Annotated in this window: 52 protein-coding genes, 1 tRNA gene and 1 pseudogene (2 of these 54 cut by a window edge); 28 read left to right on the top strand and 26 right to left on the bottom strand. The window is 66.6% G+C overall.

Annotated features, from left to right (window positions below):
- The 3 genes in view from AC6CR5_RS09450 to AC6CR5_RS09440 are tightly spaced (at most 5 nt apart) and all read left to right on the top strand, a layout consistent with a single transcriptional unit that may run on beyond the window.
- On the top strand, positions 1 to 729 hold the 3' portion of the coding sequence (locus AC6CR5_RS09450) for a DesA family fatty acid desaturase (protein WP_006384332.1). The gene continues 480 nt to the left of window position 1, outside the view; only the last 729 of its 1,209 coding nucleotides appear in the window; its start codon lies beyond the left edge, outside the window; the stop codon is at positions 727 to 729.
- Positions 726 to 3,017, top strand: a complete 2,292-nt coding sequence (locus AC6CR5_RS09445; RefSeq protein WP_498085565.1) for a UvrD-helicase domain-containing protein — start codon at positions 726 to 728, stop codon at positions 3,015 to 3,017. The genes AC6CR5_RS09450 and AC6CR5_RS09445 overlap by 4 nt, the downstream gene beginning before the upstream one ends.
- Before the next feature lie 5 nt (positions 3,018 to 3,022).
- Positions 3,023 to 3,328 (top strand): chorismate mutase, encoded by a 306-nt coding sequence (locus tag AC6CR5_RS09440; protein ID WP_006384334.1) that lies wholly within the window; start codon positions 3,023 to 3,025, stop codon positions 3,326 to 3,328.
- Between the two features lie 119 nt (positions 3,329 to 3,447).
- Here AC6CR5_RS09440 and AC6CR5_RS09435 read toward each other — a convergent pair whose 3' ends face one another.
- The 12 genes from AC6CR5_RS09435 to dapC form a co-directional block, all read right to left on the bottom strand.
- Positions 3,448 to 4,770: a cytochrome-c peroxidase gene (locus AC6CR5_RS09435; protein ID WP_498085564.1), complete on the bottom strand. Its 1,323-nt coding sequence runs from the start codon at positions 4,768 to 4,770 to the stop codon at positions 3,448 to 3,450.
- A gap of 189 nt (positions 4,771 to 4,959) precedes the next feature.
- Positions 4,960 to 5,622, bottom strand: a complete 663-nt coding sequence (locus AC6CR5_RS09430; RefSeq protein WP_498085563.1) for a hypothetical protein — start codon at positions 5,620 to 5,622, stop codon at positions 4,960 to 4,962.
- A gap of 126 nt (positions 5,623 to 5,748) precedes the next feature.
- The gene (locus AC6CR5_RS09425) at positions 5,749 to 8,370 is read right to left on the bottom strand and encodes a secretin and TonB N-terminal domain-containing protein (RefSeq protein WP_498085562.1); all 2,622 of its coding nucleotides are present in this window, start codon (positions 8,368 to 8,370) and stop codon (positions 5,749 to 5,751) included.
- Between the two features lie 102 nt (positions 8,371 to 8,472).
- Positions 8,473 to 11,109, bottom strand: coding sequence for a TonB-dependent receptor plug domain-containing protein (locus tag AC6CR5_RS09420; RefSeq protein WP_498085561.1), 2,637 nt, complete (start codon positions 11,107 to 11,109; stop codon positions 8,473 to 8,475).
- Between the two features lie 191 nt (positions 11,110 to 11,300).
- Complete coding sequence (locus AC6CR5_RS09415) at positions 11,301 to 13,871, bottom strand: TonB-dependent receptor plug domain-containing protein (protein ID WP_498085739.1); 2,571 nt, start codon at positions 13,869 to 13,871, stop codon at positions 11,301 to 11,303.
- A 285-nt stretch (positions 13,872 to 14,156) separates the two neighbouring features.
- Positions 14,157 to 15,089, bottom strand: a complete 933-nt coding sequence (locus tag AC6CR5_RS09410; protein ID WP_200221527.1) for a FecR family protein — start codon at positions 15,087 to 15,089, stop codon at positions 14,157 to 14,159.
- Positions 15,086 to 15,574 (bottom strand): RNA polymerase sigma factor, encoded by a 489-nt coding sequence (locus AC6CR5_RS09405; RefSeq protein WP_006386219.1) that lies wholly within the window; start codon positions 15,572 to 15,574, stop codon positions 15,086 to 15,088. Before AC6CR5_RS09405 ends, AC6CR5_RS09410 begins: the two co-directional genes overlap by 4 nt.
- 123 nt (positions 15,575 to 15,697) lie before the next feature.
- Positions 15,698 to 17,632, bottom strand: coding sequence for an ABC-F family ATP-binding cassette domain-containing protein (locus tag AC6CR5_RS09400; RefSeq protein WP_102964890.1), 1,935 nt, complete (start codon positions 17,630 to 17,632; stop codon positions 15,698 to 15,700).
- Entirely contained in the window at positions 17,629 to 18,525 is an 897-nt protein-coding gene (prmB, locus tag AC6CR5_RS09395) for a 50S ribosomal protein L3 N(5)-glutamine methyltransferase (protein WP_498085560.1), read from the bottom strand. The genes AC6CR5_RS09400 and prmB overlap by 4 nt, the downstream gene beginning before the upstream one ends.
- A gap of 10 nt (positions 18,526 to 18,535) precedes the next feature.
- Positions 18,536 to 19,753, bottom strand: a complete 1,218-nt coding sequence (dapE, locus tag AC6CR5_RS09390) for a succinyl-diaminopimelate desuccinylase (protein WP_238919809.1) — start codon at positions 19,751 to 19,753, stop codon at positions 18,536 to 18,538.
- Positions 19,753 to 20,574, bottom strand: coding sequence for a 2,3,4,5-tetrahydropyridine-2,6-dicarboxylate N-succinyltransferase (dapD, locus tag AC6CR5_RS09385; protein ID WP_006386215.1), 822 nt, complete (start codon positions 20,572 to 20,574; stop codon positions 19,753 to 19,755). The genes dapE and dapD overlap by 1 nt, the downstream gene beginning before the upstream one ends.
- A gap of 28 nt (positions 20,575 to 20,602) precedes the next feature.
- Complete coding sequence (gene dapC / locus AC6CR5_RS09380) at positions 20,603 to 21,799, bottom strand: succinyldiaminopimelate transaminase (RefSeq protein ID WP_047991177.1); 1,197 nt, start codon at positions 21,797 to 21,799, stop codon at positions 20,603 to 20,605.
- A 47-nt stretch (positions 21,800 to 21,846) separates the two neighbouring features.
- Here dapC and AC6CR5_RS09375 point away from each other — a divergent pair.
- Together AC6CR5_RS09375 and AC6CR5_RS09370 are read left to right on the top strand one after the other, a co-directional pair.
- Positions 21,847 to 21,933: transfer RNA gene (locus tag AC6CR5_RS09375), tRNA-Leu, on the top strand.
- Between the two features lie 242 nt (positions 21,934 to 22,175).
- Positions 22,176 to 22,451 (top strand): hypothetical protein, encoded by a 276-nt coding sequence (locus AC6CR5_RS09370; protein WP_020928348.1) that lies wholly within the window; start codon positions 22,176 to 22,178, stop codon positions 22,449 to 22,451.
- Between the two features lie 101 nt (positions 22,452 to 22,552).
- Here the strand turns inward: AC6CR5_RS09370 and AC6CR5_RS09365 are convergent, their stop codons facing one another.
- From AC6CR5_RS09365 to AC6CR5_RS09355, 3 genes are all read right to left on the bottom strand, one after another.
- Complete coding sequence (locus tag AC6CR5_RS09365; RefSeq protein WP_498085559.1) at positions 22,553 to 23,059, bottom strand: hypothetical protein; 507 nt, start codon at positions 23,057 to 23,059, stop codon at positions 22,553 to 22,555.
- Between the two features lie 10 nt (positions 23,060 to 23,069).
- A complete protein-coding gene (locus tag AC6CR5_RS09360; RefSeq protein WP_020928346.1) occupies positions 23,070 to 23,429 on the bottom strand; it encodes a hypothetical protein in 360 nt (119 codons plus the stop codon).
- 104 nt (positions 23,430 to 23,533) lie between these two features.
- Positions 23,534 to 23,923 (bottom strand): lysozyme inhibitor LprI family protein, encoded by a 390-nt coding sequence (locus tag AC6CR5_RS09355; protein WP_006386210.1) that lies wholly within the window; start codon positions 23,921 to 23,923, stop codon positions 23,534 to 23,536.
- Positions 23,924 to 24,145: 222 nt separating this feature from the next.
- On the opposite strand from AC6CR5_RS09355, the gene AC6CR5_RS09350 reads away from it, so the two are divergent.
- The 6 genes from AC6CR5_RS09350 to aqpZ all read left to right on the top strand — a co-directional run bounded on the left by AC6CR5_RS09350 (position 24,146) and on the right by aqpZ (position 31,821).
- Positions 24,146 to 25,603, top strand: a complete 1,458-nt coding sequence (locus tag AC6CR5_RS09350; protein ID WP_498085558.1) for an MFS transporter — start codon at positions 24,146 to 24,148, stop codon at positions 25,601 to 25,603.
- 14 nt (positions 25,604 to 25,617) lie between these two features.
- Positions 25,618 to 27,156 (top strand): FGGY family carbohydrate kinase, encoded by a 1,539-nt coding sequence (locus AC6CR5_RS09345; protein ID WP_006386208.1) that lies wholly within the window; start codon positions 25,618 to 25,620, stop codon positions 27,154 to 27,156.
- Positions 27,153 to 28,832, top strand: a complete 1,680-nt coding sequence (locus AC6CR5_RS09340) for a glycerol-3-phosphate dehydrogenase/oxidase (protein WP_038503912.1) — start codon at positions 27,153 to 27,155, stop codon at positions 28,830 to 28,832. The genes AC6CR5_RS09345 and AC6CR5_RS09340 overlap by 4 nt, the downstream gene beginning before the upstream one ends.
- Entirely contained in the window at positions 28,829 to 30,385 is a 1,557-nt protein-coding gene (locus AC6CR5_RS09335; RefSeq protein ID WP_026384506.1) for an FAD-binding oxidoreductase, read from the top strand. Before AC6CR5_RS09340 ends, AC6CR5_RS09335 begins: the two co-directional genes overlap by 4 nt.
- A gap of 1 nt (position 30,386) precedes the next feature.
- Positions 30,387 to 30,968: a glycerol-3-phosphate responsive antiterminator gene (locus AC6CR5_RS09330; protein ID WP_026384507.1), complete on the top strand. Its 582-nt coding sequence runs from the start codon at positions 30,387 to 30,389 to the stop codon at positions 30,966 to 30,968.
- A gap of 142 nt (positions 30,969 to 31,110) precedes the next feature.
- On the top strand, positions 31,111 to 31,821 hold the full coding sequence (aqpZ, locus tag AC6CR5_RS09325) for an aquaporin Z (RefSeq protein WP_020928341.1): 711 nt from the start codon (positions 31,111 to 31,113) through the stop codon (positions 31,819 to 31,821).
- 43 nt (positions 31,822 to 31,864) lie between these two features.
- On the opposite strand, the gene AC6CR5_RS09320 is transcribed toward aqpZ, so the two are convergent.
- The 3 genes and pseudogenes from AC6CR5_RS09320 to AC6CR5_RS09310 all read right to left on the bottom strand — a co-directional run.
- Positions 31,865 to 33,082 (bottom strand): DUF1444 domain-containing protein, encoded by a 1,218-nt coding sequence (locus AC6CR5_RS09320; protein ID WP_498085557.1) that lies wholly within the window; start codon positions 33,080 to 33,082, stop codon positions 31,865 to 31,867.
- A 23-nt stretch (positions 33,083 to 33,105) separates the two neighbouring features.
- On the bottom strand, positions 33,106 to 33,453 hold the full coding sequence (locus AC6CR5_RS09315; RefSeq protein WP_230846680.1) for a nuclear transport factor 2 family protein: 348 nt from the start codon (positions 33,451 to 33,453) through the stop codon (positions 33,106 to 33,108).
- Between the two features lie 42 nt (positions 33,454 to 33,495).
- Positions 33,496 to 34,065, bottom strand: a pseudogene (locus AC6CR5_RS09310) (HD domain-containing protein); the annotation flags it as partial.
- A 236-nt stretch (positions 34,066 to 34,301) separates the two neighbouring features.
- On the opposite strand from AC6CR5_RS09310, the gene kdsA reads away from it, so the two are divergent.
- Together kdsA and AC6CR5_RS09300 are read left to right on the top strand one after the other, a co-directional pair.
- Positions 34,302 to 35,159: a 3-deoxy-8-phosphooctulonate synthase gene (gene kdsA / locus AC6CR5_RS09305; protein WP_006386201.1), complete on the top strand. Its 858-nt coding sequence runs from the start codon at positions 34,302 to 34,304 to the stop codon at positions 35,157 to 35,159.
- Positions 35,160 to 35,225: 66 nt separating this feature from the next.
- Positions 35,226 to 35,534 carry a hypothetical protein gene (locus tag AC6CR5_RS09300; RefSeq protein ID WP_006386200.1) on the top strand — a complete coding sequence of 103 codons (309 nt, stop codon included), beginning with the start codon at positions 35,226 to 35,228 and terminating at the stop codon, positions 35,532 to 35,534.
- A gap of 23 nt (positions 35,535 to 35,557) precedes the next feature.
- Here the strand turns inward: AC6CR5_RS09300 and AC6CR5_RS09295 are convergent, their stop codons facing one another.
- The 3 genes from AC6CR5_RS09295 to AC6CR5_RS09285 form a co-directional block, all read right to left on the bottom strand.
- Positions 35,558 to 35,863 carry a hypothetical protein gene (locus tag AC6CR5_RS09295; protein WP_020928338.1) on the bottom strand — a complete coding sequence of 102 codons (306 nt, stop codon included), beginning with the start codon at positions 35,861 to 35,863 and terminating at the stop codon, positions 35,558 to 35,560.
- Between the two features lie 70 nt (positions 35,864 to 35,933).
- A complete protein-coding gene (locus AC6CR5_RS09290) occupies positions 35,934 to 36,461 on the bottom strand; it encodes a hypothetical protein (protein ID WP_020928337.1) in 528 nt (175 codons plus the stop codon).
- Between the two features lie 123 nt (positions 36,462 to 36,584).
- A complete protein-coding gene (locus tag AC6CR5_RS09285; protein ID WP_006386197.1) occupies positions 36,585 to 37,166 on the bottom strand; it encodes a TetR/AcrR family transcriptional regulator in 582 nt (193 codons plus the stop codon).
- A gap of 134 nt (positions 37,167 to 37,300) precedes the next feature.
- Between AC6CR5_RS09285 and AC6CR5_RS09280 the strand changes: the two genes are divergently transcribed.
- Together AC6CR5_RS09280 and AC6CR5_RS09275 are read left to right on the top strand one after the other, a co-directional pair.
- A complete protein-coding gene (locus AC6CR5_RS09280; RefSeq protein ID WP_047991169.1) occupies positions 37,301 to 38,491 on the top strand; it encodes an MFS transporter in 1,191 nt (396 codons plus the stop codon).
- Positions 38,492 to 38,558: 67 nt separating this feature from the next.
- Positions 38,559 to 38,957, top strand: a complete 399-nt coding sequence (locus AC6CR5_RS09275; protein WP_054445157.1) for a RidA family protein — start codon at positions 38,559 to 38,561, stop codon at positions 38,955 to 38,957.
- Positions 38,958 to 39,139: 182 nt separating this feature from the next.
- On the opposite strand, the gene AC6CR5_RS09270 is transcribed toward AC6CR5_RS09275, so the two are convergent.
- Positions 39,140 to 40,057, bottom strand: coding sequence for a LysR family transcriptional regulator (locus tag AC6CR5_RS09270; RefSeq protein WP_498085556.1), 918 nt, complete (start codon positions 40,055 to 40,057; stop codon positions 39,140 to 39,142).
- 146 nt (positions 40,058 to 40,203) lie between these two features.
- On the opposite strand from AC6CR5_RS09270, the gene AC6CR5_RS09265 reads away from it, so the two are divergent.
- The 3 genes from AC6CR5_RS09265 to AC6CR5_RS09255 all read left to right on the top strand — a co-directional run bounded on the left by AC6CR5_RS09265 (position 40,204) and on the right by AC6CR5_RS09255 (position 42,146).
- On the top strand, positions 40,204 to 41,352 hold the full coding sequence (locus AC6CR5_RS09265) for a DSD1 family PLP-dependent enzyme (protein WP_026384512.1): 1,149 nt from the start codon (positions 40,204 to 40,206) through the stop codon (positions 41,350 to 41,352).
- Between the two features lie 26 nt (positions 41,353 to 41,378).
- On the top strand, positions 41,379 to 41,774 hold the full coding sequence (locus tag AC6CR5_RS09260; RefSeq protein WP_020928333.1) for a RidA family protein: 396 nt from the start codon (positions 41,379 to 41,381) through the stop codon (positions 41,772 to 41,774).
- Between the two features lie 99 nt (positions 41,775 to 41,873).
- A complete protein-coding gene (locus AC6CR5_RS09255; protein WP_006386191.1) occupies positions 41,874 to 42,146 on the top strand; it encodes a hypothetical protein in 273 nt (90 codons plus the stop codon).
- Positions 42,147 to 42,239: 93 nt separating this feature from the next.
- Here AC6CR5_RS09255 and AC6CR5_RS09250 read toward each other — a convergent pair whose 3' ends face one another.
- Positions 42,240 to 42,527, bottom strand: a complete 288-nt coding sequence (locus AC6CR5_RS09250; RefSeq protein WP_006386190.1) for a DUF2513 domain-containing protein — start codon at positions 42,525 to 42,527, stop codon at positions 42,240 to 42,242.
- Positions 42,528 to 42,649: 122 nt separating this feature from the next.
- Here AC6CR5_RS09250 and AC6CR5_RS09245 point away from each other — a divergent pair, with 122 nt between their 5' ends.
- The 5 genes from AC6CR5_RS09245 (at position 42,650) to AC6CR5_RS09225 (ending at position 45,321) form a co-directional block, all read left to right on the top strand.
- On the top strand, positions 42,650 to 43,048 hold the full coding sequence (locus AC6CR5_RS09245; protein ID WP_498085555.1) for a hypothetical protein: 399 nt from the start codon (positions 42,650 to 42,652) through the stop codon (positions 43,046 to 43,048).
- Between the two features lie 90 nt (positions 43,049 to 43,138).
- Positions 43,139 to 43,459, top strand: coding sequence for a hypothetical protein (locus AC6CR5_RS09240; RefSeq protein WP_006386188.1), 321 nt, complete (start codon positions 43,139 to 43,141; stop codon positions 43,457 to 43,459).
- Positions 43,460 to 43,828: 369 nt separating this feature from the next.
- On the top strand, positions 43,829 to 44,032 hold the full coding sequence (locus AC6CR5_RS09235) for a cold-shock protein (RefSeq protein ID WP_006220190.1): 204 nt from the start codon (positions 43,829 to 43,831) through the stop codon (positions 44,030 to 44,032).
- A 225-nt stretch (positions 44,033 to 44,257) separates the two neighbouring features.
- Positions 44,258 to 44,821, top strand: a complete 564-nt coding sequence (locus tag AC6CR5_RS09230) for a DUF924 family protein (protein WP_020928332.1) — start codon at positions 44,258 to 44,260, stop codon at positions 44,819 to 44,821.
- Between the two features lie 293 nt (positions 44,822 to 45,114).
- Positions 45,115 to 45,321 carry a cold-shock protein gene (locus AC6CR5_RS09225; protein ID WP_006225311.1) on the top strand — a complete coding sequence of 69 codons (207 nt, stop codon included), beginning with the start codon at positions 45,115 to 45,117 and terminating at the stop codon, positions 45,319 to 45,321.
- Positions 45,322 to 45,421: 100 nt separating this feature from the next.
- On the opposite strand, the gene AC6CR5_RS09220 is transcribed toward AC6CR5_RS09225, so the two are convergent.
- The gene (locus AC6CR5_RS09220; RefSeq protein WP_026384514.1) at positions 45,422 to 45,967 is read right to left on the bottom strand and encodes a TIGR00645 family protein; all 546 of its coding nucleotides are present in this window, start codon (positions 45,965 to 45,967) and stop codon (positions 45,422 to 45,424) included.
- 262 nt (positions 45,968 to 46,229) lie between these two features.
- Here AC6CR5_RS09220 and loiP point away from each other — a divergent pair, with 262 nt between their 5' ends.
- The 5 genes from loiP (at position 46,230) to lon (ending at position 53,223) form a co-directional block, all read left to right on the top strand.
- Positions 46,230 to 46,985, top strand: coding sequence for a metalloprotease LoiP (gene loiP / locus AC6CR5_RS09215; RefSeq protein ID WP_006386184.1), 756 nt, complete (start codon positions 46,230 to 46,232; stop codon positions 46,983 to 46,985).
- A gap of 168 nt (positions 46,986 to 47,153) precedes the next feature.
- Entirely contained in the window at positions 47,154 to 48,464 is a 1,311-nt protein-coding gene (tig, locus tag AC6CR5_RS09210) for a trigger factor (RefSeq protein ID WP_006386183.1), read from the top strand.
- 4 nt (positions 48,465 to 48,468) lie between these two features.
- Complete coding sequence (clpP, locus tag AC6CR5_RS09205) at positions 48,469 to 49,122, top strand: ATP-dependent Clp endopeptidase proteolytic subunit ClpP (protein WP_006386182.1); 654 nt, start codon at positions 48,469 to 48,471, stop codon at positions 49,120 to 49,122.
- 101 nt (positions 49,123 to 49,223) lie between these two features.
- Positions 49,224 to 50,522 (top strand): ATP-dependent Clp protease ATP-binding subunit ClpX, encoded by a 1,299-nt coding sequence (gene clpX, locus AC6CR5_RS09200; RefSeq protein ID WP_006386181.1) that lies wholly within the window; start codon positions 49,224 to 49,226, stop codon positions 50,520 to 50,522.
- Positions 50,523 to 50,772: 250 nt separating this feature from the next.
- Entirely contained in the window at positions 50,773 to 53,223 is a 2,451-nt protein-coding gene (gene lon, locus AC6CR5_RS09195) for an endopeptidase La (RefSeq protein ID WP_020928331.1), read from the top strand.
- Positions 53,224 to 53,333: 110 nt separating this feature from the next.
- Here the strand turns inward: lon and lexA are convergent, their stop codons facing one another.
- Both lexA and AC6CR5_RS09185 read right to left on the bottom strand, forming a co-directional pair.
- Positions 53,334 to 53,984 (bottom strand): transcriptional repressor LexA, encoded by a 651-nt coding sequence (gene lexA, locus AC6CR5_RS09190; RefSeq protein ID WP_024069438.1) that lies wholly within the window; start codon positions 53,982 to 53,984, stop codon positions 53,334 to 53,336.
- Between the two features lie 155 nt (positions 53,985 to 54,139).
- Positions 54,140 to 55,240, bottom strand: the 3' portion of a protein-coding gene (locus AC6CR5_RS09185) for an amino acid aminotransferase (protein ID WP_026384515.1). 99 nt of this gene lie beyond the right edge of the window; 1,101 of the gene's 1,200 nt are visible here — the last part of the coding sequence; its start codon lies beyond the right edge, outside the window; it ends in the stop codon at positions 54,140 to 54,142.

Raw genomic sequence — 55,240 nt, 5'->3', positions numbered from 1 at the left:
ACGGTGTGGGCGGTGCAGATGGCCTGGATCCCCTTCTGGGCGGCCGGCGTCGTCAACGGCATCGGCCACTACTGGGGCTACCGGAACTACAACAGCCCGGACACCAGCACCAACGTGTTTCCGTGGGGCATCGTGATCGGCGGCGAAGAGCTGCACAACAACCACCACGCCCACGGCACGTCGGCCAAGTTCTCGGCCAAGTGGTATGAGTTCGACATCGGCTGGTGCTACATCAACATCCTGAAGTTCCTGGGTCTGGCCAAGATCAAGAAGGTCGCGCCCAAGCTCAAGCTGGATGACTCCAAGACCGGCATCGACCTGCGCACGCTGCAAGGCGTGATCACGCACCGCTACGAAGTCATGGCCCGCTACGCGGACGTGATCAAGAGCGCCGCCCGCGAGGAACTGGCCAAGCTGAAGGCCTCGCGCCAGGACGGCAACGCCGAATGCGGCTGGAACAAGCTGCACAAGGTGCGCCGCGCCATCCACCGCAACGAGGACATCCTGCAACCGGAGCAACTCGAAGCCGTGGACAAGGCCATCGCCCAGAACAAGTCGCTGTCGACGCTGGTGCAGATGCGCCGCGAACTCGGCCGCATCTGGGAAAGCTCCAGCGCCAGCAGCGAACAGCTCCTCCATGACCTGCAGGCCTGGTGCCAGCGCGCCCAGCAAAGCGGCATCGCCGGGCTCGAGCAATTCGCTCAACGTCTGCGCCGCTACGCGGCATGATGCTAGAGAAACTCAATCCTGAACAACGCGCCGCAGTAACGTTAGAACCGCAGCACGCCCTGGTCCTGGCCGGGGCGGGCAGCGGCAAGACCCGGGTGCTCACCACCCGCATGGCCTGGCTGATTCAAACCGGCCAGGCCTCGCCTTTTGGGCTGCTGGCGGTCACGTTCACCAACAAGGCCGCCCGCGAAATGCTGGCGCGCATGTCGGCCATCCTGCCGATCGATACGCGCGGCCTCTGGATCGGCACCTTCCACGGCCTGTGCAACCGCATGCTGCGCGCGCATCATCGCGACGCCGGCCTGCCGCAGACCTTCCAGATCCTCGACGTCACCGACCAGCTCGCCGCCATCAAGCGGCTGATGAAGGCCAACGGCGTCGACGACGAAAAATACCCGCCGCGCGACGTGCAGCGCTTCATCAACGGCGCCAAGGAAGAGGGCCTGCGCCCCGCCGACGTCGAAGCCTATGACGCGCATCGCCGCCGCCTGATCGAGATCTACCAGCTCTACGAAGCCCAGTGCCAGCGCGAAGGCGTGGTCGACTTCGCCGAGCTGCTGCTGCGCGCCTACGAACTGCTGTCGCGCAACGCGCCGGTGCGCGAGCACTACCAGCGCCGCTTCCGCCACATCCTGGTCGACGAGTTCCAGGACACCAACACGCTGCAGTACAAGTGGCTGCGGCTGCTGGCCGGCGGCGGCGCGGCGATCTTCGCCGTGGGCGACGACGACCAGTCGATCTACGCGTTCCGCGGCGCCAACGTCGGCAACATGTCCGACTTCGAGCGCGACTACGCCCGCGGCACCGTCATCCGCCTGGAGCAGAACTACCGCTCGTACGGCCACATCCTGGATTCGGCCAACGCGCTCATCGGCCACAACAGCGGCCGCCTGGGCAAGAACCTCTGGACCGACCAGGGCGAAGGCGAACCGGTGCGCGTCATCGAGCAGCCCTCGGACGGCATGGAAGCGCAATGGATCGTCGACGAGATCCGCTCGCTGATCCACGAAGGCAGCCTGCGGCGCGAGATCGCCGTGCTCTACCGCAGCAACGCGCAGTCGCGCGTGATCGAGCACGCCATCTTCTCGGCCGGCATACCCTACAAGGTCTACGGCGGCCTGCGCTTCTTCGAGCGCCAGGAAATCAAGCACGCCCTGGCCTACCTGCGCCTGATGGCCAATCCGCACGACGACACCTCGTGGATGCGGGTGGTGAATTTCCCCACGCGCGGCATCGGCGCGCGCACGCTGGAACAGCTGGCCGACGCGGCCCGCGCGCATGATTCCAGCCTGTACGCGGCCGTGGCGCTGGTGGCGGGCAAGGGCGGCTCCAACCTGGCCCAGTTCGCCCAGTTGATCCATCGCATGACCGAGGAAACGCGCGACCTGCCGCTGCCCGAAATGGTCGAGCACATGCTCGAGGCCAGCGGCCTGAACGCGCACTACAAGGCCGAGCGCGAAGGCGCCGAGCGCCTCGAAAACCTGAACGAACTGATCACCGCCGCGGCGGTGTTCGCGTCCGAGGAAAACTACGACGGCATGCCCGCCGGCGTGGTGCCCGAGCAGGCCACCTCCAGCACGCTGATGCCCGGGGTGGTCGACGCGGCGCCGGTGGTGTCCGACGGCCTGACGCCGCTGGCGGCCTTCCTGTCGCACGCCGCGCTCGAGGCCGGCGACAACCAGGCCCAGCAGGGCCAGGACGCCGTGCAGCTCATGACCGTGCACGCGGCCAAGGGCCTGGAGTTCGACGCCGTCTTCATCACCGGCCTCGAGGAAGGCCTGTTCCCGCACGAGAACAGCATCCTGGAGCAATCCGGCCTGGAAGAAGAACGCCGCCTCATGTACGTGGCGATCACCCGCGCGCGCCAGCGCCTGTACATCAGCCTGGCGCAAAGCCGCATGCTGCATGGCCAGACGCGCTACGCCATGCGTTCGCGCTTTCTCGACGAAATTCCCGAGCAGCATCTCAAGTGGCTGTCGCCCAAGGCCGGCCTGGCGCTGGCGCTCAGCGCCGGTGGCGGCTGGAACGGCAACCGCGGCGACGCCTTCGGCCGCAAGCCCACCAACACCATTGCGCCGCGTCAACCGCGCGGCACGGCCTCCGGCGTCACCGTCGGCGACAAGCAGTATCGTGTAGGGCAGGGCGTGCACCACGCCCGTTTCGGTGACGGCACCATCGTCAGCCTGAGCGGCGGGGGGCAGGACGCCCAGGCGGAGATCCATTTCCGCGATGTCGGGTCCAAGACGCTGGCGCTGGGCATCGCCAAGCTGGATATCGTTCAAGGTTGAAAGACATGGCCAATCAAGATTCCCCGAAAGCCGAACTGGCATCGCTGCGCGCCGAGGTCGACGAGATCGACCAGCAGATCATCCTGCTGCTCGGCGTGCGCTTTCGCTGCACGGACATGATCGGTGAGCTCAAGCAGGCCAACGACATGGACCTGGTGGATCCGGTGCGCGAGGACCAGCAGGTCCAGCGCATCCGGCGCCTGGCCGAAGAGGCCGGCGTGCCGCCGGCCCTGGCCGAGACCATTCTGCGCGAAGTGATCGACACCGTGGTCGATCACCACACGCGCCTGCGCGAACGTCCCTATTCGTGATGCGCGCCTGACGGCCGCTGTCCGCCAGGGCGCGGCCGTTCGCGCAGCGAAAGGTCCAATGGCCGCGGCTTTCGCCGCGGCCATTCTTTTTTCCAGCGCCGCGTTGTCGGCGGAGCGCATTACAAGGTCTTCAGGAACGCCAGCAGGGCGTCGATCTCGGCCGGGCTCAGGTCGAGCGGCTTGATGTGCGCCGACTTGCGCGGCGCATGCGGATCCGGGGGGTCGGCCGGCGGCGCTTCGCGGCCCATGCCGGCGTTGTACATCCGCAGCAGCCCCCGCAGGTCCGGGAACAGGCCGTTGTGCATCCATGGGCCGGCTTGCGCCACGTTGCGCAGGCTCGGCGTGCGGAACCTGCCCAGGTCGGCGGGATCGCGCGTGGCCTCGTAGCGCCCCAGGTCCTGGTTGCGGCGGCCGTAGAACGACAGGCCGATGTTGTGGAACTTGTGGTCGGTCAATAGCGGGCCGTTATGGCAGTTCATGCAGCGCGCCTGGGTGCGGAACAGGTGCAGGCCCAGCAGTTCGGTGTCGTCCAGCGCATCGGCGCGGCCGGCCAGGAAGTCATCGAAGCGCGTCTTCTCGGGGCGCAGCGAGGCCACGTAGGCGGCCAGTGCGCGCGCCAGGCGGTCGGCGTCGATCGCGGATGCCGGCGTCGATGCCGTCGTGGATGCCGTTGAGGTAGCCGCCGATGAAGCCGATGCAACTGTTGGTGAAGCCGATGCAGCCGCTGGAGACGCCGCCGCGGGCGCGCCGCCGAACGCCTCCAGGAAGCGCGGGGGATACATGTCGGTCTGCCGCAGTCGCGCCACCGCTCCGGTGGCGTCGTGGTTCATTTCCCGCGGGTCGTGCAGCGGCCCCATCACCTGTTCCTTGAGGCTGGCCGCGCGGCCATCCCAGAACAGCCGTGGCGCGAACGGCGCGGCATACAGCGGCGTGGAGCGGCGTCGGCCCATCAGCTTGTCCTCGCCCACCGCGAGCGGCAGGCCGTCGGTGAAGGCGCGCTGCGGCTGGTGGCAGGAGGCACAGGACACCTCGCCCTTGCGCGACAGGCGGGTATCGAAGAACAGCATCTGGCCCAGCGCCACGACTGCCGGCCGCGCCACGTCGGCGGCCAGTTCGGCCTGGCCGGGGTTGGCGGCGGTCCATTGCAGCGGGGGGCTGGCGACGGGCGGGACCGGCGCCCATTCATGCCATTGCACGCCGGCGTCGATGGTGGGCGTGGGCCAGGCGGCCGCGGGTCCGGAATAGCGCGCGCGCAGGCAGGCGATGTTCCAGCCCGCCGGGTCGTGGCAAGCGGCGGCGTTGGACGCGATGCCGGATGGCGTGGAGGCGGGCTGCTGGCCAGATGCGGCGGACGGGGTGAAGAGCATAAGGGCCAGCGGAATGGCATGCACGAAGGCGGCCAGGGCGTTCTGCTGGAGCCGGGATTTGCCACGCAGAGGCATCGATACGTTCCGTGTCGCGTTGGTGTCAGGCGTAGGACGCTGCGACATCTGCAATACCTCAGCACGCAATCGATGAATAATCTATATGGATTTCGATTTTTTGATTGATGCGTGAGATTCGATCGATGACCCGTGCCAGGCGCCTTTTGATTGGCGCCGCGTCGTTGCCGGTCCTGCCTTGCCGGTCCCTCATTCGCCAAGAAGGCGGAATGCCCCGTCGGGATCCCGTTCGACGATGCCGCGCCGTTCCGCTCGCGACAGCAGGGGTTCCAGGATGTAGTCGATATACGCCACGCCGTCCGGGCCCATCTTGATGCATCCCGCGCTGTCACCCGCCACCGGATAGCCGGTGTAGGCCTCGGCGTCGAGCACGAGCGCGCCGGGGCAGGGGGAGGGATGGGCGGCGGTCAGCAACCGGGTGTCGTCGGTGACATGCTTGCGGTAGAGATCGCGCGCGGTGTCCTTGAACAGGACCGGGCCACCCCGTCCGCCGTGGTGCATGATGAAGACGAATTCCCCCAGCGGCATGTCGTCGGGGATATGGCGATTGGTGGCGGGACTGTGGTACCGGGCCACGTAGGTCGCCAGGTCGGTGTAGAAGGCGGCGATCTGGCTGCCGGGGGCGTCCTTTTCGCCGGCGGCTTGATGGTGCGAGTACCAGGCCTCGTCCGTGTACTGGAACAGGCCCGATGCGCTCGAGCCGGCGTCGACGGCGCGCGGCGAGGCACCGAACGCCGATTCGATGTAGGCAATGTCTGCCGCGATCTGGATGGTCGGGGGGCTGAAGCCGCGCTGCCGGCCGTGGTCCACGATGGCGGCTTTGACTGCGGTCTGGGATCGGCTCAATGCCATGCAAATGCTCCTGCGTGACGGCGCGGCTGGCGTCCCGATGGAGAACCCGCGCCGTGGCCGGTATGGCCACGGCGCATGTTAGGGACGAAGACCGTGGCGCTCCATGGCGCATGGTCTGATTTGTCGTCAGAAGCGGTAGCCGACCTGCATCCAGAGTTCGCGCCCTGACTGATAGGTGCTGTTGTCGGCCGCCAGGTTGGGATTGCTTGCGACAATCGCGGGCATGCGGTTGAGCAGGTTCAGGATTTCCACCGTCAGTTCCAGGCGCGGCAGGAAGGTGGGTTGCCAGGTGAGCTGCGTGTCCCAGGTCCAATAGGACGGCAGGCCGCCCGACTTGTAGCTGTCCAGCAGGTACGGCGAGGGACCTTTGCCGACATACATGACGCCGTCGCGCCTGCCGCGCCAGTTCAGCATGTTGCTCCAGGCCAGCCCGGCCTTGGGGTAGGTGCCGGTGAGCGCGAGGGTGGCCACCTGGGGCTGGTAGAAACTCCTGGGCGGCAGGTCGATGACACGGATCTCCGAGCCGTTGTAGATCACCCGTTCGTCGGGGCCGCGGGCGTCGCCGCCATAGCCCGTGATCAGATCGGTGTTGGTCTTGCGCTTCTGCCAGCTCCACGAAGCTTGCATGGTCCAGCGGGTGGGGCCGGCATGCCAGGGTTCCAGCGTGTGCAATGTCAGGCTGACGGCGTCGGTGGTGGAGCCGCCGCCGTTGCGGTACTTGAAGCCCGTATTGATCTTGCCGGTCTTGATCCACTGCTGCCGGCCGTTGCGGCGCACATAGCTCAGCGAGCCCTCCAATCCCGCCACGCGCTGGCGCAGCGCCAGCGCCCATTCGTCGTCATACGGCATGCGCAGGCCGCTGTAGTCGACCGAGAAATCCTGCTCGTCCGCGGGTACCGGTTTGCCCTCGAAGTTCGTCACGCGTTTCAACAACCTCAGGCGCCTGGCCTCGAGCGCGGTTTCCAGGACGGGGCCGCCGTAGTAGCGCGACCAGCCGCCGCTCACCAAGGTGTTGCCCGACCCGAACACGTCCCAGTCCAGGCGCGTGCGCGGCGCCACGTTGTTGCTGCGGAACAGGCTCTCGTGGTCATAACGCAGCCCGGCATCCAGCGCCAGGCGACGCCACTCGATGCGGTCGGAAAGGTACAGGGCGGCCGTGCGGGAGCGCGCGCGCACATTGCCCGGCCGCCACAGCGACAGGTTGGTATCGACGTAGGTGTCCGCGCTGCGGTAGGTGCGCGTGTAGGCCGTGGACAGTTGCGGACGCTTGAAGGCTGCGTCGACCTGTTGCATGTCGATCCCCGCGTACACGTTGTGCGTGAACGCTTCGGTGTGCAGCGGATCGAGATCGATACGGCTCTTGAGCGCCAGGGTGTCCTGTTGCTTCTGTTCGCGGCCGAAGCCTCCCTTGAAATACGACGGCAACCCATACGGGCGCGTCGTCACCCACTCGCGGCTCATGGAGCGGCGGTTGCTCATGGCGTGGTCCCAGCCGGCCTGCAGCGTCAGGCGTCCCGCGCCGAGACGGTGTTCCAGGTTGCCGCTGACGCCATAGGCGCCATGGTTGTTGTCCCAATGCGTGTCGCGGAACATGTTGCTGGCCAGCGTTTCACCGCGGTCGCTGTATTTCAGCGTCAGGTCGGCCACCGTGTCGGCGCTGGCATGCACGCTGAATTTTCCCAGGAAATTGTCGATGCGATCGCCATAGATGTTGGGCGTGCGCAGGGGCTTGCCCTTGTCGTCCACGCTCATGATCCAGCGTTCGATCCTGGACTGCCGGTGCGACATGGCCAACACCAGGCCGGCCTTGTCGTTGACGGCGATGTCGGCCACGGCCGAATAGAAGCGTTTTTTCCATCGCGGCGTGAAGCCGGGTTCTCCTTGGGCCCATTTGTTCTCCTGGCCGGGCGAGACGCGCTGTTGGGTCATGTTCGACGTATTCCAGCGGTAATCGAACTTCAGGTGGTTCTCGCCGGAAAAGCGGCGCAGCCGCGCATCGACGACGCCGCCGTTGAAACGCCCGTACTCGACCGGGATGAAACTGTCGCGCACTTGCACGGCTTGCAGCAGACTGGTGTCGATGAAGTACGACTGCGGATTGCTGGGCACGTTGCCCCCCACCTGGGCCAGCTGCTTGTTGGCCGGGTCGACGCGATTGGTGGCGTCGATGCCATCGATCTGGAACAGGTTCTGGTAGGGACTGGCGCCGTGGAACGAAATGTCCTCGACATCGAGCGAGCCGCGATTCCGCGAGCCGGCCGCGCCCGGGTGGGGGCGCACCGCCGGGTGGTTGGCCACCAGCGTGCTCAGGTCGCGGTTGGACGATGGCGTGGCGGCGATCTCTTGCTGGTCGTAGAGGCGCTCGCCGACCTGATCGCCATAGACGCGCACGGGTTCCAGCCGCGAGGTGCTGGCCGGGTCCGGCTTGTCGACGTAGATGATGTAGCGGTTTTCGCCGTCCGCGCGCAGCGCCAGGCCCGAGCCTTCCAGCATCTGGTCAAGCGCCAGCCGGGCCGGAAACCGGCCCCGCACGACCGGCGACATCTTGTTCGCCACCGCGTCGGGCGGGAACGAGATCTCCAGCCCGGATTGGCGGCCCAGTTCGACCAGCGCGTCGCCCAGCGGCAGGGAGGGGATGCACAGGCGCAGGGTGTCGGTCAGCGGCTGGGCGGCCGCGGGAATGGCCAGGCCCAGCAAGGTGCAGAAAAGAAGCGTCGATGTGCGTGTGGGGTGCAAATGGCGTGGCATGAGGGCGTCCCTGGCTCCGTGGATTTCGGCAGTGGGACGCCGCAAGCCAGCCAGGACCTCAGCTGTGAAGCAACGAACGGTCGGTCATATCGTCCGATTTCGTCAGTAGCGGTAGCCGATCTGTAGCCAGAGTTCGCGTCCGGACTGATAGGTACGATGGTCCGCCGTGAGTCTGGGTCGATTGCCCGTGACTGCTGGCATGCGATTGAGCAGGTTCAGAACTTCGATCGTCAGTTCCAGGTTGCGCGCGAAGGTGGGCTGCCATTTCAACTTGGTGTCCCAGGTCCAGTAGGATGGCAACCTTTCCGATGTGTAGCTGTTGAGAAAGTCCGGAGCCGGTCCTTTGCCTGCATAGAAAATCGCGTCGCGGGCACCGCGCCAGTTGAATGCGTTGCTCCACGTGAGGCCCGCTCCCGGATACGCGCCGGTCACGGTCAAGGTGGCGACTTGCGGTTGGAAGAATGAATTGGTTGGCAGGTCGAAGGCGCGAATCTGCGCATTGTTATAGAGCACCTGTTCATCAGGGTCCCCCGCGTGGTCGTTATAGCCCTTGGCCAACTCGGTATTGGCCCGGCGCCGCTGCCAGCCCCAAGTGGCGCGCATGGTCCAGCGGGTTCTTCCCAGGGCCATCGGATGAAGCGTATGCACGGTCAGGTTGATGCCGTCGGTCGTGGAACGACCATCGCTGTTGTAGCGGGAAGCATTGGCGTTGATGTTGACGTTTGTCCACTGGTCCCGCCCGTCGCGATGCACATAGTTCAGCGCGCCCTCCAAACCCGCCAATCGTTGGCGCAGCGATATCGCCCATTCATCGTCATACGGCGTGCGCAGCCCTTTGTAGTCCACCGTGTACGGTTTGCGGCCATTCGCCCTCGGGTTTCCGTCCTTGTCCGTCTCGTTTATTTTCAGGCGCGCACGCTCCGCCTCCATGGCGATGCCCAGTATCTGTGCGCCGTAGTAGCGGGACCATCCCATGCTCAGCACGGTGTTGTCCGTTCCGAACATGTCCCAATCCAGGCGCGTGCGGGGCGCCAGATTGTTGTTGCCAAGAAAACTGTCGCGGTCGTAGCGCAGCCCGGCATCCAGGGCCAGCCGTTTCCATTCGATACGATCCGACAGATACAGGCTGGCAGTGTGATGCTTTACCTCAGCTGTGCCGGGCAGGTAGTGGGTTCTATTGCTATCTTGGACAGTGCCATCGGCGAACTGGCTGCGGCGGTACGCATACGCGTCCTGAAATCGCTTGAATCGGGCGTGGGTCTGCTCCAGCTCGGAACCTGCGTAGACAGTATGGGTAAACATGCCGGTGCGTCGCGGATCGAGGTCAACGCGGCCCTTGAGAACTTCCGTGTCCTGCAGCGTCTGTTCCTTGCCAAAGCCCACCACCGAGTACTGCACTTTTTTGATCGGCGGAGTGAAATAGGATACGAACTCTTCACGAACGGACTGCCGGTGGCTGGTGGCGCGATCCCATCCCGCTTGTAGTGAGAAGCGCCCACCCTGGAATCGATGTTCCAGTTTGCCGTTGACGCCGCGTCCGCCGTGATAATTGTCCCAGGTTGTGTCGCGGAAATAGGCGTCGGCCAGAGCCTGGTGATACTCGCTGTATTTCAGCGTCAGGTCGGCGACGGTGTCTGAGGACGGACGCACACTGAATTTTCCCAGGAGATTATCGATCTGGTTGCTGTAGGTTCCTTCGCGCAACTCCGGTTGGCCCTTGCTATCAACGCCCATAGCTGCTCGCGTGATGTCGGATTGGCGACGAGATAATGCCAATACCATGCCGGCCTTTTCGCTGAATGCGACATCGCCTAGTGCCGAGTAAAAGTTCTTCTTCCACCTGGGTGAATAGTCGAAGTGGCCCTGTGACCACTTTTGCTCGTCGCCATGCGCCGTGCGCTGTTGTGTCATGTTGGAGTTGTTCCAACGGTAGTCCAGTTTCAGATGGTTCTGCCCGGAGAAGCGGCGCAATTTCGCATCCACCACGCCGCCAGTGAAGTGACCGTATTCCACAGGCACAAAGCTGTCATGCACTTGCACCGCTTCCAGCAGACTGGTGTCGACGAAGTAGGACTGCGAATTGCTGGGTACGTTGTTTACGACCAGGTTCGGATTCTTGCTAGCCGGATCAACGCGGTTGGTGGCGTCCATGCCATCGATCTGGAACAGATTCTGGTAAGGGCTGGCGCCATGGAATGAAATGTCCTCGACGTCCAACGATCCCCGATTCTTCGAACCGGCCGCGCCCGGATTCGTCCGCACCGCCGGATGCGTGGCCACCAAGGTGCTCAGATCCCGGTTCGACGATGGCGTTTGCGCGATTTCCTCGCGGCTGTAGACGCGTTCGCCGATCTGCTCGCCATAGATCCGCACCGGCTCCAGCCGCGATACGGAGAACGGATTGGTCTTGTCCACGAACACGATATAGCGGCCCGGCCCGTCGGCGCGCAGCGCCAGGCCGGAACCTGCCAGCAACTGGTTCAGCGCCGCCAGCGCCGAGGTTTCGCCCCGCAGGGCGGACGAGACCTTGCCGGCGACGGCGGCCGGCGGAAACGAAATCTGCAGGCCCGACTGGCGGCCCAGCGCCAGCAAGGCGTCGCCCAGCGGTTGCGCCGGAATGTCGTAGGCGAAGGTGCGGTCGGGCGACTGGGCCAGGGCGGGCGCGGTCGTGGCCAGCATGGCGCAGAAGATCGCGATCGACGCGGAGGGGCGGAAACGGCCGTTGAAAGAGCGGGGCATGCAAGCGTCCTTGGCTGAATGAAAACCAGCCATAGGACGCCGCGGTCGGTGCAGTACCTCAGCGCCAAAACGGCGAATGTGCGCGGTGGCGTGTCGAACTCAGACCAGATGAATGCTCGCGCCGAATGTAAGGCCCGTTTGTCAGGTCCGTTTTTCAGGCCCGTTTGTCAGCCCCGCTGGTCAGGCCCGTTTCAGAACCGATATCCCACCTGTAGCCACAGTTCGCGTCCCGACTGGAACGTGCTGCGGTTGGTCTTCAGGTTCGGGTTGCTGGCCGTGACCGCCGGCATGCGGTTCAGCAGGTTCAGCACTTCCACCGTGAATTCCAGGTTGCGCGCGAACGTCGGCTGCCAGGCCAGCTTGGTGTCCCAGGTCCAGTACGACGGCAATTCGCCCGATTCGTAGCGGTCGAGGGATTGCGGCCGCGGGCCGACGCCGACGTAGATGGTGGCGTCGCGCTTGCTGCGCCAGTTCAGCTTGTTGCTCCACGTCAGTCCCATGCGCGGGTAGGCGCCGATCAGTGTGAGCGAGGCGACCTGGGGCTGGTAGAAGGTGCTGGGCGGCAGGTCGATGGCGCGGATCTCCGAGCCGTTGTAGATCACCCGGTCGTCCGGGTCGCGCGCATCGGCGGTGTAGCCCGTGACCAGGTCGCCGTTGGTCTTGCGCTTCTGCCAGCTCCACGATGCCTGCATGTTCCAGCGCGTTGGCCCCAGGCGCCAGGGCTCCAGCGTGCGCAGCGTCAGGCTGACGCCGTCGGTGGTGGAAAAGCCGTCGTTGGCATAGGTGTAGCCGGCCGCGTCGGTGCCGCTCTTGGTCCATTGGTCGCGGCCGTTGCGATGCACGTAGCTCAGCAGGCCTTCGATGCCCGCCATGCGCTGGCGCAGCGACACCGCCCATTCGTCGTCATACGGCATGCGCAGGCCGCGGTAATCGACGAAGTACTCCTTGCCGCCATCGGCCACGGGCCTGCCCTTGCTGTCGAGCACCTGGCGGCGCAGGCGGCTGCGTTCGGCCTCCAGCGCCGTCTCCAGCACCTCGCTGCCGTAGTAGCGCGACCAGCCCGCGCTCAGCAGCGTGTCGCCGGAGCCCAGCACGTCCCACTCCAGGCGGGTACGCGGCGACACGTTGGTGTTGCCCAGGAAGGTCTCGCGGTCGTAGCGCAGCCCGGCGTCCAGCGCCAGCCGTTGCCACTCGATGCGGTCGGACAGGTACACGCTTGCCATGCTGTATTTCACGTTGACCGTGCCGGGCAGATAGTGGACCTTGCTGAAGTCCTGGTGGGCGCCCTTGTTGTCGTAGACGCGGCGGAACGAATACGAGTCCTGGAAGCGCTTGAAGCCCGCCTCGACCTGCTGCAGGTCGGCGCCCGCGTACAGGCTGTGGGTGAAGATGCCGGTGCGCACCGGATCCAGGTCGACGCGGCCCTTGAGGGTCCAGGTGTCCTGCCGCGTCTGCTCCTTGCCGAAGCCGCCCGCGGTGTATCGCGGCAGCCTGTAGGGTTGGTAAGTCACCAGCTCGTCGCCGACGGACTGCCGGTCGCTGGTGGCGTGGTCCCAGCCGGCCTGCAGCGCGAAGCGCCCGCCCTGGAACAGATGCTCGAGGTTGCCGCTCAGGCCGTAGGCGCCGTGGTTGTTGTCCCAACGGGTGTCGCGGAACAGGTAGCTGGACAGGGTCTCGCTGCGGTCGCTGTATTTCAGCGTCAGGTCGGCGGTGGTGTCGGCGCTGGCGCGCACGCTGAACTTGCCCAGGAAGTTGTCGACGCGGTCGCGATAGGTGTCCTGGCCCTGCTGCGGCTGGCCGTCGTCGTCCACCCCCATGTTCCAGCGCGTGATGTCGGATTCGCGGCGCGACATGGCCAGCACCACGCCGGCTTTGTCGTTGAAGGCGAAGTCGCCCACTGCCGAGTAGAAGCGCTTTTTCCATTCGGGGGAATAGCCCGGCTGGCCCTGCGCCCAGCTGTTCTCCTCGCCCTCGGACACGTGCTGTCGCGTCATCTTCGACGTGTTCCAGCGGTAGTCGAACTTCAGGTGGTTTTCGCCGGAAAAGCGGCGTAGCCGCGCATCCACCACGCCGCCGGTGAAGCGGCCGTACTCGACCGGCACGAAGCTGTCGTAGACGCGCACCGATTCCAGCAGGCTGGTGTCGATGAAGTACGACTGCGGATTGCTGGGCACGTTGCCGACCTGCAGGTTCAGGTTCTTGCTGGCCGGGTCGACGCGGTTGGTGGCGTCGATGCCGTCGATCTGGAACAGGTTCTGGTAGGGGCTGGCGCCGTGGAAGGAAATGTCCTCGACGTTGAGCGAGCCGCGATTCTGCGAACCGGCGGCGCCCGGGTTGGTGCGCACCGCCGGATGGTTTGCCACCAGCGTGCTCAGGTCGTGGTTGGAGGAGGGCGTGGTGGCGATCTCCTCCTTGTCGAAAACGCGTTCGCCGGTCTGCTCGCCATAGACGCGCACGGGCTCCAGCCGCGAGGTCGAGAATGGGTTGGCCTTGTCGACGAACACGATGTAGCGGCCAGGACCGTCGGCGCGCAGGGCCAGGCCGGAGCCGGCCAGCAGGCGATCGAGCGCCAGCAGCGCCGAATATTCGCCGTGCAGGGCGGGGGCCATCTTGCCGGCCACCGCGGCCGGCGGGAAGGAGATTTCCAGGCCGGACTGGCGCCCCAGCGCGAGCAGCGCATTGCCCAGGGACTGGGCCGGCATGTCGTAGGTTTGCGTGCGCGCTGGCGGCTGGGCGCCAACGGGCGCGGCAATGGCCAGCATGAGGCAAAGAAGGGCGGCCGGGACGCCGGACCGGCGCCTGCCGTCAAGAGGAAAAGGCATGAAAACGTCCTACGCTGTGGTGATGTCAGCCGTAGGACGCGACGTAGGACGAAACCCCTCATTGCGGAATTGATGAATAATTTATATTGATTCTTATTTACCGATTGGGAAATGCCTGGAACGGGGGAGGGACGCGGCTGGTTTTGCCTGACCCAGGCAACGCGCGGGGCGGTCCAGGCACATGCAGACCGCGCCCGCCGTGCCATGCCCGCGGCGGGGCCGTGGTCAGCGCAGGATCAGAAGGCCGGGCAGGTCGGTGATCTCGACCTTGGTCTGCGCCAGCAGCAGGTCGAGCGCGCGCCTGGGATCGGCGATGCCGGCCGTGCCGGACACACGCGTGGCGCGCGCCCGCTCGCCCCATACCAGGATGCGCTTGCCGGTGTAGCGCGCCAGTTGCGCGGCGACGTCGGGCAGCGCGGTGTCGTTGAAGGCCAGCAGCCCCTGGCTCCAGGCGGGCGCGGTTTCGGGGGGGGCCGGGTCGCGATCGATGCCGTTGGCCGAAACCGTCATGCGTTGCCCGGCGTCCAGTGTCTGCGGTTGCCGGTCCGCGCAGGCCAGGCATTGCACCGCCACCTGGTGCGTGTAGACGGTGATGCGGGTTGTGTCGCTGTCGCGAGCGACCGTGTAGCGGGTGCCCAGGGCCGTGACGGTGGCGTCCGCCGTGACGACGGTGAAGGCGGGCCCGTCGGCGCCGCGCGGCGCGGCTTCGAACAGCGCCCGGCCGGCCAGCAGGCGCACCTCGCGCCTCTCGGGGCCGAAGTCCAGGGCGATCGCCGAATGCGCGTCCAGGATGGCGCGTGAACCGTCGGGCAGGGCGACGCGCAGCGGCTGCGTGTCGCTCGCGTAGTCGGCGCCGGGCTGGAAGTCGCGCAGCGTATAGGCGGTGATGCCGGCGGCGGCGACGAGCGCCAGCGCCAGCGCCGTGCGGCGCTTGCGGGGCGGGCGCGCGGCCAGCTTGCCACGATCGATCTCGCCCATGCGGCGCCACACCCGCGCCAGCCGCTCGTAGGCGGCGGCATGGCGCGGATCGGCGTGGTACCAGGCGTCGAATTCGGCCTGCGCCTGCGGGTCCAGCGGCTGGCCGCTGCGGCGGATGACCCAGCGCGAGGCCTGCTCGTCGGCGCTCGCGGCGGGGCCAAGGGCGTCAGTCCTGCTCACGCCGACAGCGCCAGGTCGCAGGCCAGCAGGATGCGCATCATGTGTTTCTCGACCGCGCTGACCGAGATCGCGAGGCGCTCGGCGATGGCGCGGTAGGTCAGCCCTTCGTGGCGATGCAGGACGAACACGTCGAGGCTGCGGCGCGGCTGGCGCAGCAGCGCCGCTTCGAGCCGGCGCAGCAGCTGGTTGGCCGAGGCCACTTCCAGCGTGTCGGCCTCGAAGGCCGGCGGCTGCGCCGCGGCGTAGTCGGCGACCGTGCTCAGTTCGCGGCCGCGGCGCCGGTGCCAGTCGGTGGCGATATTGGCCGCCACGCGAAACACATAGGCGCGGTCGTTGTCCGGCAGGGTCTTGTCCTGGAACTCTGCCAGCTTGATCCAGGTGTCCTGGGCGCAGTCCTGGGCCACGTCGCGCGAGCCCGTGCGCATGGCCAGAAAGCCCAGCACTTCGCGGTAGTGCCGGAGAAATACGTCGGTAAGCGAAGACATGTCGCTGACGCCTCGCGCCAGATAGAGTCAGATTCGCGTCAAATTATAAATGATAATTATTATTGTTATTGAGTATTGCCTGCCGATGGCAAGGGCGGACGGCGCATGCCGTCCGCCCGCGGCTCAGGCTTCGCCCTGCTCGATCTCTTCGAGCGAGCCCTGCAGCTCCAGCCACTGCTCTTCCAGCGTTTCCATGCGCTTGCCGTGTTCGCCATGTTCGGCCATGACCTTCTGGCGCTCGGCGCGGCGCGCGTCGGAATACAGGTCCGGGTCGGCGATGACGCCGTCCAGCGCCTGCAGCTTGGCCCGCAGTTTCTCCATCTCGGCCTCGACCTTGGCCAGCTTGGCTTCCAGCGGCTTGCGCAGCGCCGACAGGCGCTGGCGCTGCTCGGCCTCGGCGCGGCGTTGCGCCTTGCGGTCGACCACGGCCTCGCCGTTCTCGGCGTTCTCGCGGGCGGCCTCGGCGCGTTCGCCGGCGTTGCGGGCCGCCAGCCAGTCGCGGTAGTCCTCCAGGTCGCCGTCGAATTCGCGCACGGCGCCGTCGGCCACGATCCAGAAGCTGTCCACGGTGGTGCGCAGCAGGTGGCGATCGTGCGACACCAGCAGCATGCTGCCGCCGAACTCGGCCAGCGCCGCGGCCAGGGCCTCGCGCGTTTCGACGTCCAGGTGGTTGCTGGGCTCGTCCAGCAGCAGCAGGTTGGGCTTCTGCCAGACGATCAGCGACAGGGCCAGGCGGGCTTTCTCGCCGCCCGACATGGGGCCGACCTTGCTATTGACCGTGTCGCCCGAGAAGCCGAAGCCGCCCAGGTAATTGCGCAATTCCTGCTCGCGCGTTTCCGGCGACAGCCGCGCCAGGTGGGCCAGCGGCGTGCTGTCCACGTCCAGCATGTCGAGCTGGTGCTGGTGGAAGTAGCCGATCGCCAGCCCGCGCGAGGCGCGGCGTTCGCCCGCCTGCACCGGCAGTTCCTCGGCCAGGGTCTTGATCAGCGTGCTCTTGCCGGCGCCGTTGGCGCCCAGCACGCCGACGCGGCTGCCGGCGCGCACCATCAGCGTCACGTCGCGCAGGATCGGCACCTCGTTGCCGGCCGCGTCGGTGTAGCCGGCCGACAGGTGTTCCAGCGTCAGCAGCGGATCCGGCACCTGCTCGGGCGAGGGGATGCGGATGTCGATGCCGGCCTCGGCGTGCAGCGGCGCCAGCACCTGCATGCGCGCCAGGGCCTTGACCCGGCTCTGGGCCTGCTTGGCCTTGGAGGCCTTGGCCTTGAAGCGGTCGATGAAGCCTTGCAGGCGCGCCGCTTCGCGGGTCTGGCGTTCGTAGGCAATGTTGGTCTGGCGCAGGCGCTCGGCGCGCTGTGTCAGGAAATCGCCGTAGCCGCCGCGGTAGCGCACCAGCTTGGCGTGGTCGAAATGCAGGATGGACTTGGCCACCGCGTCCAGGAACTCGGTGTCGTGGGAGATCAGCATGACGGTGCCGGGATAGGCGGCCAGCCATTTCTCCAGCCACAGCATGGCGTCCAGGTCCAGGTGGTTGGTGGGTTCGTCCAGCAGCAGCAGTTCGGACGGCGCCATCAGCGCGCGCGCCAGCGCCAGGCGCATGCGCCAGCCGCCGGAGAAACTCGCCACCGGCTGGGTCCATTCGGCCGGCTTGAAGCCCAGGCCGGCCAGCAGTTGCTCGGCGCGCGAGGCCGCGCTCCAGGCGCCGGCCTCCACCAGCGCCGCCTCGACCTCGGCGATCTGCGTGCCCTGGTCGTCGGTCAGCTCGGCGCGGCGCGCCTGCAGCGCGCGCAGCGGCGTGTCGCCGTCGATGACGAATTCCCGCGCGGGGCGGTCGTCGGCATGCAGTTCCTGTTCGACGCTGGCGATGCGCCAGCCGGCCGGCAGCGCCAGGTTGCCGGCGTCCAGGTCCAGCGCGCCGGTCAGCAGCGCGAACAGCGACGACTTGCCGGCGCCGTTCTTGCCGACGATGCCGACGCGTTCGCCGGGGTGCACCACGAATTCGGCGTCGTCCAGCAGCACCTTGGTGCCGCGACGCAGGGTCAATCCAGAGGCGCGGATCACGTCGTCAACTGCTCGCGGGTCAGCAACAGCAGCTGGTCGGAGGCTTGCTCCGTATCCAGCCACACCGGCGACAGTTCAGGGAAGGCGGCTTCGAAGAAATCGCGCTCGTGGCCGATCTCCAGCACCAGCACGCCGTTCTCCGACAGGTAGCGCGGGGCCGCCTGCAGGATGCGGCGCACCAGGTCCATGCCGTCGGCGCCGCCTGCCAGGGCCAGGTGCGGCTCGTGGCGGTATTCCTGCGGCAGCACGTCCATCGAGCCGCTGTTGACGTAGGGCGGGTTGCAGACGATGACGTCGTACTGGCGTTCGGGCAGGCTGTCGAACAGATCGCTCTGGTGCAGCGCCAGCCGGTCGGCCAGGCCGTAGTCGTCGACGTTGCGGCGGGCGACCTCGAGCGCGTCGGGCGACACGTCGACGGCGTCCACCTGCGCGTACGGGAAGGCCAGCGCCGACAGGATCGCCAGGCAGCCCGAGCCGGTGCACATGTCCAGCACGCTGTCGACGGCCTGCGCGTCCTGCACCCAGGGCGACAGGCCTTCGTCCAGCAGTTCCGCGATGGGCGAGCGCGGCACGATGACGCGCGCGTCCACGTAGAAGCGATGCCCGCGCAGCCAGGCCTCGTTGGTGAGATAGGCGGCCGGCACGCGCTCGGTGACGCGGCGGTCGATCAGGTCCAGCACTCGGTTGCGTTCTTCGTCGAGCACGCGGGCGTCCAGGAAGGGTTCCAGCGTGTCCAGCGGCAGGTGCAGCGCGTGCAGGACCAGGTAGACCGTCTCGTCCCAGGCGTTGTCGCTGCCGTGTCCCAGCGCCACCTGGGCGGCGTTCAGGCGCGATACGCCGTAGCGGATCAGGTCGCGCAGGGTCAGCAGTTCTTGGCGGGCGTTTTGAGGCATGAGAGGCTTTTTACTTGGCGGGCAGGAGGAGGTTTTCCAGCGTGCGCCGATAGATGTTCTTGAGCGGGTCCAGCGAGGCCAGCTCGATACGCTCGTTGACCTTGTGGATCGTGGCGTTGCACGGGCCGAACTCGATGACCTGCGGGCAGATCTTGGCGATGAAGCGGCCGTCGGACGTGCCGCCGGTGGTCGACAGCTCGGCCGTCACGCCGGTCTCGTCGCGGATGGCCTTGACCAACGCATCGGTCAGCGAACCGCGCGGGGTCAGGAAAGGCTCGCCGCCCAGTTCCCAGTCCAGCGTGTATTCCAGGCCATGGCGGTCCAGCACTTCGTGCACCCGCGCCTTCAGGCTTTCCGGCGTGCTGGCGGTGGAGAAGCGGAAGTTGAACAGCGCCACCGCCTCGCCCGGCACCACGTTGGTGGCGCCCGTGCCCGAGTTCAGGTTCGAGACCTGGAACGTGGTCGGCGGGAAGTATTCGTTGCCCTGGTCCCATTCGATCGCGACGATCTCGGCCAGCGCCGGCGCCAGCTGGTGCACCGGGTTGCGCGCCAGGTGCGGGTAGGCCACGTGGCCCTGGATGCCCTTGACCGTGAGCTTGCCCGACAGCGAGCCGCGGCGGCCGTTCTTGCAGGTGTCGCCGAGCACGTCGCCCGAGGTGGGTTCGCCGACGATGCAGTAGTCCATCTGCTCGCCGCGCGCCTTGAGCGCGTCACAGACGATGGCGGTGCCGTCGATCGACGGGCCTTCCTCGTCGGACGTGATCAACAGGGCGATCGAGCCGCCGTGCCGCGGGTTGGCCGCCACGAATTCCTCGGCCGCCACCACGAAGGCGGCGATCGAGCTTTTCATGTCAGCGGCGCCGCGGCCATAAAGGTAGCCATCGCGCTCGGTGGGCACGAACGGATCGCTTTCCCACTTCTCGCGCGGGCCCGGCGGCACCACGTCGGTGTGGCCGGCGAAGACCGCCAGCGGCGCAGTGTCGCCACGGCGCGCCCACAGGTTGGTGACACCGCCCTGGGCGATGGTCTCGCAGGTGAAGCCGATGCGCGCCAGGCGCGCGGCCAGCGTCGCCTGGCAATCGGCGTCCGCCGGGGTGACCGACGGACGGGCGATCAGGTCCTTGACCAGATCCAGAACAACCGAAGGAGGTTGGCCCTCCTGCCGCTGCGCGGCTGCCTCCCCAAGGGAGGGTGCACGCCCTTCGGGCGGCCGTGCGGTCGTGCGCATTACGCCCTCAGCAGATCGTTGATGCTGGTCTTGGCGCGGGTCTGCGCGTCGACACGCTTGACGATGACGGCGCAGGCCAGGCTGTGCGAGCCGTCGGCCGAGGGCAGCGAGCCCGGCACCACCACCGAACCCGACGGCACGCGGCCGTAGGTGACCTTGCCCGTGGCGCGGTCATAGATCTTGGTGCTTTGCGACAGGTACACGCCCATGGCCAGCACCGAGTTCTCTTCGACTATCACGCCTTCCACGACTTCCGAGCGGGCGCCGATGAAGCAGTTGTCTTCGATGATGGTGGGGTTGGCCTGCAGCGGCTCGAGCACGCCGCCGATGCCGACGCCGCCGGACAGGTGGACGTTCTTGCCGATCTGGGCGCACGAACCGACGGTGGCCCAGGTGTCGACCATGGTGCCTTCATCGACGTAGGCGCCGATGTTGACGTAGGAGGGCATCAGCACCACGTTGCGGCCGATGAAGGCGCCGCGGCGGGCGACGGCGGGCGGCACCACGCGGTAGCCGCCTTGCTTGAAGGCGTTGTCGCCGTATTCCGAGAACTTGAGCGGCACCTTGTCGTAGAACTGCAGCGGGGCCTGGCCCATGATGGCGTTGTCGTACAGGCGGAACGACAGCAGCACGGCCTTCTTGATCCACTGGTGCACGACCCAGTCGTCGTTGATTTTCTCGGCCACGCGCAGGCGGCCCAGGTCCAGCCCGTCGATGGTGTGTTCGACGGCTTCGCGCACTTCGGCGCTGGCGTCGACGGGCGACAGGTTGGCCCGGTCGTCCCAGGCTTTTTCGATGGTGGTCTGCAGGTCGAGAGTCATAGCGGCTCAGCTTTTCAAAAAAGGTTGATCAAACAGAAGTATGTACGAAATGGGCGATGCGTTCGGCCGCCTGCACGCAGTCGGCCAACGGCGCCACCAGGGCCAGGCGGATGCGGCCCTGTCCCGGATTCACGCCATGCGCTTCGCGCGCCAGGAAGCTGCCCGGCAGCACGGTAACACCGGTACGGCCGTACAGGTCGCGCACGAAGGCGGTATCCGAGCCCGGCGTGGCCGCCCACAGGTAGAACGAGGCTTGCGGCCGCGAGACGTCCAGCACGTTCTGCAGGATCGGCAGCACGGCCTCGAACTTCTCGCGGTACAGGCGGCGGTTGTCCTTGACGTGGGTCTCGTCGGTCCAGGCGGCGATGCTGGCGGCCGACACCAGCGGGCTCATGGCGCTGCCATGATACGTGCGGTACAGCAGGAAGCGGCCGATCAGCGCGGCATCCCCGGCCACGAAGCCCGAGCGCAGCCCCGGCACGTTGGAACGCTTGGACAGGCTGGAGAACGCCACCAGGTTGCGGTAGTCGTCGCGGCCCAGGCGGCGCGCCGCCTGCAGGCCGCCCAGCGGCGGATTGCCTTCGTCCAGGTAGATCTCGGAATAGCACTCGTCGGAGGCGATCACGAAGCCGTAGCGGTCGGACAGGGCGAACAGGTCCTTCCATTCGTCCAGCGACATGACGTTGCCGGCCGGGTTGCCCGGCGAGCAGACGAATACCAGGCGGGTCTTTTTCCAGATGTCTTGCGGCACCTGGGTCCAGTCGCAGGCGAAATTGCGCAGCGCGTCGGCGTTGACGTAGTAGGGCGTGGCGCCGGCCAGCAGGGTGGCGCCTTCGTAGATCTGGTAGAACGGGTTGGGGCAGATCACCACCGATCCGGCCGACGGATCGATCACCGTCTGGGTGAAGGCGAACAGGGCCTCGCGCGAGCCCAGCGCCGGCAGCACCTGGGTCTCGGCATCGGGCGCCGGGATGCTGTAGCGCCGCGCCAGCCAGTCGGCGATGGCCCGGCGCAGTGCGGGATCGCCCTTGGTTGACGGATACACCGACAAGCCGCCAAGATGATCGCGAATGGCCTGTCCCACGCGCTCGGGCGCGGCGTGCTTGGGCTCGCCGATCGACAGGTTGATGGGCGTCAGGCCGTCCGGCTGCGCGCTGGCCGAGGCCAGCAGGGCGCGCAATTTTTCGAACGGGTAGGGGTGCAGGGCATCGAGGCGCGGATTCATGACGCAAGATTTTAACAAGCAAGCTACAATAGCGGGCTTGGCTTAACGCGAAGGTGGCGAAATTGGTAGACGCACCAGGTTTAGGTCCTGACGCCGTAACAGGTGTAGGGGTTCGAGTCCCCTCCTTCGCACCAACCCCATTCAGGCACTGATCTGGCGATACGTCGGCGGCAGTGTCCCCCAAACCCCGAGACATCCCTGTGTCCCGGGGTTTTTCATTTGGCGGGCCATCTGCCGCTCTTGAATCCCCGTATTGAGGGCCGGAGCCCCATACCGGCCCCCCCCCGCCGGACTCCACGCCGGACCCCACGCCTGTACCACCGATCCCCTGCTTGTTATAAAGAGCCCTGAAGCTTTTCTTGTCGAGCGAGGATAAATGTTGTCGATTCAAATGCTTAGCCGCGGCGGCCTGTTGTTGCTTGTCGCGCTCATGTCCGGCTGTTCCTCCTCGTCCATCAATCCCTGGTCTTCGCCCGCTGCCCCCGGTTCCGGCTCCGACTCGTCACGGGTCAGCCTGGAATGCCGGGTCAGCCGCAGCAGCTGTATCTATGAAGGCAAATACGAGGCGGGCGAGCGTGACTATGCCGAAGACGAGGCCAAGCGCTTGAATCGGGCCGAAATGGAACGGTTGCGCCGCGCTTTCGGCGGTTGAGCCGGGAGGTGAAAACGCCCGCCGGCTGGCGGGCGTTGATGCCGCCATCGGCGGCGCGCCGAATGCGGCGCCTTGGGAGAGGTCGAAGGCGGGGCCGGCGCTCAAGCGGCCGCGGTGGCTTGCGGCTTGCCGTAGAACACCCGAGCGCAGACCACGCCGCTTATCAGTCCGGGCACGCCGCCCAGGAACAGCGGAAAGCCCAGCTCGGGCGGGGTGTTCTCGCGCACGGCGAAGCCCGCGAGGAAAACGAAGGCATAGAGACCGCCCAGCAACCCCGGCCAGCAATACGAGCGCCATGTCACGACGGCGGGCCGGCAGGCGCCCGTCACCAGGCCGCACAGCAGCGCGGGCACGCCGCCGTACAGGTACGACCAGGGCACCAGGAAGACCGACGTGAACAGCGATTCCAGGCTCATCGCGGCGGCGGCCAGAAACAGCGCGAACACCAGGGTGCCTACGGGGGGACCCAGCGCGGCGAACAGGGCGGCGCCAGCGGCGCCTGCGCGGGCAATGTCACCGCGCGTCTTGCCTTCGGGCCGGCGCACGATGCGCCACGTCAGCACGCCCAGCGACGCGGCGGCCAGCACACATACGGATAACAACAGCACGGCGTGCCTTTCAAGTGTCGGTGGGTCGGTTGGGGAACAGGTTCAATGACAGGATGGCATCGGGATAGGTCGCCAGCAGCATCCCCGACAGGTGGCCGTGCAAGGCGCCGAACAGCGGCCAGCTCAGCGCCTCGCTGCCGGGCAGCAGGTCCAGCAGCATCAGCTGGCCGGTGCGCACGGTGCCGACGAAATAGGCGCGTTCGTCATGCTGGCCCGTGGGCGTGGCGCGATAGATCTTGGTGGCTCGGCCGCTGTCGTCCTTGCGCCAACTGTTGCCGCTGGTCGTGGCGCGGGCGCCGATGGGGGCGATGTCCGCCTGGATGGTTTCCCAAAGGGCGCGGGCGTTGGCGGCGTATACGACGATGGTCATGGTGGGCGCTGTCCTATGCGAAAAGTTGGGAACGCGAGGCCGAGCACGGCAAAGTTACCAACGTGACCGTGGCACGGCAAGCGCCGGCGCGTTGCGCCGCGCGCTCAGTCGCCCGCCAATTCCCGTAGTTCGTCGGCGCGGTTGATGTTCAGCAGCATCGGGCAATACTCGTACATGGGTGAACCGACATGCGCCCCGGCCAGCGCGCAATGGCCGTTGCGGTACGCCAGCCAGGCCTTCTGGGTCTGTTCCAGCTTGGCGGCGTCGTCCGGGTAGTCAGTGGCCAGGCGTGCCTGGACCCGGGCGTAGAGCGTGTTGATTTCACGTTTGGCCGCCGCCGAGACGCCTTCCGCGCAGGCGCCGACGGTGCCGTTGTTGGTGACGCCGGCATCGCGCAGGCAGCGGTCGTACTGGCCCATGTAGTCCGGTGTGGAGGCGCCCAGGACCAAGGCGGGAGACAGCATCAGGGAAAGCGCGAGGGCGTGTCGGATCATGGTGGCGCGAAGGTGGAAGTGGACGGATCGGGTGCGCTGGAAGCGGCGCGCAGCGCAAGCATACCGCCAGTCCCGGCTTGGTGTTTTCCCGGTTGACACTATGCTGGATAGTCCATAAAGTCACTCGCACAGATCTAGATAAAAGACCATCTGTAAGATGGTCTTTTATCGCGCGCTCGCTGCGTCGACCTCTTACAGAAATAATTCCAAGAGGAGACCGCCGTGCAATCATTACCCGTCAAGCTGCGTGGCATCGACGATGTCATCGCGTATATCGATTCATGTCCGGGCATCGTCGGCCGGGCCGGCCTGATATGGTGGCTCGCCCTGGGCGGATTGTTCCTGGACGCATTCGCCAACTCCGCGCTCAGCGCGGGCCTGGGGCCCATGACGCGCGACCTCGGCCTGAGCGCGGGCCAGGTCGCGTTGATGACGTCCTTCGCGTCCTGGGTGGCCATCGCCTTCAATCCCATCGGCGGCTGGATGGCGGATCGCTGGGGCCGCATGCGGCCTCTCATCACGGCCAAGCTGCTGGCGCTGATCGGCGCGCTGCTGGTGGTGTTCGCGCCGTCGTTCGACGTCATCCTCGCGGGCCGTTTCTTCGTGGGCGCGGCCTACGGCATCGACTTCGCCATCGCGATGGCGGTGCTGGCGGAATTCACGCCCGTCAGGCTCAAGAGCCGCCTGAACACCTGGCAGGGCATGTGGTACACGGCGGTCTGCTCCAATCTGCTGCTGGCGCTGCTGTTCCACTCATGGGAAGTGGGCGACGCGATCTGGCGCTATTCGGTCGCGGCCACCGCGGTGTTCGCGCTGGCCATCCTGGTGCTGCAACTGCGCTACATGGTTGAAAGCCCGATCTGGCTGGCGCGCAAGGAGCGCGTCGACGAGGCGGCCATGGCGATGACCCGCATCTACGGCCAGCCGTTCACGGCGGCGCCGCCGCACGAGCGCGTGCCGGTGGTCAACCAGGCGCGGCGCGGCCTGGCCAATGTGCTGCTGATCTTTCGCGGCGTGTACCTGCAGCGCACGATACTGGCGGCCACGGTGCAGATCGGCCAGTCCATCCAGTATTTCGCGGTGGGCTGGTACCTGCCGCTCATCAGCGCGGCGTTGTTCGGCAAGGACTTCGTCTACGCCACGGTGGGCGCGCTGGTGTTCAACATCTTCGGCATCTTCGGCGGTTTCATGTCGCCCTACATCGGTCGCAAGCTGGGCCTGCGGCGCGCGTCGGCATTCGGCTTTGCGGCCGTCTTCCTGATGCTGCTGATCCTGGGCACCTTCCACGGCAAGATGCCGTTGTGGCTGGCGGTGGCGGTGCCGTCGCTGTTCATCCTGTTCCATTCCGGCGGTCCGGGGGCCAACGGCAAGAGCCTGTCGTCGCTGTCGTTCCGCGGTGAATTGCGGGCCGGCGCCAACGGGGTCATCGGCGCGCTCGGCTCGATCGGCGCGGCGGTCGGCCTGCTGGTGTTCCCGCTGTTCCGCGAAAGCTATGGCCTGGAGAAGACCTTCCTGATCCTGTCTGCCGTCCCGCTGGCGGCCAGCATCATCTGCTTTGCCATCAAATGGGATCCCACCCGCAGCGGCATCAATCCGGACAACGAAGCCGGCGCGCCGCAGTTCAAGGGGGACGAGAACCTGCCCGCGCTCGACCCGGCGCTGGGGAAAACCGCAAGATGACGCACGGAGACAACATGTCGAACAACGTGATCCTGGCCATCGACGCCGGCACCTCGGGGACACGCGCCGCCCTGGTGTCGGGCGACGGCCACGTGTCGGGCCAGGAATACCTGGCCCTGCAGGTCGATACGCCGCGCCCCGGCGTAGTCGAGCAGGATGCCGATGCGATTCTCGAAAGAACGCTGCAGGTGTGCCGCAAGGTGATCGCGCAGGCGCGTCGCGACGGCCAGGCCATCGTGGCGTTGGCATTGGCCACGCAGCGCGCCACCGCGGTGCTGTGGGATACCGCCACGGGCCGCGCGCTGGTGCCGGCCATGGTGTGGCAGGACACGCGCTATGTCGATGAACTCGATCGCCTGGCGCCCGCCTGGAACCCGCGCCTGCTGGAGCAGGTGGGCCGCCCGGCCGGTGTGCGTTCGCCGTATCTGTGGGCGGCGCGCCACCTGCGCGATTCACCGGCCGTGGCGCAGGCCTGGCGCGAGCGCCGGCTGGCGTTCGGCACCGTCGATACCTGGCTGCTGTGGCATATGTCGGACCGCCGCGAATGCGTGACGACGCCCACCAACGCCACCTCGGCCGGCGCCTATGTTTTGTCCGGGCACCGCTACTACCTGGACTGGATCGACGCGCTGGAGTTTCCCCGCGAGTTGCTGCCGGCCTTGCGCCAGGAAGCCGACGATTTCGGCCAGACGCGCGCGGACCTCCTGGGCCTTGCCGTGCCGATACGGGCGTCGGCCGGCGACCAGCACGCGGGCGCGGTGGGCCTGGGCTGCCTGGATCGCGGGCAGGCGATGTGCGTGCATGGCACGGGCAGTTTCGTCGACCTGATCATCGGCCCCGAGGCGCCCGTCAACAGCGGCCGCTACGAAGGCTCGCTGACGATGACGGCGCGGCGCCAGGACCAGGTGTCGCACTTCGCGGTCGAGACCTTTGTCGCCACCACCGGTTCGGCCTTGAACTGGGTCTGCGACAAGCTGAAGTGGTTCAGGAACGCGCAAGAGATCAGCGAACTGGCCGCCACCGCGCAATCGGCGGGCGGCGTGACGTTCATCCCGGCCTTGACCGGGTTGCGCGTGCCGCGCATGGCGGCCGGCGCGCGCGCCTCGCTCACCGGCATCTCCATGGCCACCACCCAGGCCGAAGTGGCCTACGCGATCCTGGAAGGCATCGCCCATTCGGTGGCCAGTTGCATCGAGGCGGACGAGGAAGTATCGGGCGTGCAGGTGTCGGAACTGGTGGTGGGCGGAGGCCTGTCCAGCAGCGATCCGTTGCTGCGCATCCAGGCGGACCTGCTGGGGATCCCGATCCGTCGCATGCAGGAGGCCGATCGCGCCAGCCTGCGCGGCGCGGCGTTCCTGGCGGGGGCGTCGGGCCTGCTGTGGCCATCGCTGCAGGCCGCGCGCCAGACCGCCGCCACCGATGCGGTATTCCAACCCACCCTGGCGGCCGAGGCCCGCGCCCGCCGCCGCGCGCTGTGGCATTCGCGCGTCGAATCCGAGCTGGCCCACGCGGGCCTGTATTCCCAGGACAAGCAGGAGGCATTGCGGACATGATCGGGTTGCCATCGAGAAAGCCCAGGAAGGATCGGGCCGGCATGACCCGCGGCGAACCGTTGCGGCTGGCGCGGCAGGAACAGGCGGACCGGCTGGGCGGCGAACACTTCGACATGCTCATCGTCGGCGGCGGCATCACGGGCGCCTACGCGGCGCTGGACGCCAGCCTGCGCGGCTACCGCGTGGCGCTGGTCGAAAAGGACGACTTCGCCTCGGGGACCTCGTCCAAGTCGTCCAAGATGGTGCATGGCGGACTGCGCTACATCGAGCAGGGCAACCTGGGCCTGGTGCGCCATTCCCTGCACGAACGCCAGCGGCTGCGGCGCAACGCCCGCCACCTGGTGCAGCGCCTGCCGTTCCTGTTTCCGTTGCTGGAACGCGACGGCGTCTTCGACAAGCGGCTGGCCAAGGCGTTCGAGAGCCTGCTCTGGACCTACGACCTGGCCGGCGGCTGGCGCGAAGGCATCCTGCACCAGAAGCTGACCCCCGAGGAAGTGCTGTCGCATTGCCCCACCTTCAAGCAGGACGGCCTGCTTGGCGGCTTCCTGTACTTCGACGCGCGGGTCGATGACGCGCGCCTGACGCTGGCGGTGGCGCGCACCGCCGCGTTCCATGGCGCAACGGTGCTGAACCACGCCCGGGCCGTTGAAGTCACGCGCGACACGCATGGCAAGGTCGACGGCGCCATCGTGCAGGCCGGGCAGGCCGAGATCCGGGTGCGCGCCAACGTGGTGATCATGGCCACCGGCGTCTGGCTGCGCGACTGGAACGGCAGCCGCAAGGGCGATCCCCAGGCCTTGCACATCCGCCCCGCCAAGGGCGTGCACGTGGCCGTGCCCTGGCTGAAGGTGCGCAACGACTGCACGGTGACGATCCCGGTGCCGGGCCGCAGCCGCCGCGCCACCATCACGCGCTGGGGCAATGTCTCGTACCTGGGCACCACCGACGAAGACTACGCGGGTGACCTGGACGATGTCCATTGCACCCGCCGCGAACTCGATTTCCTGCTGGAAGGGGCGCGTTCGGCGCTCAAGACCGATCTGCGCGCCGAGGATGTGGTGGGTAGCATCGCAGGCTGCCGGCCTCTGGTCGCGCCACCGGGCGGCAAGACGCTGGAGATCAAGCGCAACCACGAAATCCGGATCGCGGCCGATGGCCTGGTCACCATCGTCGGCGGCAAGCTGACGACCTCGCGCCACATGGCCGAGCAGACCATCGACGCCGCGCAGAAGGTGCTGGGGCGCAAGGCGCGCTGTGTCACGGCCAGCGCCTTCCTGCTGGGCGCGGCCGGCTACGACCCGCAGGCCATCGTGGCCTCGGGCGGCCTGTCCGCGCACCTGGGCGAACGCTATGGCACCGAGGCGCGCTTCGTCAGCGACCTGATGCAGCAGACGCCGGCGCTGGCGGCGCCGCTGGTGCCGGGGTTGCCGTACACCGAGGCCGAGGCGCTGTACGCCGTGCGCCACGAGCTGGCGGCCACGGTCGAAGACGTGCTCTCGCGCCGCATGCGGGCAAGGCTGATGGCGCGCGACGCCTCCGCCGAGGCCGCCGAACGCGTGGGCAAGATACTGCAGGCCGAACTGGGCCTGTCCGACGCCGCGGTGGCGCAACAGGTGCGCAGCTACCGCGCCGCCATCGAACATGAAAAGTCCGTACTAATGGGAGACGACTCGTGATCAGTAAAGAAGCTATCAAGCGCGGCTACAACCGCGGCAACTACGTGGTGGGCGCGCACACGCCGCCGGCCTACGCGGCGGGCCTGACGCAGGCTGGCACCGAGCCGGGCCTGCAACGCGATCCCGTGTCCGTATCGGCCGCGCAGGTCGAGGCGTTGCAAGCAGCCGCCGACGAGGTGTTGACCACCACCGCCGACGCCGTGGCCTGGACGCGCGATTGGTGGGCCGGCTCGATGATGACCGAGACCGCCGGCCGCCCGGCCACGCCGCGCGCAGTGATCGTCAAAGTGTCGACGGTGGAGCAGGTGCAGGCCGTGATGCGCATCGCGCACGCGGCCGCCATTCCCGTCACCGTGTCGGCGGGGCGCAGCAACGTCACCGGGGCGGCGCTGCCGCTGCGCGGCGGCATCGTGCTGGACGTCTGCCAGTTGAACCGCTTCATCGGGATTGACCGCGAAAGCCAGATCGTCGAGGTCGAGGCGGGCATGTTCGGCGACGTGTTCGAGCAGACCATCCAGCGCGAGCATGGCCTGACCATGGGCCATTGGCCGTCCTCGTTCGGCATCAGCACCGTCGGCGGCTGGGTCGCATGCCGCGGCGCGGGGCAACTGTCCACGCGCTATGGCAAGATCGAGGACATGGTGTTCGGCATGGACGTGGTGCTGGCCGATGGCAGCCTGATCACGGTGGGCGGTTATTCGCGCGCGGCGCTGGGCCCCGACCTGCTGCAGCTGTTCATCGGCTCCGAGGGCACGCTGGGGGTGGTGGTGCGGGTCCGCCTGAAGCTGCATCGCCTGCCCGACTACGGCCGCGCCATCGCCTACGGCTTCGAGACCTTCGCGGCCGGCCTGGAAGCCTGCCGCCAGATCATGCAGCGCGGCGCCAACCCCGCCGCCTTGCGACTGTACGACGCGCTGGAAAGCGGGGTGCAGTTCAACCGGCCCGACCTGAACGTGCTGCTGGTGGCCGACGAGGGGCCGCGCCCGATCGTCGACGCGGTCATGGGCATCAGCGAAGAGGTCTGCCGCGAATCCGGCGTAGCGCTGGATGGCGATGAGGTGTTCGAGCGCTGGCTGGATACCCGCTACCTGACCGGCAAGAGCGCCGAAGGCTTCAAGCGCAGCCCCGGCTTCGTGGCGGACACGCTGGAGATGGCGGGGCGCTGGAGCGACCTGTCCGCTATCTACGACGAGGTGGTTGCCGCGGTCAATGCCGTGCCCGGCACGCTGGCCGGTTCGGCGCACCAGTCGCATGCCTACGTCGATGGCGCCTGCCTGTATTTTTCGCTGCGCGGCGAGGTCGCGGTCGACGAGCGGGCACAGTGGTATCGGCGCGCCTGGGACGCGGCCAACGCGGTGTTGATCAAATACAATGCCGCGCTCAGCCACCACCATGGCGTAGGTCTGCTGCGCTCGCCCTACATGCGCGAATCGCTCGGGCCGGCCTTCGCCGTGCTGCATGCCGTCAAGCAGGCGCTGGATCCGCACAATATCCTCAACCCCGGCAAGCTCGGCCTGACGGACGAAGGCCCCTACGATCAAGGCAGGCGATAACATGGACAGGTCACTCGGCGCATGCCTGGCGCGGCATCCGGTCATTGCCACGCTCTACGGACCGGAGCAGGTCAACGCCTTCGTCGGCAGCGTGGCCGAGATCGGCATCGTCGCCAACGTCGAGCTGCGCCGGCTTGCGCCGGTGATCTCCGCCCTGAACCGGGCGGGCAAGTACGTCATCGTCAATATCGACAGCTGCGAAGGCCTGTCGCAGGACAAAGGCGGCGTCGAATACCTGGCGGACATCGGCGTGGCGAGCCTGGTGTCGACCCGTGTGGCCACCATCCAGCGCGCCAACCGCGCCGGCATGGTGACGATGCAGAAGGTGTTCGTGACCGACCGCTCCACCTGGCCGCGCAGCGTCAAGGCGCTGGAGCAGAGCGACCCCAACCTGGTGCAGATCATGCCGGCGCCGATGCTGGCCCACATGGCGCCGCAGGACCTGAAGGCACTGCCGCCGATCGTGGCGTCGGGCTTCGTCTGCAACCAGGCCGACGTGGCGGCCGCATTGCGCCACGGCGCGGTGGCGGTGTCGACCAGCGACGTCGCGTTGTGGAGCGTGGACCCCAGGACGCCGCGATGAGCGGGGCTCGCGCGATGCCGGCCGGCCCGATACCGGCCGACATCGTCAAGCAATGTCAAGAATCGCGTGGAATTTGCACTGCTTTGAAATCGTAACGCCCGCGCCGCGCTACCTTCGCGTTTTCAATCGCGGAGGGCGAAACATGTACCCACTATCCAAGCGCTGCGGCGCGGAATTCTTCGGCACCTTCTGGCTGGTGCTGGGCGGCTGCGGCGCGGCGGTGCTGGCGGCGGGGTTTCCGCAACTGGGCATCGGCTTTGCCGGCGTCGCGCTGGCGTTCGGCCTGACGGTGCTGACCATGGCGTTCGCCGTCGGCCACATTTCGGGCGGGCACTTCAATCCCGCGGTCACGGTCGGCCTGGTTGCCGGCGGGCGTTTTCCCGCTCGCGAAATCCTGCCCTACGTGGTGGCGCAGGTGCTGGGCGCCATTGCCGCGGCCGCGGTGCTGGCGGCGATCGCCAATGGTCAACAGGGCTTCGACCTGCAGGCCAGCCGTTTCGCCGCCAACGGCTTTGACGCCTATTCGCCGGGCAAGTACTCGATGGCTGCCGCGCTGGTCACCGAAGTCGTGATGACGGCCGGTTTCCTGTTCGTGATCCTGGGCGCGACCTCCAAGCGCGCGCCGGCCGGCTTCGCCGCGATTCCGATCGGCCTGGCGTTGACGCTGATCCACCTGGTCAGCATTCCGGTCACCAACACTTCGGTCAACCCGGCGCGTTCGACCGGCCCGGCGCTGTTCGTGGGCGGCTGGGCGCTGGAGCAGCTGTGGCTGTTCTGGGTGGCGCCGATCGTGGGCGCGATCATCGGCGCGATCGCCTATCGCCTGGTGAGCCAATCGGAAGCGCAGCCCTGAGGTGATGATGCGCCCGCCGGACGGGTTGACCGTCCTGCAGCGCTCAATCCGCTTCGGGCAATTGCGCCAATTGCGCGTCGCTGGGAAATCCCCGGGTGCGGTAACGCGCCGGATAGAGATCTTCGGGTTCGAGCAACGGCGCCAGCACCGGCGCCGCCTGCTCCCAGCTGACAACCCGCACTTCGCCGATATCGTCGTTGGCCTCCGGGCGCACCAGCGCCAGCCGGTCGACCTTGGGCAGGGAGGTTTCGACGCCGCGCGTCCAGGTCGCCAGCGAGAACGAGGTGGCGGAATCGTCGTTCTGCGCGAACAGATTGTAGGTGGCGACGAACACATCGATGCCCCGTTCCTCGTGCAGGCGGTCCAGCGCTTCCTTCTGCGCGTCGTAATCGCCCTGCGCCAGCACTCGCGCCAGGTGCGCCTGCAGGTGGATGATGCGCTCCTGGCGCGGCAGGTAGCGTTCGACGCCGGTTTCGCCATAGTGGTACATGTATGGCGACACCGGGCGGCCGTGGGCCACCACCTGCTGGCTCAGTTCCATCATCTTCAACAGGCCGGCGTCGTCGTTGTCGCCGCTGACCAGCAACAGATCCCGCGTGGGCATCATGAACACCGGACGCCCGCGGACCGCGACGCGTTCCAGCATGTCCGGCAGCAGCGCGCGGCTGATGTCGTAGCCGTCTTCCCAGGCCCCGCCATGCACGCCCGGCGCCACTTCCACGAAGTGGTCGGCCGAGTCACGCAGGTTATCGATGGCGATGGCCAGCGACTGCTCGAACGACAGGCCCCAGTCGGCATCGGGGCCGTTGGTGAGCGTGGCGATGGATTCCGGATGGTCCAGCGCCAGCAGCACCACGCAGTCGTCGCCGAACGGCCGCAGGGCGGGGCGGAAGTCGGTGTCGTTGCCGTCCGTGCGCAGGTGGTGCATGCGGATCGCCTCGATCATGGCCCGGGCCCGGATCACCGGCCGCAGCAGCGGGCGGGCCTCGGCCAGCGAGGCCGGCCTGGCCTGGTCGCTGGTCAGCAGGGTCGAGACATAGCCCTGCAACGCGCCGTGGCGCTGGCCGCTTCGGGCTTCGCAATAGGCGTTATAGGCGTTGTGCAGGTTGAAGTACGAGCCTTCGCCGTGAAGCAGCCGGAATTCATCCGCTTTGTAGTCCAGCGTGCCGGTGTAGCCCCGCTGCCGGACGGCGTCGATGAAAAGCCGGGCGAACTGGTCTTGCGTGGGCTTGCGCCGGAACAGCGAGTCGAGTAATCCCATGCTTTTCCCGGGCCTTGCGGCCGCTATGCGGGCCCGCCGTGCAGTCGCGGCGCGCCCAGCCTGAACCAGGCCTTGGCGATCTGGCCGTCGCGCACTTCGTAGATCGCGACGACGTCGACTTCACCGCGGCCGTCGGCGAAGTTGCGGGTGACGACTTCCTGGTCCACCACCATGTCGCCGTTGACCATGCGATGGACCAGCCTGCCGTGCAGATCGGGTTCCTTGAAACGTTCGAGGTGACGTTCGCGGACCTGGGCGCTGCCACGCGCCAGCAGGGTGCCGGGGAACGCGTAATACTCGCAGTCCTGCGCCCATGCCGGCATGAAGGCATCGATGTCCCGGGCATTGTAGGCGTCCAGCTGGCGCTGCACGACATCGGCCGGCGAGGGCGAGGGCCGCGCGGCGCGTTCGGCGGCCTGCTGGCGGATGCGCGCTTCGGTATCGGCATCCAGCAGCCGGCGGATCTCGCGGAACAGCGGCAGGGCATCGGTGTGCTTGCGGCCGTAGTCCAGGTTGAACGCGTAGTCGAAGTCCGGCGCGTTGGCGCCCTGGTTATGTTGCAGCAGCGTCTCCAGCTTGTCCATGGCCTTGACGGCGCGGGCTTCGGGCGAGGCGGCATTCTCGTAGTCGTCCCACAACGCCAGCAACCGGTCGCGCGCCGGGGCATCGAGCGGGCTGGCCAGTTGCAGCAGGTCCAGCCGTTCCTGGGCGCCCTTGCCGGCGCCGGGGGACTGTTGCGTCGCCGGAATGTCGCCGTGGATGGCTTCGCCCAGGTCATGGATCACGCACAGGCGCAGGATGCGGGTGAAATCCAGGTCCGCCAGGTCTTCCTCCAGCATCATGGCCATGAGGCAGAGGCGCCAGGTGTGTTCGGCGGTGCTTTCCTGGCGCCCGCCCGAACTGCGGGCGCTGCGCAGCACGTCCTTGAGCTTCTCGGCTTGCCGCAGGAATTCGAGTCGGCGGGACAGGGTGTCGGTGTCCATGAATCAGGTCGTCGTAAGTCCGTTGTCAATACGCTCGCGGGTATCGTCCCCCGTCAGCGAGTGTATCTTGCGTTCGTCCCGACCGCGCGGATCGGACGGCGCAGCGCCGCGGCGGCGCCACATGGCGTCCTGTCGCCGGACCGAGGCAAAAAAGCGGCGGCGGCGGCCGGAACCGGGGTGGGCAGGTTGTACATTACGCACTATTACCTGCTTCATCCCTACAGGACAGCCCCATCATGACCGCCCCGGAAGTCATCATTTCGCCCTCGATCACGTGCGCCAACGACCAGCCTTTCGTGCTGTTCGGCGGGATCAACGTGCTGGAATCCAAGGACCTGGCGCTGCGCGCCTGCGAGGAATACCAGCGCGTGACCACCAGGCTGGGCATTCCCTACGTGTTCAAGGCGTCGTTCGACAAGGCCAATCGTTCCTCGATCCATTCCTACCGGGGGCCGGGACTGGAAGAGGGCATGAAGATCTTCGAGGCGGTCAAGCAGAACTTCGGCGTGCCGGTGATCACCGACGTGCACGAGCCCTGGCAGGCGGCGCCGGTGGCGGAGGTCGCGGACATCCTGCAGTTGCCGGCGTTCCTGGCCCGCCAGACCGACCTGGTGGTGGCGCTGGCCAAGACCGGCCGCGTCGTCAACATCAAGAAGCCGCAGTTCCTCAGTCCTACCCAGATGCTCAATATCGTCGAGAAATTCACCGAGGCCGGCAACCAGCAGATCATCCTGTGCGATCGCGGCACCAGCTTCGGCTACGACAACCTGGTGGTGGACATGCTGGGCTTCGGGGTCATGAAAAAGGTGACAGGCAACCGGCCCGTGATATTCGACGTCACCCATGCCCTGCAGCAGCGTTCGGCCCTGGACGCCGCCTCGGGCGGGCGCCGGGAGCAGGTGGCGGAACTGGCGCGGGCGGGCATGGGCGTGGGGCTGGCGGGCTTGTTCCTGGAGGCCCACCCGGACCCCCGGAACGCCAAATGCGACGGCCCCAGCGCGCTGCCGCTGGACAAGCTGGAGCCGTTCCTCACCCAATTGAAACAACTGGATGACTTGGTGAAATCCTTTGAGCCCATCGACATCGAACCCTGACGGCTGTCATCGCGAATCAGCCAAGTTGTTATACGATCCGGGCCACCAAACCTGAGGGAGGCCCGGATGTCGTTTTACGCGATCGTCGCCGTTCGTAAAGAAGCCGTTACCGGCCATGTCGCCTACGTGCGCTGGGGGCTGGCCGAGCGCGGCGTGCCCGGTTGGGTCAGCGAACCCGTGACCGCGGCGGCTTCCGAAGTGATCGAAGCCATCAAGGCCGGCGCCGACGTCGAGACCGTCGTCAGCGTGGACGGCCTGTCAGTGGCTTCGCGCCCGGTGCGGGTGCTGACCGACGAGGACGGCCGCGAGCATCTGGCTTCCGTGCCGGCGCCCAGTTCCACCCTGCATACGGTGTTCGACCTGCCCGAGTTCTAGCCGCCCGCGCCGATCGCCTTGTTTCACAGGCATTGGCGCAGTGCAAACTTGCGGCCGAAGGCGCGGATCACGTCGCCATCGACCGACGCCGCCACGTCCCAGTGATCGCCCCGCGTGACCAGCACCGACTGCGCCGACAGGGCGTGGCGCAGCGCGAACATCCAGAACGCCGCCTCGGAACCGACCGGCGCCAGGTCGTGCGGGCCGATCCGCAGGCGCGCCGGCCGGGGCGTCGCGCCCAAGGACCAGCGCAGCGCGATCGCCAGGAAGGCGAAGCGGGCCGACATCGACGACGGCTGGACGCGCAGCACGCGGATCTTGGGTTTCATGGCCTGGTGCCCTCCATGGGGATGACTCAGCGTAGCAAAGACGGTCTCATCCTTCCATACCGCGTTTGGCCTAGCGGTGACCCGCGCCGCCCGCGGGCGCGGATGGATTCGGCTCCGCCGGCAACCGGGTGAAGACGTTGGTGACGATCAACTGGTCAGGGCGGCGCACGTTCGGCCCGGGCGGCGGCATCAGCTTGTCCATTTCCCTGCGGTCCTGCACCCGCGTCAGGCTCAGGTGATCGCCCTGGATCTTCACGTAGCGGATGGAGGCCACGCCAAGTTCATGCTTGCTGGTGGATTGCTCCAGCGTCTGTTCGATGCGCTTGGCATCGAGCCATCGGTAGGTGCCGCTGGAAACCATGTCCGGGCCTTGCATCGACCAGGTGCCGTCGCCGCGAAACTCGACCACGCCCGCGCCGCCGGAGGGCTGGGGCGGCTGCGCCTTGCCGTCGACGGTGCGCAGCATGGTCTGGTGCCGCCACTTGCCCACCAGGGCCTGCGCGGCGTCCGGCGCGGGCGGTTGGGCGGGCGCGGCGGCCGGCAGCAGCACGGCGCCGCACAGCAGGGCGGCCAGGGCGTAATGACGCGGAAGCTTCATCTCGAATGATCGTGGATCCGGGTTCAGGGAAGGGGCGCGGGCCGGTGGGGCACTGAGCGCGCTGAGCGCATTATGCGCGACGATGGCGTTTGCGGCGAGGGCCGGCCACGGGCATCGATCCGGTCAGCGCCGGCGCATGCCCTGCAGCAGCAGATCGAGCGCCTGCAAGGCCTGCGCCAGGCGCGCCGGGCCATCGTCCTCGGCGATCCAGAATGCGCTTTCGGCCAGGCCGCCATGCAACATCCGGGCGAGCGCGCGCGGGGGCGCGGCGACGATCACGCCTTGGTCCATCAGGTCCTGCAGCAACTCGCCCAGCGACGCGGTGCATTGTTCCTGGGCGGCGGCGCCGGCATGGCCCAGCACGGCGCGCGCATCCTGCAGCACGATGCGGCGGATCTCGGGGTCGGCGGCCATTTCCAGATACGCGCGGCAGCGCTCGCGCAGCGCGGTCCAGGCGTCGGGCGCATCCCGCGAGATGGCCTGCAGCCGCGCCTCCATCTCGGCGTCGATCTGCGCGGCCACCGCGGCGAGCAGACCTTGCTTGTCACCAAAATGGTGATACAACGCTCCCCGGGTCAGGCCGGCGGCGGCGGTCAGGTCATCCATCGAGGTGCCGGCGTAACCGGCGCGGCGAAACGACTCGCGCGCCGTCGCCAACAGTTTTCCGCGGGTTTCCTCGATCATCTCGGCGCGCGATCGCGACATGGCTGGCTCCAATGACATACGAGTCGTATGTTAATTGACATGCGCCATGCAGGTGAATACCATCTCACATACGTCACGTATGTAAATTTCTCCGGCTGGCTGTCGCCGGCCCGCAACATCCCCAGAGGTTCCGGGTGTCCAATCCCTATCGCGAATTGTTCCAGGCGCCCGGCGCCGCCGGTTTTGTCGCCGCATGCGCCGTGGCGCGGCTGGCGCTGCCGATGATCGGCATCGGCATCATCACCATGCTGTCGCAAGTGCGGGGCGCCTACACCCTGGCGGGCGCGGTGGCGGCCACCTTCGCCCTGGCCACGGCGCTGCTCGCGCCGCGCATTTCACGTCTGGTGGATCGCCACGGGCAGGGCAGGGTGCTGCCGCTGGCGGCGGGCGCCAGCGTGGCGGGGCTGATCGGCCTGGCCGCCTGCGTGCGCCTGCAGGCGCCCGACTGGACCCTGTTCGTGTTCGCTGCGCTGGCGGGCAGCCTGCCCAGCATGCCGGCCATGGCGCGGGCCCGCTGGACCGAGATCTATCGCGACCGGCCGCAACTGCGCACCGCCTATGCGCTCGAATCGGTGCTGGACGAATTGAGCTTCATCATCGGCCCGCCGCTGGCCGTGGGTCTGTGCGTCATCCTCTTCCCCGAAGCCGGCCCGCTTGGCGCGGCGCTGCTGCTGGGCCTGGGCGTCACCGCCTTCGTGCTGCAGCGTGCCACCGCGCCGGCGGTGCAGCCGCGCGAAGCGGGCCGTGAGTCCTCGGTGCTGGGCGTGCCGCTGATGCGACAACTGACCGCGATGATGGCCGCCATGGGGGTCATCGTCGGCACCATCGACGTGATGAGCGTGGCCTTCGCGCGCCAGCAGGGCCTGCCGGCCGGGGCCAGCATGGTGCTGTCGGCCTACGCGCTGGGATCGTGCGTCGCCGGCCTGGCGTTCGGCGTGCTCAAGTTCCAGACGCCGCTGGCGCGGCTGCTGGCCGTGGCCGCCAGCGTGACCGCCTTCACCACCTTGCCGCTGCTGTGGGTCGGCGACCTGCTCACGCTGTCCCTGGGCGTTTTGCTGGCTGGGCTGTCGTTCGCGCCGACCATGATCATCGCCATGGCCTTGGTGGAGAGCACCGTGCCGGGCCGCCGTCTCACCGAGGGATTGACCTGGCTGGTGACGGGCCTGGGCGCGGGCGTCGCGGCTGGCGCCGCGCTGGCGGGCTGGATCGTGGATCATCATGGCGTCGGCGCGGGCTTCTGGACCGCGGTCGGCGCGGGCGCGGTGGTGTTGCTGGTGGCCGTGTACGCGGCGCGTGGCGCGCGGCCGGCGCCCGCGGCCGCCTGATGGCGGGCGCCTCTAGAATGGCGCAAGCGCCGCGCCGCGGGGCGCGCCGCCCACCAGGAGAATCCACATGTCCCGAACCGTCGTCAATCCCGATACTGTCTTCAATACGGTGCAATATGGCTTCAGCCAGGCCGTGATCGTGACCGGCCAGCGCCGCATGCTGCTGTCGGGCCAGGTCGGCGTCGATGCGCGGGAGCGCACGGTCAGCCCAGGGCTGCGCGAACAGGCCGACGCGGCGATCGACAATATCGAACGCGTGCTGGCGGCGGCCGGCGGCACACTGGCGCAGGTCATCATGCTGCGCATCTACATTTGCGAAACGGCGCGCGAGGACCAGGAGTCGATCGCGCAAGTGCTGCGCGACCGCTTCCCGAACGATCCGCCACCCTCGTCATGGATCATCGTCAGCGGCCTGTCGTTGCCGGAATGGCTGGTCGAGATCGAAGCGGAAGCCATGCTCGATTGAGTGTGGCGGGGGGGCCGAGGAGTCCGATTTATCGGAAGCGCCTGCCCCGGGCGTCCCGCGATCTGGCATCCTGCGAACGTTCATCCGGCTCGCGCCGGCAGGCACGGCTTTGCAGAGTCCACCGACTTTCCGGCGCCGCGTCGGATGAACACGCCTCCCGCTGGTTCCCCTTTTTCACACCGCTACGCCTGGCCCTTGTCGCGCCATGGCGTGGCCGCAAACGCTTCGCGCAGGTGGGCCAGAAAGCCCGCGGTGCGCGCGGGCAGGTCCTGGCGTGATTTCACCAGCGCCACCACATTCGCCTCGGGCAGGCTCCAGCCCGGCAGCAACGGCACCAGCGCGCGGCGCTTCACGTGCTCGGCCACATCCCATTCCGATCGCGCCACGATGCCATGCCCCGCCAGCGCCCAGGCAACCGCCGTGGCCCCGGTATTGCTCGACAGCACGGGGGCAATGCGCACGCCCACCACCGGGCCGCGACCGCGCTTGAAGCGCCACAGCGTCACGTCCTCTTCGTTTTCACGCAACGCGATGCAATCGTGGTCGCGCAGGTCTTCGGGCTTGGCGGGCGCCCCGTGGCGAGCCAGGTATGCGGGCGACGCGCACAGGATGCGCCGATTCGGCGCCAGGGGATACGCCACCAGCGTGGAATCGCGCAGCTCGCCGATGTGAACCATGACGTCCCAGTCATCGCTTGCCAGCTGCGGCGGACCGTCGGACAGCACCAGGCTGGCGGTCACGTTGTCGCTGTGCTGGCGAAACTCCGCCACCAGTCCCGCCACGTACCGCTGGCCGAATCCCAGCGGCGCGACAACGCGCAGATGGCCGGCCACCACGCCGCGCCGCCCCGCCAGCTCATCGGCCAGCTCGTTCAGTTCCCCGCAGATCTGCCCGGCGCGCAGCGCCAGCAGGCGGCCCTCGTCGGTCAACGCGGTGCCGCGCCCGGAACGATTGACTAGGCGCACGCCCAGGCGTTTTTCCAATGCATGCAAGCGCTGGGTCACGGCGGGCGGCGTCACGTCGAGCGCGCGCGCGGCTTGCGCCAGCGAGCTGGTGGCGGCCAGGCTCAGGAAAAAGCGCAGGTCATCCGTGGTGATCATTCAGAATCGCCTTAATGATTGATTAAGCATTGATTAAACACGCAAGCGCCCTGGCGCGCCATACTTCGAACCTGCGGACGGATACCCGGGCGCCATCCGCGTTGCATTCCTTTCCGCACGCCCGTTTCAGTTTCGCCGATATCGCCATGACCACTGCCTCCGTCACCCTGGATACGCTGGATACGCCCTGCCTGCTGCTGGACGAAACCCGCATGACACGCAACATCGAGCGCCTGAACCGCCTGATGGCCGGCCATGGCGTGCAGTTGCGTCCGCACCTGAAGACGCCCAAATCGATCGAGGTCGCGCGCCGCGTCATGGCGCGGCCCGAAGGGCCGGCGGCGGTGTCGACGCTGCAGGAGGCTGAGCAATTCGCGGCGGCGGGCGTGACCGACCTGCTGTATGCCGTGGGCGTGGCGCCCGCCAAGCTCGAACGCGTATTGGCGCTGCGGCGTGGTGGCGTCGACCTGACCGTGGTGGTCGACAGCGTCGAGGCGGCGCAGGCCGTGGCCGCGCGCGCGCTCGAAGAGGGCGCAGCGATTCCGGCGCTGATCGAAATCGATTGCGATGGCCACCGCGCCGGGGTGCAGCCGGGCCAGGCCGGACAGTTGCTGGAGATCGCGCGAGCGTTGCATGCCGCCGGGTGCCTGCGCGGCGTCATGACCCATGCGGGCGAGTCCTATGGCTGCCGCAGCGTGGAGGCGATCGCCGACATGGCCGAGCAGGAACGCCTGGCCGCCGTCGGCTGCGCCGAAACGATTCGCGCCGCCGGCCTGCCGTGCCCGGTGGTCAGCGTGGGCTCCACGCCCACCGCCCATTTCGCTCGCAACCTGGAGGGCGTGACCGAAGTGCGCGCCGGCGTCTACGTGTTTTTCGACCTCGTCATGGCGGGACTGGGCGTGTGCGCCGTGGACGACATCGCCGCGAGCGTGCTGACCACGGTGATCGGCCACCAGCCCGACAAGGGCTGGATCCTGGTCGATGCCGGCTGGATGGCCATGTCGCGCGATCGCGGTACGGCCCGGCAGCCGGTGGACCAGTTGTACGGGCTGGTGTGCGACGTGGATGGCCAGGTCTATCCCGACCTGCTGCTGGCCGAGACCAACCAGGAGCAGGGCATCATCAAGCTGCGCGCGGGCAGCGGCGCCGCCTTGCCCGATCTGCCGCTGGGCACCCGGCTGCGGATCGTGCCGAACCACGCCTGCGCCACCTGCGCCCAGCATGACGCCTACGCCGTGGTGCGTAGCGGCGATCGCCAAGTCGTGGCGCAATGGCAACGTTTTCGCGGCTGGTAGCCCGGCCGCAGCCTCCAGGAGTCAAGATGGACATCATATCCACCCCTCATGCGACGCCGCCGGCCGGCCACTATTCGCAGGCCGTGCGCGCCAATGGCTTTGTCTTCGTTTCCGGGCAGTTGGGTTTCCTGCCGCCCGTCCAGCCCGGCGAGCCGCCACGGCTCGCGCAAGGCGTGGCCGCGCAGACCGAGGCCGCGCTGCGCAGCCTGGCGGCCATTCTGCAAGCCGCGGGGACGTCGATGTCCGCGGTGGTCAATGTCACGGTGTACATCCCGGACGTTGGCATGTGGAACGAGGTGAATGGCGTCTACGAACGCAGCTTCGGCGATCACCGGCCCGCTCGCGCCATCGTGCCGACACGGGAATTGCACTATGGGGCGCTGGTGGAAATCAGCGCCGTCGCGGTCGCGCCGCAGGCCTGAGGCGGGCGCCGGCGGTTCACGTCCTGGGTCTCGGGGACGGATGGGCGGCGCGCCCGCCTATAATGCGGTCGCCTCAATACCGCAGGGGAGTCCGTCCGCATGCACTACGAATATCTGTTCTGGTCCATGGCCGCCATGGTGGCCGCGGCGCTCGTGGGTGGGTCGCTGTGCGGCCGGTTGCGCACACCGGGCCGCGTGCTCGCGGGTGTGGTGGTATGGGCCGCGGCGGTCTGCGCCGTGGTGGTGGTGTTGTCGCGATCTGCCGGTTTCGGCGATCAGGCGGCGATGCTCGCGGTTGCCGCCTTCATGTTCAGTCTGGTGATCGGCGCCGCGGCCGCATTGTTGACGCGGCGCATCCTGCGGCGCCACTGAGCCGTTCCGGAACCTGGCCGGGCGTGGCCGCCGGGCCGCCGGCGGGGCGCGATGACACGCCCGCCGGCCGCGTCGCAAGGGCCGGGGCGCGCCTCATTCCTCGGCGTCGAAATCCTCGTCGTCGTCTTCTTCGTCCTGTTCCAGCGCGTCGTAACCCTTCCAGGTGATGCGCCAGCGGGTATCGCCGGCGGTCGCCGCCGTTTCGCTGACCTGCTTGACCAGGCCCGCGTCGGCCAGCAGGTCGAGGTGGTGCGCGACCAACTGCAGGCCTTGTTCGTGGGCCAGGGCCGCTTCCTTGATGTCATGGGTGCTCAGGTTGGGGCCCGGCGCGTCGCGCAGGGCTCCCAGGATGGTGACGACCAGATCGAAATCGCGTTGCATGATGTCCGCCGTAGAGTTGGGGAAAAACAGGCCGACGATAGCAGAGTTCCGTGGCGCCCACGCGACAGCGGCGGGCGCGGGTTACATTGCAGGGTTACCGATAACCGATACAGGCAGTACCCATGAAGAAACCCGCCGAGCGCGATTGCATTGCCCTGGTCCCGGGCTACAGCGGCCAGGCCGCCAAGCTCTTCCTGACGCGCGCCGAGGACGGCGCCATCGCCGGCGTCACCGTGTTCGACCTGCTGGGGCACGTCAAGCACCAGGGCGACGCGCAGGCGGCCGCCGACTGGGTGGCCGCCTGGCTGGCCCAGGAGGCCGACAATCGCAAGGCTCGCCGCACGCAGTTGCTGGCGCAGATGTTCCAGTGCAAGTTGGCGGACGACGAGAAGGCCGCCTTCCTGGATGCGCAGAAGCCGCTGCTGGCCGCGCTGGCCGCCGCCGGCGTGCGCAGCCGCAGCGTGGCGGCCACCTCCGGCGCCGCCCGCCGCTCTTTGGGGCCGGCTGTCAGGAAGCCTTAGCATAAGGCTGTTATAGTCGCGCCTGGGCGTGTGCGCACCCGTGCGGGCGCGCCCAGGCGGGCCCGGCCCGCAAGTCTAGGAAGAGTGATCATGGAAATACTGAGTCGGCATGTTGCCGACGTGGCGGGCGGCGTTGAGCTGCACACAACGCTGGATGGCGAGAGCATCAGCGCCTATGTCGTGACCGGCATGGACGATCTGGAGGCGATCGCCGACCTCGTGCCCCGCGAGAAAGTCGAAGCCGGCGCGGACATTCACGCCGCTGGTGTCGACAATGTTGATAATGCGCAAGACCAAATCGACCAGGTCCTGGAGAATATGAATCCCGGCGACGTGGCGGTTTTCCTTTGCTCGGGCCCCGAAGCTTTCAACGCGGCGCTCGATCTGTTGGGTTTACCTATCGAAGAGTAAGCCTGACGGCAAACCAAAGTGCCATCCAAACGGCGTATGTGTGAGCGACGCCCTTTGATGGCATTTATATAAGCCTTGATTGTTTTTTTATGATGCGTGGGTGTTTACACCTATGCAGGCCTTCTTTTTGCCTATGAAAACGTGTAAATTTTGTTCGCAGTTTCTCTTTGTTGCATTATTGGCACGTATTTTTTAGGATTATGTTGACTTGTGAGGGGAACATAACGATAGTGTCGGCACACGATCACAAGCGTTGCGATTTTCGTTCAGTGCCGTGCCTTTTCCGGCTCAGCGTTATTGTTCTACTGTCCCCTCCTTGATTGATTCGTGACCTCCGGGCATTTGCCCATTATCTCTAGGAAATACAGTATGGAAACCGGCGTCGTTAAGTGGTTCAATTCGGAAAAAGGCTATGGCTTCATCACCCCGGAAGCGGGTGGTAAGGATCTGTTCGCTCACTTCTCCGAAATTCAGGGCTCGGGCTTCAAGTCTCTGGAAGAGAACCAGCGCGTCAGCTTTGTGACGGCCAATGGCCCCAAGGGCCCGCAAGCCACGAAGATTCAGGTCCTGTAAGGCTCTGACTTTTCGGAAAAGCCCCTTCGGGGGCTTTTTTGCATCTGGGCTCCCCAGCGGGGAGCCCTTTTGCTGTCCGGCGGCGCTTGTGGCCTCATGGGCGGGGCCGCCGCAGTCGCTGCCACGCTTCCTGGCTCGCGGTATCCTTGCGCCAGTTCCCCGTCCTTCCGCCCGCCTGGCGGCGGACCCGCACCCCGCACCCGCAATCGATCGAGGATGATCTCCATGACCCAACCTGGCCAAGAACCTGTTTCCCTGCGCGCGGCGGACATCGTGGCGTTCTGGCGCGACGCCGGGCCGCAGCAGTGGTTCACCAAGGACGCGGCCTTCGATGAGCGCTTCCGCCAGCATTGCGGCCCGGCCCACATGGCCGCGGCGGCACGCCAGCTCGATGCCTGGATGGACGAGCCCGAGGGGGCGCTGGCGTTGATGATCCTGCTGGACCAGTATCCTCGCAACGCCTATCGTGGCACCGCGCACATGTTCGCCACCGATCCGCTGGCGCTGGTGTTCGCCGAGCGCGCCATTGCCGCCGGCCACGATCTGGCCGTCGATCCGGCGCTGCGCCAGTTTTTCTATATGCCCTTCGAGCATGCGGAAACCGTCGCCGCGCAGAACCGGGCGGTGGCGCTGATGGAACCGCTGGGCGCCGACGCGGTGCGCTGGGCCGTCCTGCATCGCGACATCATCAAGCGCTTCGGCCGCTTCCCCCATCGCAACGCCGCGCTGGGCCGGCAGACGACGCAGCCCGAGCAGGAGTTCCTGGACGCCGGCGGCTTTGCCGGATGAGGCAGGGCGGCGGCGCGGCATGCCTTGCGCGCGAGCGTATCCGCCTGTATCGACGCATGGCGAGTTGAAAAAAAAGCGATCGCGGCCTCGCCGCGGGCAGGGCGCGACGCTTGCGATGATCGTCTATTTGACGTTTTTCGAGGTTCGCCAATACACTGGGTCCAGCGAGATTTTCAAGAGACGCGGTCTGCGTTCAACTTGTCGCGGTCAGTGGTGCTGCGTTGCTTTCCTCTCCCATCCTTGATCATCTGGCGCCCCGCGAGCAATCGCTTCTTTAGGTTCGAGGAAATTCCATGGCAACCGGCATCGTCAAGTGGTTCAACGCCGAAAAAGGGTATGGCTTCATCATGCCCGACGACGGCAGCAAGGATCTGTTCGCCCACTACTCGGAAATCCGCAGCGAAGGCTACAAGTCGCTGCAGGAAAACCAACGGGTCACGTTCGAGGTCGGTACCGGCCCCAAGGGCCCGAGCGCCAAGAACATCAAGGTGGCCGCCTGAGTCCAGGTCCATGGCGCGCCCCTGGCGGCGCGCCACAATGAAAAAAGCCCCGCACGCGAGTGTCGGGGCTTTTCTTTTTGCTGCGGCGCGCGCCGGGCGCTCAATGCTTGGGATGCGAGGGCGTCGACAGCCTGTCGACCAGCGCGATGCCCAGCGCGGACAGGATGAACAGCGCGTGGATGATGGTCTGCCACATCACGCCCGCCTCCGAGAAGCGCGCATTGGGGGTGCCCAGCGTGCCGGCCTCGATGAAGGTGCGCAGCAGGTGGATCGAGGAGATGCCGATGATCGCCATGGCCAGCTTGACCTTGAGGACGCTGGCGTTGACGTGGCTGAGCCATTCCGGCTGGTCCGGATGGCCTTGCAGGCGCAGGCGCGACACGAAGGTTTCGTAGCCGCCCACGATCACCATGACCAGCAGGTTCGATATCATCACCACGTCGATCAGGCCCAGCACCAGCAGCATGATCTCCATTTCGCCGAAGCTGGTGGCATGCGTCAGCAGGTGCCACAGTTCCTTCAGGAACAGCATCACGTAAACGCCCTGGGCGACGATCAGTCCCAGATAAAGCGGCAGTTGCAGCCAGCGCGAGCTGAAAATCAGGCTGGGCAGCAGGCCCAGGCGGGGAGGGGTGTTGGGGGTCATGGTGGTTGCGAGCCGTTATGAGGAAGTGCGGAAAAAACTGCGGCGGCAATTCTAACAACGCCGGGCTGCGCCGGTATTTGTTTTTGATGACGATTTGACGTCGCAGGCGCGGTACTTACCACGGTAAGGAGTCTTTTGCATGCCTTTTGTGTAAGTGAAGTTCGCATTTGCGAAACTCTGTGGCGAAACGGTTTGAGAGCTTTGGGCGTATATAGAATTGCGGCCTCACTCGCACCCGAGTCAGTCAAGAGGAGTTTTTTTCATGAAGATCCGCTACACCGTTGCCGCGCTGGCCGTTGCTCTCGCCCCTTACTCCGCGTCGCATGCCCTCGACATCGGGGGACTGGTGGGCGCCGGCAGCAAGGTGGTGCAGGCCGCCACCCTGAGCGATGCCGAAATCAAGACTTTGTCCGACAAGGCTTGCGCGCAGAGCGATTCGCAGGAAAAGATCGCCGCGCCGGGCAGCAAGTATGACGTGCGCCTGCAGAAGATCGCCAAGCAGCTGGGCGGCACCGTCAACGGCCAGAAGGCCAACTACAAGGTCTACATCACCAAGGACGTCAACGCCTGGGCCATGGCCAACGGCTGCATCCGCGTCTACAGCGGCCTGATGGACATGATGACCGACGACGAAGTGCTGGGCGTGGTCGGCCATGAAATCGGCCACGTGGCGCTGGGCCACAGCAAGAAGGCCATGCAGACCGCCTACACGGTCTCGGCCGCGCGCGATGCCGCCGGCGCCGCCGGTGGCGCCACGGTCGCCGCCCTGAACTCGTCGCAGCTGGGCGACCTGACCGAGAAGTTCATCAACGCGCAGTTCTCGCAGTCGCAGGAAAGCGCCGCCGACGACTACTCGTTCGACCAACTGCAGGCCAAGAAGCTGAACACCCGCGGCCTGGTGACGGCGTTCCAGAAGCTGGCCGAGCTGGACGGCGGCAAGAGCGATATGATGAGCTCGCACCCGTCCTCGGCCAAGCGCGCGCAGCACATCGAAGATCGCATCGCCAAGGCCAAGTAAAGCGCCCTGGCGGGCAATTTGCCGCCCTTTCCGGGTGGAAAACGGGGCGCGAGCATCCGGGCTTATCCGGGTGCTCGCGCCCCTTTGCGTCAGGGGTCCGGAAGTTTCCGGTAAAATGCCGCGTTTATCCGCCCGTCATCTCATATCTTTCGGAAAATAGGTCTTTTAATGCAGCCTGTGGTTGAAACCCTCTCCGGCCTCGAGCGCCGTGTTGATCTGGCCGTCTCGGTGGCCGACGTCGAAAAGGAAGTCCAGGCGCAGTTGAAGCGCGTGGCCCGCACCGCCAAGGTCCCCGGCTTTCGTCCCGGCAAGGCGCCGCTCGCCATGCTCGAGCGCAGCCATGGCCCCGGCATCCGCTACGACGTGATCAACAGCCAGGTCGGCCGTGCATTCGAACAAGCCGTCGACGGCGCCAAGCTGCGCGTCGCCGGCGCCCCGAACCTGGAACCCAAGACGGAAGGCGTCGGCGAAGACACGCTGGCCTTCACCGCCACGTTCGAGGTCTACCCCGAAGTCGCCGTGCCGGACCTGTCGGCCCTGGCCGTGACCCGCTATGAAACCGCCGTCACCGACGCCGAAGTGCAGCAGACCCTGGACGTCCTGCGCAAGCAGCGCGCCACGTTCGAAGCCCGTGAAGGCCGCGCCTCGCAAGACGGCGACCGCGTCACGCTGGACTTCGCCGGCACCATCGACGGCGTGCCGTTCGACGGCGGCAAGGCCGAAGACTTCCCCTTCGTGCTCGGCCAGGGCCGCATGCTGCCGGAATTCGAAGAAGCCGCCCGCGGTCTGAAGGCTGGCGAAAGCAAGGTCTTCCCGCTCAAGTTCCCCGATGACTACCAAGGCAAGGAAGTCGCCGGCAAGACCGCCGAATTCACCATCACCGTCAAGGAAGTGGCCGAAGGCGTCCTGCCCGAACTGAACGCCGAATTCGCCAAGTCGCTCGGCCAGGCCGAAGGCGACATCGAAAAGCTCAAGGCCGACATCCGCAGCAACATCGAACGCGAAGTCAAGGTGCGCTCGCAAGGCCGCACCAAGGCCAGCGTGATGGACGCCCTGGTCGAAGCCGGCAAGTTCGACGTGCCGAAGGCGCTGGTCGACAACGACGTGCAAAGCCGCATCGCCGCCGCCCGCGAAGAGCTCAAGCAGCGTGGCGTGCCGAACGCCGAGTCCGTGCCGATCCCGGCCGAGGCCTTCTCGACCGAATCCGAGCGCCGCGTGCGCCTGGGGCTGCTGGTGTCCGAACTGGTCAAGCAAGCCCAGCTGCAGGCCAAGCCGGAACAGGTCCGCGCCCGCATCGAGGAATTCGCGGAAAACTACGAACAACCCGCCCAGGTTGTCAGCTATTACCTGGCCGACCGCCAGCGTCGTGCTGAAATCGAGGCGATCGTGCTCGAAGACAACGTCGTCGCGCACGTTCTGGAAAAGGCCAAGGTCACCGACGAAAAGGTGCCTTTCGATCAGTTGATGGGGATGGCGTAACACTATGCAGAGATTCACCGATTTCTATGCGGCAATGAATGGCGGGTCGTCGGTGACCCCCACCGGCCTGGGCTACATTCCCATGGTGATCGAGCAGTCGGGGCGCGGCGAACGCGCCTACGACATCTATTCGCGCCTGCTCCGCGAGCGGCTCATCTTCCTGGTGGGCCCGGTCAACGACGCGACGGCCAACCTGGTCGTGGCCCAGTTGCTGTTCCTGGAATCGGAGAATCCTGACAAGGACATTTCCCTGTACATCAACTCGCCCGGCGGGTCGGTGTACGCGGGCATGGCCATCTACGACACCATGCAGTTCGTCAAGCCGGACGTGTCGACCCTGTGCACCGGCCTGGCGGCCAGCATGGGCGCCTTCCTGCTGGCGGCTGGCAAGAAGGGCAAGCGCTTCACCCTGCCCAACTCGCGCATCATGATCCACCAGCCCTCGGGCGGCGCCCAGGGGCAGGCCTCCGACATCCAGATCCAGGCTCGCGAGATCCTGGACCTGCGCGAGCGTCTCAATCGCATCCTGGCCGACAATACCGGCCAGTCGATCGACCGCATCGCCCTGGACACGGAACGTGACAACTTCATGTCCGCCGAAGATGCGGTATCGTATGGACTGGTGGACAAGGTGATGACCTCCCGCTCGGAAGGCTGACTTCCCGGCTGAGTCCCATCCGCTGCCGCCTTGTTTGAGTAAGCGCAGGCGCCGGGCCCTTTACCCGGTCCGGCGCTTCTTTACCTGAGATACGACTACATATGCCTGAAAAAAAGGGATCGGCAGACGCAAAAGTGCTGCATTGCTCGTTTTGCAATAAAAGCCAGCACGAAGTCCGCAAGCTGATCGCGGGTCCGTCGGTATTCATCTGCGATGAATGCATAGACTTGTGCAACGACATCATCCGCGAGGAAGCGCAGGCGACCGCGCGCGCGGCGATTCGTTCCGAACTGCCCACTCCGGCTGAAATCAAGACGTTCCTGGACCAGTACGTGATCGGGCAGACCTCGCCCAAGCGCATGCTGGCGGTGGCCGTCTACAACCACTACAAGCGCATCCGCCACGGCGAGATCAAGGGCGACGAAGTCGAGTTGTCCAAGAGCAACATCATGCTGATCGGCCCCACCGGGTCGGGCAAGACGTTGCTGGCGCAGACGCTCGCGCGCATGCTGAATGTGCCGTTCGTCATGGCCGACGCCACCACGCTGACCGAAGCCGGTTACGTCGGTGAAGACGTCGAGAACATCATTCAGAAGTTGCTGCAGAACTGCAACTACGAAGTCGAGAAGGCGCAGCGCGCCATCATCTACATCGACGAAATCGACAAGATTTCCCGCAAGTCCGACAACCCGTCCATCACCCGCGACGTGTCGGGCGAGGGCGTGCAGCAGGCCCTGCTCAAGCTGATCGAAGGCACCGTGGCCTCGGTGCCGCCGCAGGGCGGGCGCAAGCACCCCAACCAGGACTTCGTCCAGGTCGACACGACCAACATCCTGTTCATCGTCGGCGGCGCCTTCGACGGCCTGGAAAAGGTCATCCGCGACCGCACCGAAAAGTCGGGCATCGGTTTCTCCGCTTCCGTGCGCGCCAAGTCCGAGCGCGGCGTCGGCGAGCTGTTCTCCGAAGTCGAGCCCGAAGACCTGATCAAGTTCGGCCTGATCCCCGAGCTGGTCGGCCGCCTGCCCGTGGTCGCCACGCTGGACGAACTCGATGAAGCTGCCCTGGTGCAGATCCTCACCGAGCCCAAGAACGCCCTGCTCAAGCAATTCCAGAAGCTGTTCGCCATGGAAGGCGCCGAGCTGGACGTGCGTCCCGCCGCCCTCAAGGCCATCGCCCGCAAGGCGCTCAAGCGCAAGACCGGCGCCCGCGGCCTGCGTTCCATCATCGAGCAGGCCCTGCTCGACACCATGTATGACCTGCCGTCGCAAGGCAACGTCAAGCGCGTGGTGCTCGACGAAGGCGCGATCGAAGGCGAGGGCAAGCCCCTGCTGATCTACGCCGACGAGGAAGGGACAGCCGAAAAGCCCGAGCGCGGAGAAGTTCGCGACGCCGCGGCCTGACGGATATTTCAGAAAAACCCGTTTCCGTAACGGGTTTTTTTGTCTCCGGCGCCTGATTGAACGCACACTCCCACGGTGCGTCCAATATAACGGGATGGCGGCCGCCGATTTTTTTTCCGTTTTGTTTATCGGGCCGCCGGGATCTTGAATTTTCGGCTATTGTTCCCATAACAGACGTAACTGACGGGGCTGTCCGGGTATACCCGGTCATCCTGTCCCCGATACGCCGAGTCATACCGAGGAACCTCCTATGTCTGCCAGCCAGACCCTGCCTTCCGACCCGATCGACCTTCCCCTGCTGCCGCTGCGCGATGTCGTGGTGTTCCCGCACATGGTCATCCCGCTGTTCGTCGGCCGTCCGCGCTCTATCCGCGCGCTCGAGGTTGCGATGGAAGCGGGCAAGAGCATCATGCTGGTGGCCCAAAAGTCCGCCGGCAAGGATGATCCCACTCCCGAAGACGTCTACGAGATCGGCTGCGTCGCCGGCATCCTGCAGATGCTCAAGCTGCCCGACGGCACCGTCAAGGTGCTGGTCGAAGGCACCCAGCGCGCCCGCATCAACAGCATCGAAGACGCCGATTCGCACTTCACCTGCCAGGTCACCCCGATCGAGCCGGACGCCGTTCAGGGCTCCGAGACCGAGGCCCTGCGCCGTGCGATCGTCGCCCAGTTCGAGCAATACGTAAAACTCAACAAGAAGATCCCCCCGGAGATCCTGACCTCGCTCGCCGGCATCGATGACGCTGGCCGCCTGGCCGACACGATCGCCGCGCATCTTCCGCTGAAACTCGAGCAGAAGCAGAAGATGCTCGAGATCGTCGGCACCTCCGAGCGCCTCGAAGGCCTGCTCACGCAGCTGGAAACCGAAATCGACATTCTCCAGGTCGAAAAGCGGATCCGCGGCCGCGTGAAGAAGCAGATGGAAAAGAGCCAGCGCGACTACTACCTGAATGAGCAGGTCAAGGCCATTCAGAAGGAGTTGGGCGAAGGCGAAGAGGGCGCCGACATCGAGGAGCTCGAAAAGAAGATCATCGCCGCGCACATGCCCAAGGAGGCGCGCAAGAAGGCCGATGCCGAGCTCAAGAAGCTCAAGCTCATGTCGCCCATGTCGGCCGAAGCCACCGTGGTGCGCAACTACATCGATACGCTCATTAATCTCCCCTGGAGGAAGAAGAGCAAGATCAACAATTCCATCTCCAATGCCGAGACGGTGCTCGACAACGACCACTACGGCCTGGAGAAGGTGAAGGAACGCATTCTCGAATACCTCGCCGTGCAACAGCGCGTGGACAAGGTCAAGGCGCCCATCCTGTGCCTGGTCGGTCCTCCGGGGGTCGGCAAGACCTCGCTGGGCCAGTCCATCGCCAAGGCCACGAACCGCAAGTTCGTGCGCATGGCCCTGGGCGGCGTGCGTGACGAAGCCGAGATCCGCGGCCACCGTCGTACGTACATCGGCTCGATGCCCGGCAAGATCGTCCAGAACATGTCGAAGGTCGGCGTGCGCAATCCCCTGTTCCTGCTCGATGAAATCGACAAGCTGGGCATGGATTTCCGCGGCGATCCCTCGTCGGCGCTGCTCGAAGTGCTGGACCCGGAACAGAACCACACGTTCCAGGACCACTACATCGAAGTCGACTTCGACCTGTCGGACGTCATGTTCGTGGCCACCAGCAACACGTTGAACATTCCGCCGGCCCTGCTGGACCGGATGGAAGTGATCCGCCTGTCCGGCTACACCGAGGAAGAAAAGATCCACATCGCCCGCGACCATCTGCTGCCCAAGCTGATGAAGAACAACGGCGTCAAGGATACCGAGCTGACCGTCGACGACAGCGCGCTGCGCGACATCGTGCGCTACTACACCCGCGAAGCCGGTGTGCGTGCGCTTGAGCGCGAAGTGGGCAAGATCTGCCGCAAGGTGATCAAGCAGCTGCTGACCCAGAGCGACCGCGCCAAGGCCGAAGGCAAGACCTTCGAACTCAAGCCGGTCAACGTCACGGGCGAGAACCTCAGCGACTACCTCGGCGTGCGCCGCTACACCTTCGGCATGGCCGAAAAGGAAAACCAGATCGGTCAGGTGACCGGCCTGGCCTGGACGGAAGTCGGTGGCGACCTGCTCACGATCGAAGTGGCGGACATGCCCGGCAAGGGCGTGATCCAACGCACCGGTTCGCTGGGCGACGTGATGAAGGAATCGGTCGAGGCGGCCCGCACCGTGGTGCGCTCGCGGGCGCGTCGCCTGGGCTTTGCCGACAGCGTGTTCGAGAAGCACGACATGCACGTGCACGTGCCGGAAGGCGCGACGCCCAAGGACGGTCCGTCCGCCGGTATCGCGATCACCACGGCCATGGTGTCGGCGCTGTCGCGCATCCCGGTGCGCGCCGACGTTGCCATGACCGGCGAGATCACGCTGCGTGGCGAAGTCCTGCCGATCGGCGGCCTGAAGGAAAAGCTGCTGGCCGCCCACCGCGGTGGCATCAAGACGGTCTTGATCCCGGAAGAAAACGTCAAGGATTTGGCGGAGATCCCGGACAACGTCAAGAACCATCTCGAGATCGTGCCGGTCCGCTGGATCGACAAGGTGTTGGAGCTGGCCCTGGAACGCCTGCCGGAGCCGCTGGCTGAAGACGAAGCGGTCAAGGAACCGCTGGTCGCCAAGCCGGCCGAACCGGGTTCCACGGATCCCGTGCTCAAGCACTGATGTCCGGCCCACGGCGCCCCGCAAGGGGCGCCGTCAAAAATAAACCCCGCTTGCGCGGGGTTTGTTTTTTGGCGCGGCCGTCGGGCGGGCCCCTGGTCGGGGCGGAAGGATCAGTGCAGCGCGTGCGGACGGATCAGCCCGACGGCAATGCCTTCCAGCGCGAATTCCTGGTCGGCTTCGACCACGATGACGTTGAAGTCGGGATTCTCAGGCAGCAGTTCGATGCGGCCGTTCTGGCGCTGCAGGCGCTTGACGGTGACGTCGTCGCCCAGCCGGGCCACCACGATCTGGCCGTTGCGGGCCTCGGACGCCTTCTTGACGGCCAGCAGGTCGCCTTCGAGGATGCCTGCGTCGCGCATGCTCATGCCGCGCACCTTGAGCAGGTAGTCCGGCGCCTGGGCGAACAGGCTGGAATCGACGCCGATCTCGCGTTCGACGTGTTCGGTGGCCAGGATAGGGCTGCCGGCCGCCACGCGGCCCACCAGCGGCAGCAGCAGCTGCGCCAGGCCGGGCAGTGGCAACGGCGCCTGGGACGGCGTGGGGGAGTTGTCCTTCAGGCGGATGCCGCGCGAGGCGCCGGCCGTGAGTTCGATGGCGCCCTTGCGGGCCAGGGCCTTCAGATGGTCTTCGGCCGCGTTGGGCGAGCGGAATCCCAGGGCCTGGGCGATTTCGGCGCGGGTGGGCGGAAAGCCGGTGCGCGCGACGGTCTGCCGGATGAGGTCCAGGATTTGCTGTTGACGATCAGTGAGTTTGCTGGCCATGGCGATGATCCGTTGGGTGTCGGACTGTACATATATACAGCGGCATTCTGGGGGACATAACGCAAAAAAGCAAGCGTTGATCGGGCGTGGTTTTGTGACAGGCAATGAAAACGGGACCCGAAGGTCCCGTTTGGGGGTGACGCTGGCGCTGAGTCTTAGAGCACCGCGGCGATGCCCTTGGCCACCTGGTCGATGTTGCCGCTGTTGAGCGCGGCCACGCAGATGCGGCCGCTGGAGACGGCATAGACGCCGTGCTCTTCGCGCAGGCGGTCGACCTGGGCCGAGGTCAGGCCCGAGTACGAGAACATGCCGCGCTGCTGCAGCACGAAGCTGAAGTCCTGCTTGCCGCCGTGTTCCTTGATCTTCTCGACCAGCTGCTTGCGCATCAGGCGGATGCGGTCGCGCATGGCGCCGAGTTCCTCTTCCCACATGGCGAACAGCTCGGGCGAGTTCAGCACCGTGGAGACGATCGTGCCACCGTGGGTGGGCGGGTTGGAGTAGTTGGTGCGGATGACGCGCTTGAGCTGGCTCAGCACGCGGGTGGCTTCGTCCTTGCTGCCGGCCACGACGGTCAGGGCGCCGACGCGCTCGCCGTACAGCGAGAACGACTTCGAGAACGACGAGCTGATGAACATGGTCAGGTCGAGGTCGGCGAACAGGCGCACGACCGCGGCGTCTTCATGCAGGCCTTCGCCGAAACCCTGGTAGGCGATGTCCAGGAACGGCACCAGCTTGTTTTCCTTGACGACCGCGGCGATCTGCTTCCATTGGTCGAAGGTGGGATCGACACCGGTGGGGTTGTGGCAGCAGGCGTGCAGCACGACCACGGTGTTGGCCGGCGCGGCCTTCAGGGCGGCCAGCATGCCGTCGAAGTTCAGGCCGCGGGTGGCCGCGTCGTAGTAGGCGTAGGTGCCGACTTCGAAACCGGCGCGCTCGAACAGCGCGCGGTGGTTTTCCCAGCTGGGGTCGCTGATCAGGACCTTCGAGGTCGGCAGCAGCTGGCGCAGGAAGTCGGCGCCGATCTTGAGCGCGCCGGTGCCGCCCAGGGCCTGGGTGGTCAGGACGCGGCCGGCGGCGGCCAGCGGGGAATCCTTGCCGATCAGCAGGGCTTGCGCGCCCTGGTTGTAGCCGGCGATGCCTTCGATCGGCAGGTAGCCGCGGGCGGCGGCGGCCTCGATGCGGGCGATTTCCGCCTTGCGCACGGCGCCCAGCAGGGGAATCCGGCCCTGGTCGTCGTAGTACACGCCCACGCCCAG

Source organism: Achromobacter sp. EG18 (genome assembly GCF_059759395.1).
Note: the sequence above shows the minus strand (reverse complement) of the source record. Positions and strands in the feature narration are given on the sequence as shown.

Excerpts from the sequence above, each read along its gene's own strand:
- AC6CR5_RS09425 (WP_498085562.1), bottom strand. The coding sequence starts at position 8,370 with ATGCCACGCCATTTGCACCCCACACGCACATCGACGCTTCTTTTCTGC.
- kdsA (WP_006386201.1), top strand. The coding sequence starts at position 34,302 with ATGACCGCCCCGGAAGTCATCATTTCGCCCTCGATCACGTGCGCCAAC.
- AC6CR5_RS09240 (WP_006386188.1), top strand. The coding sequence starts at position 43,139 with ATGGAAATACTGAGTCGGCATGTTGCCGACGTGGCGGGCGGCGTTGAG.
- AC6CR5_RS09265 (WP_026384512.1), top strand. The coding sequence starts at position 40,204 with ATGACCACTGCCTCCGTCACCCTGGATACGCTGGATACGCCCTGCCTG.
- AC6CR5_RS09300 (WP_006386200.1), top strand. The coding sequence starts at position 35,226 with ATGTCGTTTTACGCGATCGTCGCCGTTCGTAAAGAAGCCGTTACCGGC.
- AC6CR5_RS09340 (WP_038503912.1), top strand. The coding sequence starts at position 27,153 with ATGATCGGGTTGCCATCGAGAAAGCCCAGGAAGGATCGGGCCGGCATG.
- AC6CR5_RS09415 (WP_498085739.1), bottom strand. The coding sequence starts at position 13,871 with ATGCTGGCCATTGCCGCGCCCGTTGGCGCCCAGCCGCCAGCGCGCACG.
- AC6CR5_RS09405 (WP_006386219.1), bottom strand. The coding sequence starts at position 15,574 with ATGTCTTCGCTTACCGACGTATTTCTCCGGCACTACCGCGAAGTGCTG.
- AC6CR5_RS09255 (WP_006386191.1), top strand. The coding sequence starts at position 41,874 with ATGCACTACGAATATCTGTTCTGGTCCATGGCCGCCATGGTGGCCGCG.
- prmB (WP_498085560.1), bottom strand. The coding sequence starts at position 18,525 with ATGCCTCAAAACGCCCGCCAAGAACTGCTGACCCTGCGCGACCTGATC.
- dapE (WP_238919809.1), bottom strand. The coding sequence starts at position 19,753 with ATGCGCACGACCGCACGGCCGCCCGAAGGGCGTGCACCCTCCCTTGGG.
- lon (WP_020928331.1), top strand. The coding sequence starts at position 50,773 with ATGTCTGCCAGCCAGACCCTGCCTTCCGACCCGATCGACCTTCCCCTG.
- AC6CR5_RS09260 (WP_020928333.1), top strand. The coding sequence starts at position 41,379 with ATGGACATCATATCCACCCCTCATGCGACGCCGCCGGCCGGCCACTAT.
- AC6CR5_RS09445 (WP_498085565.1), top strand. The coding sequence starts at position 726 with ATGATGCTAGAGAAACTCAATCCTGAACAACGCGCCGCAGTAACGTTA.
- AC6CR5_RS09370 (WP_020928348.1), top strand. The coding sequence starts at position 22,176 with ATGTTGTCGATTCAAATGCTTAGCCGCGGCGGCCTGTTGTTGCTTGTC.
- AC6CR5_RS09330 (WP_026384507.1), top strand. The coding sequence starts at position 30,387 with ATGGACAGGTCACTCGGCGCATGCCTGGCGCGGCATCCGGTCATTGCC.
- tig (WP_006386183.1), top strand. The coding sequence starts at position 47,154 with ATGCAGCCTGTGGTTGAAACCCTCTCCGGCCTCGAGCGCCGTGTTGAT.
- AC6CR5_RS09290 (WP_020928337.1), bottom strand. The coding sequence starts at position 36,461 with ATGAAGCTTCCGCGTCATTACGCCCTGGCCGCCCTGCTGTGCGGCGCC.
- aqpZ (WP_020928341.1), top strand. The coding sequence starts at position 31,111 with ATGTACCCACTATCCAAGCGCTGCGGCGCGGAATTCTTCGGCACCTTC.
- clpX (WP_006386181.1), top strand. The coding sequence starts at position 49,224 with ATGCCTGAAAAAAAGGGATCGGCAGACGCAAAAGTGCTGCATTGCTCG.
- AC6CR5_RS09285 (WP_006386197.1), bottom strand. The coding sequence starts at position 37,166 with ATGTCGCGATCGCGCGCCGAGATGATCGAGGAAACCCGCGGAAAACTG.
- AC6CR5_RS09230 (WP_020928332.1), top strand. The coding sequence starts at position 44,258 with ATGACCCAACCTGGCCAAGAACCTGTTTCCCTGCGCGCGGCGGACATC.
- dapD (WP_006386215.1), bottom strand. The coding sequence starts at position 20,574 with ATGACTCTCGACCTGCAGACCACCATCGAAAAAGCCTGGGACGACCGG.
- clpP (WP_006386182.1), top strand. The coding sequence starts at position 48,469 with ATGCAGAGATTCACCGATTTCTATGCGGCAATGAATGGCGGGTCGTCG.
- AC6CR5_RS09430 (WP_498085563.1), bottom strand. The coding sequence starts at position 5,622 with ATGGCATTGAGCCGATCCCAGACCGCAGTCAAAGCCGCCATCGTGGAC.
- AC6CR5_RS09320 (WP_498085557.1), bottom strand. The coding sequence starts at position 33,082 with ATGGGATTACTCGACTCGCTGTTCCGGCGCAAGCCCACGCAAGACCAG.
- AC6CR5_RS09435 (WP_498085564.1), bottom strand. The coding sequence starts at position 4,770 with ATGCCTCTGCGTGGCAAATCCCGGCTCCAGCAGAACGCCCTGGCCGCC.
- lexA (WP_024069438.1), bottom strand. The coding sequence starts at position 53,984 with ATGGCCAGCAAACTCACTGATCGTCAACAGCAAATCCTGGACCTCATC.
- loiP (WP_006386184.1), top strand. The coding sequence starts at position 46,230 with ATGAAGATCCGCTACACCGTTGCCGCGCTGGCCGTTGCTCTCGCCCCT.
- AC6CR5_RS09420 (WP_498085561.1), bottom strand. The coding sequence starts at position 11,109 with ATGCCCCGCTCTTTCAACGGCCGTTTCCGCCCCTCCGCGTCGATCGCG.
- AC6CR5_RS09270 (WP_498085556.1), bottom strand. The coding sequence starts at position 40,057 with ATGATCACCACGGATGACCTGCGCTTTTTCCTGAGCCTGGCCGCCACC.
- AC6CR5_RS09220 (WP_026384514.1), bottom strand. The coding sequence starts at position 45,967 with ATGACCCCCAACACCCCTCCCCGCCTGGGCCTGCTGCCCAGCCTGATT.
- AC6CR5_RS09295 (WP_020928338.1), bottom strand. The coding sequence starts at position 35,863 with ATGAAACCCAAGATCCGCGTGCTGCGCGTCCAGCCGTCGTCGATGTCG.
- AC6CR5_RS09245 (WP_498085555.1), top strand. The coding sequence starts at position 42,650 with ATGAAGAAACCCGCCGAGCGCGATTGCATTGCCCTGGTCCCGGGCTAC.
- AC6CR5_RS09225 (WP_006225311.1), top strand. The coding sequence starts at position 45,115 with ATGGCAACCGGCATCGTCAAGTGGTTCAACGCCGAAAAAGGGTATGGC.
- AC6CR5_RS09440 (WP_006384334.1), top strand. The coding sequence starts at position 3,023 with ATGGCCAATCAAGATTCCCCGAAAGCCGAACTGGCATCGCTGCGCGCC.
- AC6CR5_RS09275 (WP_054445157.1), top strand. The coding sequence starts at position 38,559 with ATGTCCCGAACCGTCGTCAATCCCGATACTGTCTTCAATACGGTGCAA.
- AC6CR5_RS09235 (WP_006220190.1), top strand. The coding sequence starts at position 43,829 with ATGGAAACCGGCGTCGTTAAGTGGTTCAATTCGGAAAAAGGCTATGGC.
- AC6CR5_RS09355 (WP_006386210.1), bottom strand. The coding sequence starts at position 23,923 with ATGATCCGACACGCCCTCGCGCTTTCCCTGATGCTGTCTCCCGCCTTG.
- AC6CR5_RS09360 (WP_020928346.1), bottom strand. The coding sequence starts at position 23,429 with ATGACCATCGTCGTATACGCCGCCAACGCCCGCGCCCTTTGGGAAACC.
- AC6CR5_RS09345 (WP_006386208.1), top strand. The coding sequence starts at position 25,618 with ATGTCGAACAACGTGATCCTGGCCATCGACGCCGGCACCTCGGGGACA.
- dapC (WP_047991177.1), bottom strand. The coding sequence starts at position 21,799 with ATGAATCCGCGCCTCGATGCCCTGCACCCCTACCCGTTCGAAAAATTG.
- AC6CR5_RS09250 (WP_006386190.1), bottom strand. The coding sequence starts at position 42,527 with ATGCAACGCGATTTCGATCTGGTCGTCACCATCCTGGGAGCCCTGCGC.